The organism is Caballeronia sp. HLA56, from assembly GCF_054655155.1.
The window spans coordinates 1022283-1079953 of record NZ_BAAHOB010000001.1 but is presented as its reverse complement, the minus strand read 5'-3'; the positions used below and the strand labels follow the sequence as shown (position 1 = coordinate 1079953).

At 63.1% G+C, this 57671-nt stretch carries 47 protein-coding genes and 1 pseudogene (1 of these 48 only partly in view); 29 read left to right on the top strand and 19 right to left on the bottom strand.

The genetic code is table 11. The features are described from left to right. The 3 genes in view from ACYQ47_RS05000 to ACYQ47_RS04990 are tightly spaced (at most 10 nt apart) and all read right to left on the bottom strand, a layout consistent with a single transcriptional unit that may run on beyond the window. Positions 1-516, bottom strand: partial view of a xanthine dehydrogenase family protein molybdopterin-binding subunit gene (locus ACYQ47_RS05000; RefSeq protein ID WP_459904644.1) — the 5' portion only. The gene continues 1707 nt to the left of window position 1, outside the view; the window shows 516 of its 2223 coding nt (coding positions 1-516); it begins with the start codon at positions 514-516; its stop codon lies off the left edge, out of view. Next, positions 513-1502, bottom strand: a complete 990-nt coding sequence (locus ACYQ47_RS04995) for an FAD binding domain-containing protein (RefSeq protein ID WP_250510234.1) — start codon at positions 1500-1502, stop codon at positions 513-515. The genes ACYQ47_RS05000 and ACYQ47_RS04995 overlap by 4 nt, the downstream gene beginning before the upstream one ends. Positions 1503-1512: 10 nt before the next feature. Next, positions 1513-2229 (bottom strand): 2Fe-2S iron-sulfur cluster-binding protein, encoded by a 717-nt coding sequence (locus ACYQ47_RS04990; protein ID WP_250510233.1) that lies wholly within the window; start codon positions 2227-2229, stop codon positions 1513-1515. A gap of 410 nt (positions 2230-2639) precedes the next feature. Between ACYQ47_RS04990 and ACYQ47_RS04985 the strand changes: the two genes are divergently transcribed. Next, positions 2640-4688, top strand: coding sequence for a tetratricopeptide repeat protein (locus ACYQ47_RS04985; RefSeq protein ID WP_459904643.1), 2049 nt, complete (start codon positions 2640-2642; stop codon positions 4686-4688). Here ACYQ47_RS04985 and ACYQ47_RS04980 read toward each other — a convergent pair. From ACYQ47_RS04980 to ACYQ47_RS04970, 3 genes are all read right to left on the bottom strand, one after another. Then, complete coding sequence (locus tag ACYQ47_RS04980) at positions 4673-4945, bottom strand: DUF4148 domain-containing protein (protein ID WP_459904642.1); 273 nt, start codon at positions 4943-4945, stop codon at positions 4673-4675. The genes ACYQ47_RS04985 and ACYQ47_RS04980 overlap by 16 nt on opposite strands. Before the next feature lie 209 nt (positions 4946-5154). Then, positions 5155-5940: a transporter substrate-binding domain-containing protein gene (locus ACYQ47_RS04975; RefSeq protein ID WP_459904641.1), complete on the bottom strand. Its 786-nt coding sequence runs from the start codon at positions 5938-5940 to the stop codon at positions 5155-5157. 120 nt (positions 5941-6060) lie between these two features. Next, complete coding sequence (locus ACYQ47_RS04970; RefSeq protein ID WP_244829303.1) at positions 6061-7335, bottom strand: inositol monophosphatase; 1275 nt, start codon at positions 7333-7335, stop codon at positions 6061-6063. A 188-nt stretch (positions 7336-7523) separates the two neighbouring features. Here ACYQ47_RS04970 and ACYQ47_RS04965 point away from each other — a divergent pair. The 7 genes and pseudogenes from ACYQ47_RS04965 (at position 7524) to ACYQ47_RS04935 (ending at position 19319) form a co-directional block, all read left to right on the top strand. Next, positions 7524-7947 (top strand): annotated as a pseudogene (locus ACYQ47_RS04965) (GFA family protein). 294 nt (positions 7948-8241) lie between these two features. Further along, complete coding sequence (locus ACYQ47_RS04960) at positions 8242-9825, top strand: S53 family peptidase (RefSeq protein WP_459904640.1); 1584 nt, start codon at positions 8242-8244, stop codon at positions 9823-9825. A 53-nt stretch (positions 9826-9878) separates the two neighbouring features. Further along, positions 9879-11570 (top strand): S10 family peptidase, encoded by a 1692-nt coding sequence (locus ACYQ47_RS04955; RefSeq protein ID WP_250510226.1) that lies wholly within the window; start codon positions 9879-9881, stop codon positions 11568-11570. A 145-nt stretch (positions 11571-11715) separates the two neighbouring features. Next, on the top strand, positions 11716-13845 hold the full coding sequence (gene katE, locus ACYQ47_RS04950; RefSeq protein ID WP_459904639.1) for a catalase HPII: 2130 nt from the start codon (positions 11716-11718) through the stop codon (positions 13843-13845). A gap of 196 nt (positions 13846-14041) precedes the next feature. Beyond that, positions 14042-17260, top strand: a complete 3219-nt coding sequence (locus tag ACYQ47_RS04945) for an ATP-binding protein (RefSeq protein WP_459904638.1) — start codon at positions 14042-14044, stop codon at positions 17258-17260. 104 nt (positions 17261-17364) lie between these two features. Beyond that, on the top strand, positions 17365-17937 hold the full coding sequence (locus tag ACYQ47_RS04940; RefSeq protein WP_244829310.1) for a hypothetical protein: 573 nt from the start codon (positions 17365-17367) through the stop codon (positions 17935-17937). A 383-nt stretch (positions 17938-18320) separates the two neighbouring features. Continuing rightward, a complete protein-coding gene (locus tag ACYQ47_RS04935; RefSeq protein ID WP_459904637.1) occupies positions 18321-19319 on the top strand; it encodes a L,D-transpeptidase in 999 nt (332 codons plus the stop codon). Between the two features lie 3 nt (positions 19320-19322). On the opposite strand, the gene ACYQ47_RS04930 is transcribed toward ACYQ47_RS04935, so the two are convergent. Beyond that, a complete protein-coding gene (locus ACYQ47_RS04930) occupies positions 19323-20198 on the bottom strand; it encodes a DMT family transporter (protein WP_459904636.1) in 876 nt (291 codons plus the stop codon). 173 nt (positions 20199-20371) lie between these two features. Here ACYQ47_RS04930 and phnS point away from each other — a divergent pair, with 173 nt between their 5' ends. From phnS to ACYQ47_RS04905, 5 genes are all read left to right on the top strand, one after another. Then, positions 20372-21442, top strand: coding sequence for a 2-aminoethylphosphonate ABC transporter substrate-binding protein (gene phnS, locus ACYQ47_RS04925; RefSeq protein WP_244829313.1), 1071 nt, complete (start codon positions 20372-20374; stop codon positions 21440-21442). 16 nt (positions 21443-21458) lie between these two features. Beyond that, a complete protein-coding gene (gene phnT / locus ACYQ47_RS04920) occupies positions 21459-22523 on the top strand; it encodes a 2-aminoethylphosphonate ABC transport system ATP-binding subunit PhnT (protein WP_459904834.1) in 1065 nt (354 codons plus the stop codon). Then, positions 22501-23385, top strand: coding sequence for a 2-aminoethylphosphonate ABC transporter permease subunit (phnU, locus tag ACYQ47_RS04915; protein ID WP_459904635.1), 885 nt, complete (start codon positions 22501-22503; stop codon positions 23383-23385). The genes phnT and phnU overlap by 23 nt, the downstream gene beginning before the upstream one ends. Before the next feature lie 46 nt (positions 23386-23431). Further along, positions 23432-24211 carry a 2-aminoethylphosphonate ABC transport system, membrane component PhnV gene (gene phnV / locus ACYQ47_RS04910; protein WP_244829685.1) on the top strand — a complete coding sequence of 260 codons (780 nt, stop codon included), beginning with the start codon at positions 23432-23434 and terminating at the stop codon, positions 24209-24211. A gap of 598 nt (positions 24212-24809) precedes the next feature. Next, on the top strand, positions 24810-27263 hold the full coding sequence (locus tag ACYQ47_RS04905; protein ID WP_244829319.1) for a glycogen/starch/alpha-glucan phosphorylase: 2454 nt from the start codon (positions 24810-24812) through the stop codon (positions 27261-27263). Positions 27264-27329: 66 nt separating this feature from the next. Here ACYQ47_RS04905 and ACYQ47_RS04900 read toward each other — a convergent pair whose 3' ends face one another. Then, entirely contained in the window at positions 27330-27734 is a 405-nt protein-coding gene (locus tag ACYQ47_RS04900; RefSeq protein ID WP_244829320.1) for a DUF6232 family protein, read from the bottom strand. Positions 27735-27916: 182 nt separating this feature from the next. Here ACYQ47_RS04900 and ACYQ47_RS04895 point away from each other — a divergent pair, with 182 nt between their 5' ends. From ACYQ47_RS04895 to ACYQ47_RS04880, 4 genes are all read left to right on the top strand, one after another. Then, the gene (locus ACYQ47_RS04895; protein WP_244829321.1) at positions 27917-28210 is read left to right on the top strand and encodes an ArsR/SmtB family transcription factor; all 294 of its coding nucleotides are present in this window, start codon (positions 27917-27919) and stop codon (positions 28208-28210) included. A gap of 59 nt (positions 28211-28269) precedes the next feature. Further along, positions 28270-29331 (top strand): alkene reductase, encoded by a 1062-nt coding sequence (locus tag ACYQ47_RS04890; RefSeq protein ID WP_244829322.1) that lies wholly within the window; start codon positions 28270-28272, stop codon positions 29329-29331. A gap of 446 nt (positions 29332-29777) precedes the next feature. Next, complete coding sequence (gene aspT, locus ACYQ47_RS04885; RefSeq protein ID WP_459904634.1) at positions 29778-31469, top strand: aspartate-alanine antiporter; 1692 nt, start codon at positions 29778-29780, stop codon at positions 31467-31469. A gap of 63 nt (positions 31470-31532) precedes the next feature. Then, on the top strand, positions 31533-33173 hold the full coding sequence (locus ACYQ47_RS04880; protein ID WP_459904633.1) for a bifunctional aspartate transaminase/aspartate 4-decarboxylase: 1641 nt from the start codon (positions 31533-31535) through the stop codon (positions 33171-33173). An 81-nt stretch (positions 33174-33254) separates the two neighbouring features. On the opposite strand, the gene ACYQ47_RS04875 is transcribed toward ACYQ47_RS04880, so the two are convergent. Further along, on the bottom strand, positions 33255-34424 hold the full coding sequence (locus ACYQ47_RS04875) for a porin (protein WP_459904632.1): 1170 nt from the start codon (positions 34422-34424) through the stop codon (positions 33255-33257). A gap of 266 nt (positions 34425-34690) precedes the next feature. On the opposite strand from ACYQ47_RS04875, the gene ACYQ47_RS04870 reads away from it, so the two are divergent. Beyond that, on the top strand, positions 34691-35059 hold the full coding sequence (locus ACYQ47_RS04870; RefSeq protein ID WP_244829326.1) for a nuclear transport factor 2 family protein: 369 nt from the start codon (positions 34691-34693) through the stop codon (positions 35057-35059). A gap of 10 nt (positions 35060-35069) precedes the next feature. Here the strand turns inward: ACYQ47_RS04870 and ACYQ47_RS04865 are convergent, their stop codons facing one another. The 3 genes from ACYQ47_RS04865 to ACYQ47_RS04855 all read right to left on the bottom strand — a co-directional run bounded on the left by ACYQ47_RS04865 (position 35070) and on the right by ACYQ47_RS04855 (position 39157). Beyond that, positions 35070-36185: a succinylglutamate desuccinylase/aspartoacylase family protein gene (locus tag ACYQ47_RS04865; RefSeq protein ID WP_250467383.1), complete on the bottom strand. Its 1116-nt coding sequence runs from the start codon at positions 36183-36185 to the stop codon at positions 35070-35072. A gap of 420 nt (positions 36186-36605) precedes the next feature. Beyond that, on the bottom strand, positions 36606-37397 hold the full coding sequence (locus tag ACYQ47_RS04860; protein WP_250467382.1) for an ABC transporter substrate-binding protein: 792 nt from the start codon (positions 37395-37397) through the stop codon (positions 36606-36608). A gap of 251 nt (positions 37398-37648) precedes the next feature. After that, entirely contained in the window at positions 37649-39157 is a 1509-nt protein-coding gene (locus ACYQ47_RS04855; protein WP_459904630.1) for an MDR family MFS transporter, read from the bottom strand. Between the two features lie 173 nt (positions 39158-39330). On the opposite strand from ACYQ47_RS04855, the gene ACYQ47_RS04850 reads away from it, so the two are divergent. The 3 genes from ACYQ47_RS04850 to ACYQ47_RS04840 all read left to right on the top strand — a co-directional run bounded on the left by ACYQ47_RS04850 (position 39331) and on the right by ACYQ47_RS04840 (position 42535). Continuing rightward, positions 39331-39993 (top strand): TetR/AcrR family transcriptional regulator, encoded by a 663-nt coding sequence (locus ACYQ47_RS04850; protein ID WP_309848636.1) that lies wholly within the window; start codon positions 39331-39333, stop codon positions 39991-39993. A gap of 110 nt (positions 39994-40103) precedes the next feature. Continuing rightward, complete coding sequence (locus ACYQ47_RS04845; RefSeq protein ID WP_459904628.1) at positions 40104-41555, top strand: MFS transporter; 1452 nt, start codon at positions 40104-40106, stop codon at positions 41553-41555. Positions 41556-41641: 86 nt separating this feature from the next. Then, positions 41642-42535 carry a ferritin-like domain-containing protein gene (locus ACYQ47_RS04840; RefSeq protein ID WP_459904627.1) on the top strand — a complete coding sequence of 298 codons (894 nt, stop codon included), beginning with the start codon at positions 41642-41644 and terminating at the stop codon, positions 42533-42535. Here ACYQ47_RS04840 and ACYQ47_RS04835 read toward each other — a convergent pair. After that, a complete protein-coding gene (locus ACYQ47_RS04835; protein ID WP_244829333.1) occupies positions 42528-43262 on the bottom strand; it encodes a TetR/AcrR family transcriptional regulator in 735 nt (244 codons plus the stop codon). The two genes, ACYQ47_RS04840 and ACYQ47_RS04835, sit on opposite strands and share 8 nt — an antisense overlap. Before the next feature lie 164 nt (positions 43263-43426). On the opposite strand from ACYQ47_RS04835, the gene ACYQ47_RS04830 reads away from it, so the two are divergent. The 3 genes from ACYQ47_RS04830 to ACYQ47_RS04820 all read left to right on the top strand — a co-directional run bounded on the left by ACYQ47_RS04830 (position 43427) and on the right by ACYQ47_RS04820 (position 48282). Then, positions 43427-44608, top strand: a complete 1182-nt coding sequence (locus ACYQ47_RS04830; protein ID WP_244829334.1) for an isovaleryl-CoA dehydrogenase — start codon at positions 43427-43429, stop codon at positions 44606-44608. Positions 44609-44616: 8 nt separating this feature from the next. Continuing rightward, complete coding sequence (locus tag ACYQ47_RS04825; protein ID WP_459904626.1) at positions 44617-46224, top strand: carboxyl transferase domain-containing protein; 1608 nt, start codon at positions 44617-44619, stop codon at positions 46222-46224. A gap of 69 nt (positions 46225-46293) precedes the next feature. Beyond that, positions 46294-48282: an acetyl/propionyl/methylcrotonyl-CoA carboxylase subunit alpha gene (locus ACYQ47_RS04820; RefSeq protein ID WP_459904625.1), complete on the top strand. Its 1989-nt coding sequence runs from the start codon at positions 46294-46296 to the stop codon at positions 48280-48282. A 17-nt stretch (positions 48283-48299) separates the two neighbouring features. On the opposite strand, the gene ACYQ47_RS04815 is transcribed toward ACYQ47_RS04820, so the two are convergent. Then, entirely contained in the window at positions 48300-48830 is a 531-nt protein-coding gene (locus ACYQ47_RS04815) for an OmpA family protein (protein WP_244829337.1), read from the bottom strand. 247 nt (positions 48831-49077) lie between these two features. Between ACYQ47_RS04815 and ACYQ47_RS04810 the strand changes: the two genes are divergently transcribed. Further along, on the top strand, positions 49078-50181 hold the full coding sequence (locus ACYQ47_RS04810; protein WP_244829338.1) for an AI-2E family transporter: 1104 nt from the start codon (positions 49078-49080) through the stop codon (positions 50179-50181). A gap of 35 nt (positions 50182-50216) precedes the next feature. Here ACYQ47_RS04810 and ACYQ47_RS04805 read toward each other — a convergent pair whose 3' ends face one another. From ACYQ47_RS04805 to pcaH, 3 genes are all read right to left on the bottom strand, one after another. Next, entirely contained in the window at positions 50217-50537 is a 321-nt protein-coding gene (locus ACYQ47_RS04805) for a DUF2288 domain-containing protein (protein ID WP_459904624.1), read from the bottom strand. Positions 50538-50617: 80 nt separating this feature from the next. After that, complete coding sequence (gene pcaG, locus ACYQ47_RS04800; RefSeq protein WP_459904623.1) at positions 50618-51226, bottom strand: protocatechuate 3,4-dioxygenase subunit alpha; 609 nt, start codon at positions 51224-51226, stop codon at positions 50618-50620. Positions 51227-51231: 5 nt separating this feature from the next. Beyond that, positions 51232-51933: a protocatechuate 3,4-dioxygenase subunit beta gene (gene pcaH, locus ACYQ47_RS04795; RefSeq protein ID WP_244829341.1), complete on the bottom strand. Its 702-nt coding sequence runs from the start codon at positions 51931-51933 to the stop codon at positions 51232-51234. 126 nt (positions 51934-52059) lie between these two features. Between pcaH and pcaQ the strand changes: the two genes are divergently transcribed. Then, a complete protein-coding gene (gene pcaQ / locus ACYQ47_RS04790; RefSeq protein ID WP_250493587.1) occupies positions 52060-52998 on the top strand; it encodes a pca operon transcription factor PcaQ in 939 nt (312 codons plus the stop codon). A 208-nt stretch (positions 52999-53206) separates the two neighbouring features. Then, positions 53207-53575 (top strand): response regulator, encoded by a 369-nt coding sequence (locus ACYQ47_RS04785; protein ID WP_244829343.1) that lies wholly within the window; start codon positions 53207-53209, stop codon positions 53573-53575. Positions 53576-53669: 94 nt separating this feature from the next. Here ACYQ47_RS04785 and ACYQ47_RS04780 read toward each other — a convergent pair whose 3' ends face one another. Beyond that, on the bottom strand, positions 53670-54383 hold the full coding sequence (locus ACYQ47_RS04780) for a lysophospholipid acyltransferase family protein (RefSeq protein ID WP_309959087.1): 714 nt from the start codon (positions 54381-54383) through the stop codon (positions 53670-53672). 163 nt (positions 54384-54546) lie between these two features. Here ACYQ47_RS04780 and ACYQ47_RS04775 point away from each other — a divergent pair, with 163 nt between their 5' ends. Then, the gene (locus ACYQ47_RS04775) at positions 54547-55587 is read left to right on the top strand and encodes an alpha/beta fold hydrolase (RefSeq protein ID WP_459904622.1); all 1041 of its coding nucleotides are present in this window, start codon (positions 54547-54549) and stop codon (positions 55585-55587) included. A 3-nt stretch (positions 55588-55590) separates the two neighbouring features. Here the strand turns inward: ACYQ47_RS04775 and ACYQ47_RS04770 are convergent, their stop codons facing one another. After that, complete coding sequence (locus tag ACYQ47_RS04770; protein WP_244829346.1) at positions 55591-56823, bottom strand: sensor domain-containing phosphodiesterase; 1233 nt, start codon at positions 56821-56823, stop codon at positions 55591-55593. Between the two features lie 273 nt (positions 56824-57096). On the opposite strand from ACYQ47_RS04770, the gene ACYQ47_RS04765 reads away from it, so the two are divergent. Further along, positions 57097-57519, top strand: coding sequence for a hypothetical protein (locus tag ACYQ47_RS04765; protein ID WP_250493585.1), 423 nt, complete (start codon positions 57097-57099; stop codon positions 57517-57519). The last annotated feature ends 152 nt before the right edge of the window (positions 57520-57671 follow it).

The following is a 57671-nucleotide window of genomic DNA, read 5'->3' as shown; positions in this document are numbered from 1 at the left end:
GTCGAGGCGCGTCTGACCTTGGCGCAGACCGGCATCGACGTCGCCGCGGCTCGTGATGATCGGGCGGCCCATCATCTTTTCGGGTTGATACGCCGTGCCGCGCGCACGCACGTATTCCGCGTTTGGCATGGCGCCCTCGTAGCGGACGATCACGTGGCGCGCCGCGCCTTGCGCATGTTCCAGCGTGTCCGCGACGACCACCGCCACCGGCTCGTTGCTGTAGCGCACTTCGTCGGTTTGCAGGAGCGTGAGCTTGCGCACGGCGGGCGGTTGCGCGTCGGGCACGCCGCCGTTGGGCAGACGCATTGCGTTCTTGTGCGTCAGGACGAGCAGCACGCCGGGCATCGTGTCGGCGCCGCTGGTATCGATAGAGGCGATGCGGCCCTTGGCGATCGTGCTCGTGATCAGCACCGCATGCGCGAGCTTGGCGTCGGTGTTGTCGGCCGAATAGCGCGCCTGGCCCGTGACCTTGAGCACGCCGTCGGTGCGATCGAATGGTTTGCCGATGATGCTCATGCCGTGCCTCCCGCTTGTTCCACTGCCCGAACGATCGCCCGCTGGGCGAGCGCCACCTTGAAGCCGTTCTCGCGCAGCGGCCTGGCATCGCGCACGGCGAGCGCGGCCGCGTTTTGCAGCGACGCGCGATCGAGCGGTTTGCCGATGAGCGCGCTTTCCGTCGCATTCGCGCGCCACGGTTTGTGCGCGACGCCGCCCAACGCAATGCGCGCGGCCTTCACGGTGTTGCCGTCCATCTGCAAGGCGGCGGCGACGGAGACGAGCGCGAACGCATAGCTCGCGCGGTCGCGCACTTTCAGATACTTCGAATGTCCCGCGAAAAGCGGCGGCGGCAGATCGACCGCCGTGATGAGTTCGCCGGGCTTGAGCGTGGTATCGAGATCGGGCCGGTCACCCGGCAGCCGATGGAACTCCGCGAACGGAATGGTCCGCTCGCCTTGCGGGCCGGTCACGCGCACGACGGCGTCGAGTGCGGCGAGCGCGACGCTCATATCGGAGGGATTGGTCGCGACACATTGACTGCTCGCGCCGAGGATCGCGTGAATGCGGTTGTTGCCTTCGAGCGCGGCGCAACCGCTGCCGGGCGCGCGCTTGTTGCATTGAGGAAAGCCCGTGTCGTAAAAGTAATAGCAGCGCGTGCGCTGCATCAGGTTGCCGCCGACGGTCGCCATGTTGCGCAATTGCGCCGATGCGCCCGCAAGCAATGCCTGCGACAAGAGCGGATAGCGCTCGCGCACCCACGCGTGATTCGCGGCGTCGCTATTCCGCACCAGCGCGCCGATGCGCAGCCCGCCATCGGGCAAGGTCGTGACGCCGTTCAGGGCGTCGATGTGGGTGATATCGACGAGACGAGTGGGCCGCGCCACGCCGCCTTTCATGAGATCGAGCAGATTCGTGCCGCCGCCGATGAACATCGTGCCGGGCTGGCTGGCCGCCTGCAGCGCCGCACCGATATCGGCGGCGCGCTGATAAGAGATCGCGTCCATGTGCTCTCCCTTAACCTTGCGACGAAGCAACGAACTTCACCGCCGCCACGATATTCGGATACGCACCGCAGCGACAGATATTGCCGCTCATGCGCTCGCGGATTTCATCGTCGGAGAGTTGCGCGGGTCGGAAGCGCACGTCGGCGGTGGCGGCGCTGGCATCGCCTGCACGGTATTCGTCGATGAGCGCGGTCGCCGAGCATAACTGCCCGGGCGTACAGTAGCCGCACTGAAACGCATCCTTTTCGATGAACGCGCGCTGCAATGGACTGAGCGCATCGCCGCCGGGAGCCAAGCCTTCGACGGTCGTGATGCTCTCGCCTTCGTGCATCACGGCAAGCGTCAAACACGAGTTGATGCGTCGCCCGCCCGCGATCACCGTGCACGCGCCGCACTGGCCACGGTCGCAGCCTTTTTTCGTGCCGGTGAGGTCGGCGTATTCGCGCAGGGCGTCGAGCAAGGTCGTGCGCGCTTCGACCTGAAGCTCGTACGGATGACCGTTGATAGTCAGCTTGACCGGCATCGTCGGCGCGGAGGTGACGGGTGGCGCGACGGCGGGCGTTGCAGCTTGCTGTTGCGCGCGCGCGGTCGACGCAAGCGGCGCGGCGGCTACGGCCGCGCTCGCTGCCGCCGATTGCAGGAAGCGCCGACGCGACGGCTTCTGGGCCGCGTCGTCGGTATCGCGTGTATCGGGTGAAAGGGGTGAAGGCGTTTTTACTGGGGACATGGCGATTGAATGCTCCTCGCTCGTTCGGTTGGGCGCGCCACGCCGTGCAGGTCTCGATGAACCACGTCCCTGAGGTCTTGAGGATGGCGCGTGATACGCGAGCCGCCTTCGTTCGATCGCTGTAAGACGACCGAACGTTCGACCATTCGCGCAAGCCAAGAGTGACAGCAAGTCCAATGCCATCGCCGGCAGACGCTGGTGCGGCCGACTACTCGCTCGTCTGAACACGGACCATGCAAGTAAATACTGCATGGCTGCGTAAATAAGCTGCGAAAACGCGTCGGCAAAGATGACGCGAACATGGCTGTTTCGCCCGGCGAGCGCCATATGGCGCACTTTGTGACGCTTCGATCATCGAGCGCGCCTCAAAATATTCGCTCGACGTCAGCCGCCATTCGCCGTGGCTCGACATGTTTGAAACACCTATCCAACCCATGCCATCCGATACGAATCGCTATCACGAGGCGGCTGCGTTCTATTCGAACGGACGCTACGCCGAAGCGCTGGAGACGCTCGCGCCCTTGGTCCTCGACGCCGACGCGCTCAATCTCGCCGCTGTCTGCGCCTATCGACTCGAACGTCACGACGAAGCGGAGCGCTACTGGCTGCGCGCAATCGATGCGCGTCCCGACGACGCCGGGATGCGCAACAACCTGGCGAATCTGTTCAACGAGTTGCAGCGTTATCGTGAAGCGGAAACGCTTTATCGGAACGCGCTCGAAATTCTTCCGGACTATCCGGTCGCGCATTACAACCTCGCGAACGTGCTTGATCGGCAAGGGCGCGCGGATGAAGCCGAGGAGGGTTATCGTCGCGCGCTCGCGCTCAAACCCGATTTCGCCGAGGCTCATGCGAATCTTGCCGCGTTGCTCGCGCGCACGAACCGGTTGCCGGAGGCCGAGGCTGAGTATCGCCACGCGATCGATGCACAGCCTGCCTTTGCCGAAGCACGAAATAACCTTGGCAACGTGCTTCGGACCTTGGGTAAGCTCGGCGAGGCGCGCGCACAGTTCGAGCACGTGCTTGCCGCACGGCCCGACTGGGCGGACGCGCATCTGAACTTCGGCAACGTCTTGAAAGATGCCGGGCTCGTTGTCGATGCCGAGCATGCGTATCGGCGGGCTGTCGGCTTGCGGCCGGACTACGCGGCGGCGTACACCAATTTGGGCATCGTGCTTGGGGAACAAGGGCGGCTCGCCGAGGCGGAAGTCGCGTATCGTCATGTCGTCGACCTTGCGCCGCAAGACGCCGATGCGCATTTCAATCTCGCCGATGCGATCTACGACGTAAGCGCTCACGGCCGTTTCGACCGCCTGCACGAAGCGCAAGCCGCGTATGAAAAAGCCTTGGCCATACGGCCGGATTTCATCGCGGCGCATTTGCATCTGGGCAACGTGTATCGTGAGGACGAAACACGTCTCGCCGAAGCGGAAGCAACCTTCCGGCACGTGCTGTCGATCGATCCGGAGTGCGTCGATGCGCAGATGAATCTGGCCACCTTGCTGCTCGGCACGGGCCGTTATGAACAAGGATGGCCGCTCTTCGAGGCTCGCTGCGACGAGCGCTTCGCGCAGCGCGGCGCGCTTCCGCCAGCTTTGCCGGGTCCGCGCTGGCAGGGCGAAGCGTTGACGGGCAAGACACTCATCGTGATGGCCGAGCAAGGTTTCGGCGACACCATTCAGTTCAGCCGTTACCTTCCTGAACTCAAGGTGCGTGGGCTAGATCGTCTGACGGTGGTCTGCCCGCCGGCCTTGGTCGCGTTGATCGGCGCGATGGATTGCGTGGACGCATGCATCGCGCCGGCCGATCTGCACGCGCTACCGGCCCACGACTACAGTTGCTTCCTGATGAGCCTGCCTTTCCTCATGGGGACGACGCTCGCGACTATTCCATCGACCGTTCCTTATCTGCGAGCACCGCGCGAAAAGGTCGAGTTCTGGCGCGCCCGGTTGCCCGCGGGCACGTTGAAAGCAGGCATTGCCTGGACAGGCGAGCCGCGTCCGGGACTGCGCGACGCCTTTGCCGCTTTCAGCCGCCGCTGGCTCGCCGCGCGTCAATGCGAGCGCTTGCTGACCTTGCCCGGCGTGCACTTCGTCAGTCTTCAGAAGGGCGCGACGGCGCGCGCGGAATGTGCCGCGCTGCCCGACGCCTGGCGTTTGTCCGACCCGATGAACGAAGTCGCCGATTTCGCCGATACCGCCGCGCTCATCGAATCGCTGGATCTCGTCATGAGCGTGGATACATCCGTGGCGCATCTCGCGGGCGCGCTTGGCAAGCCGCTGTGGATACCACTGTGCTCGAACGCTTGCTGGCGCTGGCTCGCCGGACGCGACGACTCCCCGTGGTATCCGACCGCGCGGCTTTTTAGACAGCAAGCGCCCGGAGATTGGGACGATGTGATCGAGCGCGTCGCCGATGCGCTGACCGTCTGGCAACGCGACACTCAGCTACGCGGATAACTGCCCGGTACGCCGCGCGCCGAACGCGCCGGCCCGTATGGATCGGGATTGCCATAGCGCGGGATGGTGCCATCGGCGCGAGCGCGTGCAAGGTCCGCGCGGACTTCGGCGCGCGAAAGCGGCGTGTTGGCGGCCATCGTCATGGGCGTAGGCATCGGCATGGCTTGAGGTGCGGCGGCCGGGTCCATTGTCTGCGCCGATGCCGCAGCGCTCAGGGCGAATGCTGCAAGGGCGGCCAAGCGGATCGCTGGTTTCATCGTCGTTCTCCTGAGCGGTGCGAAGCGGTGAGCGAATGCCTATCTATACGCGCTTCGGCGACAAACAGATGAATAGCGATGAATAAGCACGACGGCAACTAACCGTCTTTCGTGCCAGCGTCTGCAAAGACGGGCTTTGCGTTGCAAGGGCGCAAAAGAAAAAGCCGGCAGCGCCGGCTTCCCATGCAAGCCATGCCGTTGGCAAATGCTCAAAGATCCGCCGGATACGGCGCCTTCAGCCACTTCGTCGAAAGCGTGTTGAGCGTGCCGTCTTTTTTCGCTTGAACGATCGCCGCATCGACTTCCTTCAAAAGTCGGGGCTCGTCCTTGTTCAATCCGACATGATCCGGCGAACTGAACAACTGAAACTTCTGCTCGGGCTGCACGGGCGGATTACGCGCGATGATCGTTGCGCCAACATCGTTGCCGACTACCAGCAATTGCGCTTGTCCGGCCAGAAACGCGGAGATCGCGCCGTTCGGGTCTTCGAAACGCTTGATATTGGCCGTGCGAGGTGCGACCTTGCTCACGCTCAAGTCTTCGAGCGTGCCGCGCGCCACCGCTACCGACTTGCCCGCGAGATCGGCGGTCGTCTTCACCGCCAGCGACTTCGGTCCGAACACCGCCAGATAGTACGGTGCATAAGGCCGCGAGAAATCGATCACCTTTTCGCGCTCGGGCGTCTGACCGACCGAGAGCAGCAAGTCGGCCTTGTGCGTGGCGAGATAAGCCATGCGGTTTTCGCCGGTGATCGGCACGAACTCGACTTTCGCCTTGAGCGCGCGCGCCAGGTATTCGCCCATCTCGATGTCGTAGCCTTGCGGCTTCATGTCCGGGCCGATAGAGCCGAACGGCGGATAGTCCATGAATACGCCGATGCGCACCACGCCGTTTTTCTGGATGGTGTCGAGCGTGTCCGCATGGGCGAACGAGACGGCGAGGGCGAACGAAGCGGCGAGCAGGCCGCGCAGAAACCGCGAGAGGCGAAGCGTCATGGTGGGGATCGAAAGGTGAGGGGATCGACGCACTCTAGGCACGCCAAAATCCCCTCACAATCGAAATCTGCGCATGCCAGCCATGTCGCGTGCGCATGGCTGGCTGGTAGAGCGACTTCCTCAGGCTTCGCTTTCCATGATCCGGTCGATCAGCCGCGCGTTCTCTCCCGCCGAACCGATGCCCGCGTGCCGCGCCATTGGCACGAAGAAATGCGTGGCAATAGGCAGCTTCGAGCGCGACAGCCAGTTGCTCAGATGAGTCGCGAGCCTGCGCGCCGGTGTCTTCAGTTCCTCGCGCAGCACGGCGGGCAGCTTGTCGAAGTGACGCATGTCGGTCTGATACGGCTCGGGCGCGACGCATAACGCGTTCGGGCGGCCATCGACATCGGCGGGCAGGCGTTCCAGCGCCTCGTGCAACAGCGCGACGCCGAGACCCTCGCCGCGCCACGGCTTGCGCACTTCCCACAGGCTGATATAGATCACGCGATGCGCATTGAACACTTCGCACAGCCGTTCGGGACCGAGCGCCTCGGTGGCCGCGAGCGCGAGCGACAGCATTTCGCCGGAATAGGTGTCGAGCGTATAGACGAGATCGGCGCTGCTGTGAAGCGGCGGCACCTTGACGAGTTGAAGCTTGACCGCGGCCGCGACGATATCGCTGCCCGCCTCGTGGAACACGGCAAAGGCGGTGCCAAGCCGTTCGTCGTCGACTTGCGGATACTCGTGGCGATACGTCATCGTGAAGAGAAACGGCCCGATCTTCTCGCGATACGCGAGCGGCCGGTCGACGTCGTAATCGGCGGCGCCTTCGAGGCCGTAGGGATCGTAATCGCGCTTTTCACGCCGTTCCGCCGAGGCGAGCACGGCGAGCGGTCGGCGCGATTCCGGCACGAGATCTTCTGGCAAGCCTTCCCAGTTGAGCCGCAAAAATTCGCGGCTGCCGCGATAGTGCGTCTCGAAGAGAGAGAGAATCTGTTCGCTCGCCACCGGGTCGAGAATGCGTTGCGCGCATTCCACCGCGCGGTCGAGGAGTTGATCGGCCTCGGCGGGATCGGGCGCGAGGGCCGGTTCGTGCGCCTGCGGCATGGCCGGCAAGCCGCGCGCGATGCGGTCCCGATGCGCCAGTTCGAGCCATTCGTCGGCGGCGCGTTCGGCGATATGACCCGCCGCGATACGATAGCCTGTCAGCACGATCGACTGACCGGTCTGGCCGAGCGGGAAGACGTACTCGTCGGACATCGCTTCCTCGACCGTCACGTCGCGAAAGGTTTCGCGCAGGGCGGGCGCGTTGGCTGCCGAGTTGAAGCGATCGTGCGAGAGCACATGCGCGACGAGATCGGACGCGGCTGGGCCGGATTCGGATGCCACGCCGGGCAGTAGCTTAAGGAGTGACAAGGTGGGAGTCGTGCTCGATGTGCTCATGGGTGCCGCCCGTGCCTGATGGTTGCTGTGGGTTGCTGTCGGTCGCTGTCGATTGCCGCAGGTCGCAGGTCGCAGTCGCGAAGGGCTATCGTAACAAACACGGGGGCGGATCGGTGCCGGCGGTGCAGTGCGGCAAGACGGAACATTCAAGGAGTCGCTCGATGAATCAGCAAACTGAAGCAATCGATGAAACCGTGACGCACGAAGGCGGCTGCGCGTGCGGCGCATTCCGGTTCCGCGCGATAGGCCGACCGTTGCGCGTCGGCATGTGCCATTGCATGACGTGCCGGCGCGTGCACGGCTCGGCGTTCGGCTCCTACGTCATCTATCACCGCGGCAACGTGGAGTTTTCCGGCCGCACATCGACGTGGCGCAGCTCCGACGAAGGCAGGCGTCATTTCTGTCCCGAATGCGGCTCCGTGGCGTACATGGAGTACGTGACGCGTGACGAAGTCGATGTGCCGCTCGGCGCGTTCGATCTGACCGGCGTTTTCGAGCCGGCCTACGAACTCTGGTGCCGAGCATCGCGAGCCCTGGCTGCCTCAAGGCGTGCGCAAGGAGTACGCGCAAGAGCGAACGGGTTAGCCGTTGCCGCGACCCATTCTTGCGGGTCGGCGCGCGCGGCATCATCGTTGCCGACCGAGACAAAAAGCAGCCCGAAGGCAAATAACTAACTTCGATATCGAGACACGCTTTGTCCTGCCGGAACTGCATCCTTCAATCAACGGTCCGAGCAATTGCAATCGATTGCGGAAAATAAGACGATATGCGGCGCGCACGTTTTTCAGAGCGAAAGCATCGAAAGAAACGACATGCGCCGGATGCGCCAAGCAGCAGGATCGGGCCTAAAACGAATTGCCAACGAGGAGCATCGACACCATGGCAAAGCAACCGGTAAGCGGCAGCGGCAAGAGCAACCCCGAAGACGCACAGTGCGTCGGCGCGTGCGATCCTGGCGAGCAGATCGAAGTCATCGTCATGCTGCGCCGCAAGGACGAAGCAGCGTTTGATCAGATGATGAAGCACATCGAAGCCGGCGACGCCCCGGCGCAGTCCGTGACCCGCGCGGACTTCGGAAAGCGCTTCGGCGCGTCGCAGGAAGACGTCGACAAGGTCAAGAAGTTCGCCGAGCAATACGGCCTCACGGTGGTGCGCGCCGAAGCGGAAACGCGCAGTGTCGTGCTCAAGGGCACCATCGAGCAGTTTCAGAAGGCGTTCGACGTGAAGCTCGAACGTTTCCAGCATCACAACATGGGCGAGTATCGCGGCCAGGCGGGACCCGTTCATGTTCCCGACGAAGTGCACGACGCCGTCACCGCCGTGCTCGGCCTCGACAGCAAGCCGCAAGCGCGTCCGCATTTCCGTTTCCGGCCGCCGTTCAAACCGGCGCGCGGCCTTACGGCATCGTCGTTTTCGCCGCTCGATCTCGCGCAACTCTATGACTTCCCGGAAGGCGACGGCGCGGGGCAATGCATCGCGATCATCGAACTCGGCGGCGGTTACAAGACTAGCGACCTGACGGCGTACTTCTCGAAGCTCGGCGTGAAACCGCCGAAAGTGGTGTCGGTCGGCGTGGACGACGCGAAGAACGCGCCCACGGGCAATCCGAATGGTCCGGACGGCGAAGTGACGCTCGACATCGAAATCGCCGGAGCGGTCGCGCCGGGCGCGCGCATCGCGGTGTATTTCGCGCCGAATAGCGACGCAGGCTTCGTCGATGCCGTCAATCGCGCCATTCACGACGACACCAACCAGCCGTCTGTGGTGTCCATCAGTTGGGGCGGACCGGAATCGAACTGGTCGGCGCAATCCATCGGCGCGTTCAACGACGTGCTGCAAAGCGCGGCGGCGCTCGGCGTCACGGTATGCGTGGCATCGGGCGACAGCGGTTCGACCGACGGCGTCGGCGACGGCGCGGATCACGTCGATTTCCCGGCATCCAGTCCCTACGTGCTCGGCTGCGGCGGCACGAGCGTCGCGGCATCCGCGCAGAAGATCACGAAGGAAGTCGTGTGGAACGACGGCGATCAGGGCGGATCGGGTGGCGGCGGTGTGAGCGGCGTGTTCGCGCTGCCTTCGTGGCAGAAAGGGCTGAGCGTCGCGCATGCCGGCGGCGAGACGACGGCGCTCGCCAAGCGCGGCGTGCCGGATGTATCGGGCGACGCGTCGCCGCAAAGCGGCTACGAAGTGCTGATCGACGGCGAGCAGACGGTCGTCGGCGGCACGAGCGCGGTCGCGCCTTTGTGGGCCGCGCTGATCGCTCGCATCAACGCGATCAACGGTTCCCCCGCGGGCTTCATCAATCCGAAGCTGTACAAGGCGAAGGGCGCGTTCCACGACATCACGCAAGGCGATAACGGCAGTTTCGCGGCAGCGGCGGGATGGGATGCCTGCACGGGGCTTGGCAGCCCGGACGGCGCGAAGATCGCGGCGGCGCTCAAACCCGCGAAGAGCACGAGTTGAGACGGGCAGTGACAGTGAACAACAACCACGATGACGATTCTGGAGCGTTCAAGATGAACTCCGATCCACTGGCAGCAGCAGGCGCAGACAAACCCGAAGAACCGGCGCACGGCAACGCGCACGCAGCGGCGAAGAAAACGCCGAAGAGCAAGGATCAGCCGTACTTCGATCCCGTCGCCTACGGCAACGGTCCCGACGATTCCGTCGAGGCGACCGAAGCCGACGAAAACGCCGCGATCACGCACCATAGCGTGACCGTGGGCGGCGAGAAGATCGCTTACACGGCTACGGTCGGCCACCTCGTGACGGTGGACCCGAGCAGCAGCAAGCCGGATGCGAAGATGTTCTATGTCGCCTTCACGAAGGACGGCGCAAAGGAAGAACAACGGCCGCTCACGTTCTTCTATAACGGCGGGCCGGGCTCGTCCTCGGTGTTCGTGCTGCTCGGTTCGTTCGCGCCGCGCCGAATCAAGACCGCCATGCCGAGCTTCACGCCGCCCGCGCCCTACGAGATGGAAGACAACGCGGACAGTCTTATCGACAAGAGCGATCTGATTTTCATCAATCCCGTGGGAACGGGCTATTCCGCCGCCATCGCGCCGAACAAGAACCGCGACTTCTGGGGCGTGGATCAGGATGCGGATTCGATCAAGCAGTTCATCAAGCGCTATCTGACGAAGAACAACCGCTGGAACTCGCCCAAGTTCTTGTTTGGCGAATCGTATGGCACGGCGCGCAGCTGCGTCCTGGCGTACCGGCTGCATGAAGATGGCGTCGATCTGAACGGCATCACCCTGCAATCGTCGATTCTCGATTATCGCCAGGCGGGCAACCCCGTCGGCGCGCTGCCTACCGCCGCGGCGGATGCGTGGTATCACAAGAAGCTCGGCGTGCATCCCACGCCGACCAACCTCTTGAACTTTGCCGAGGAAGTCGCGGAGTTTTCGCGCTCGGACTATCTCAACGCGTTGCGCAAGTTTCCGCAGACCGACGATGAAGTGGTCGAGAAGCTCTCCGAATACACGGGCATCGACAAGGTGACGCTGCTTGCGTGGAGTCTGGATATCGCGGCTTACGACAGCCGTGGCAATTCGCTCTTTCTGACGACGCTCCTGAAGTCGAAGGGCGAATCGCTCGGCTCGTACGACGGGCGCGTGACGGCTATTTCGACGGGCATCGCGGGCAAGATCGATCCGAACTCGGGCGGCAACGATCCGACCATGACAGCGGTGAGCGGTGTCTACACGACCATGTGGAACAGCTATCTCAACGAGCAGTTGAAGTTCACGTCCACTTCGTCATTCACGGACCTGAACGACCAGGCTTTCCTCAACTGGGACTTCAAGCATACGGACCCGACCGGCGAACAGAAGGGACTGGATTCGAAAGGCAACGTCGTGCTCTATACAGCGGGCGATCTAGCCGCCGTGATGGCGCTCAACGTGGATCTCAAGGTCTTGTCCGCGAACGGCCTATATGACTTCGTGACGCCGTTTTATCAGACCATCATCGACCTTCAGCAGATGCCGTTGATCAACAGCGTCGTCAGGCAGAATCTTTCCGCGGCGTTTTATCCATCGGGACATATGGTTTATCTCGACGGAGCATCGCGCACGCAACTGAAGGCGGATCTCGCGAAGATGTACAACGAGGCCACGTCGAACCATGCGGCCATGACGCGCATCATTTCCTTGCAGAAGGTAACGGCGGAGAAGGCATTGTCGCCAGCGAGTACCGGTGTCTGATAGTCACAAGCGGGCGAGGCTTCGGCTTCGCCCGTCGCGCCCCGCCGGGCGTCCCGCTGCAAGCGGAAACCCTATCTCCTTCGGGAACAAGGCTTGCGAATGGCCCGAGAGGCTAAAAGCAATCTTCCCCAAGGAGTCCCCTCAAATGGCAACAAAGAAGCAACCCACGAATAGCACCGCGCGTCCGCCTTCGCAGAGCCCGAACGCGACCAACAAGAAGATCGAATCGCTCGAAGCCTTCCGCAGCGATGCAACGAATCAAGCCCTGACCACGAACCAGGGTGTAAAAGTCTCCGATAACCAGAACACGCTGCGCGTTGGAGCGCGCGGTCCGTCGCTGCTCGAAGACTTCATCATGCGTGAAAAAATAACGCACTTCGACCACGAGCGTATTCCGGAGCGCATTGTTCATGCGCGCGGTTCGGCGGCGCATGGCGTGTTCAAGGTGTACGAGTCGCAAGCCGACTTGACCAAGGCCGGTTTCCTGCAAGACCCGTCGAAAGAGACGCCGGTCTACGTGCGCTTCTCAACCGTGCAAGGCTCGCGCGGTTCCGCCGATACCGTGCGCGACGTGCGCGGCTTCGCGGTCAAGTTCTACACCGACGAAGGCAACTTCGATATGGTCGGCAACAACATGCCCGTGTTCTTCATCCAGGACGCGATCAAGTTTCCCGACTTCGTGCACGCCGTCAAACCGGAGCCGCATAACGAGATTCCGCAAGGCGCGTCGGCGCATGACACCTTCTGGGATTTCGTCTCGCTCGTGCCCGAGTCGGCGCATATGGTGATGTGGGCGATGTCCGACCGCGCCATTCCCAAGAGTCTGCGCACCATGGAAGGCTTCGGCATTCACACGTTCCGTTTCGTGAACGCGGAAGGCAAGGGGCGCTTCGTCAAGTTCCACTGGCGGCCGACCATCGGTTCGGCTTCGCTCTTGTGGGACGAAGCGCAGAAGATCGCGGGTAAGGATGCCGATTACCATCGCCGCGATTTGTGGGAAGCCATCGACAAGGGCAACTATCCCGAGTGGGAACTGGGCGTGCAGATTGTCGAGGAAGAGGACGAGCACAAGTTCGACTTCGATCTGCTCGATCCGACCAAGATCATTCCCGAGGAACTCGTGCCGCTCAAGATGATCGGCAAGATGACGCTCAACCGCAATCCCGACAACTTCTTCGCGGAAACCGAGCAGGTCGCGTTCTGTCCGGGACATATCGTGCCGGGCATCGACTTCACGAACGACCCGCTCCTGCAAGGACGTCTTTTCTCCTACACCGATACGCAGATCAGCCGTCTGGGCGGCCCGAACTTCCACGAGTTGCCGATCAACCGCCCGATCGCGCCGCTGCATAACGGTCAACGCGACGCGATGCATCGCCAGACCATCGACAAGGGTCAGGCTTCCTACGAGCCAAATTCGATCGATGGCGGCTGGCCGAAGGAAACGGCGCCGGCAGCATCGGGCGGCGGCTTCGAAACCTACACGGAACGCGTGGACGGCGAGAAGATTCGCGTGCGCAGCCCGTCGTTTGCCGACCATTTCTCGCAAGCAACGCTCTTCTGGAACAGCCAGACGCAGCCGGAGAAGGATCACATCGTCGGCGCGTATTCGTTCGAGTTGAGCAAGGTAGAGCGCAAGTTCATTCGCGAACGCGAACTTGCTCTGCTCGCGAACATCGACGAGGTATTGGCCGCGCGCGTCGCGGAAAATCTCGGCATGCCCGCGCCCAAGAAAAACGCGAGCCCGGAGCAACTCGGCAAGTCGTCGGTGACGGAATCGCCGGCGCTGTCGATCATCGCCAAGGCCGTGCCGTCGATCAAGACGCGCAAGGTCGCGATTCTCGCCGCGAAGGGCGCGGATGCCGCGAGCATCAAGGCCGTCAAGGAAGCGCTCGCGGCGGGCGGCGCGCAAGCGCTCGTGATCTCGCCGACGCTCGGGTTCCCTGCCGAAGGTATCGAAGCGGACGCCACCATCCTCGGCATGCCGTCCATCATGTTCGACGGAATGATCATCGCGGACGGCAAGGCAAGCGCCAAGACGCTGTCCGAATCCGGCGACGCGCGCCACTTCGTGCTCGAATCGTTCAAGCATCTGAAGGCGATCGGCGCGATTGGCGACGGCGAGGATGTGCTTGCCGCATCGCATCTGCCTGGCGGCGATGAAGGCGTGGTCGTCGGCAGCGACGCGAAGACCGTGCTCAAGACGTTCATCGAAGCACTGGGCAAGCATCGCGTGTGGTCGCGCGCGCAGAAGGCGGAGTCGGTGCCCGCGTAATCGTCCGGCAGCACGCGTTTCGCGCCGTGCAACGCAGGGCGCGTGCGTGGGCGCGCCGGCGATAGGCGCGCCGGCGCGTTTTTGAGACACTGGCCGCACCGCTCGATTTCGGGGGTGCGGCTTGTTTCATTCTGCGATTCGTCGAGCTGACGAAACACGGCGACAGCGTTCGCGCCGTTTGCTGTGGACGCTTTGTGTGCTGCTCGGCTGTTGGCTCGGCGATGCCTTCGCGGCACCGCCGCTGATCGTCGGCGCGGTGCCGGGCATGGTTCCGCCGCTCGAACTGGCCGTGTCTGGCGCGCCATCCGATTCGTCGGCGTTGCGCGGCATCTCGGTCGATGTTCTGAACGCCATTTCCGAGCCGCTCGGCATGACGCCGCAATGGCGCCTGTATCCGGGTCGTCCCGCGATGCTGGCCGCGCTCGAACGCGGCGAGATCGACATGGCGACGAGTTCGGCGGGCTTCGATGCCGGTGCGCCGCTCGAACTGAGCCATTCGTATTTTCCGGTGAAGCCGGTGTATTTCGCGCCGCTCGCGGCACATACGCCGACGCATCGGCTCGCTTATGTCGACACGCAGATGGACCCCGCGCGGTTGCATGCGGCGTATCCGTCCTTGCAGCCGGAGGCGTATCCGGATGTGCTCGCCGCCGCGCTGGCCGTCTCGCTCGGCCGTGCCGACGGCTTCGTCGGCGACGTGACGACCGCCGTGTATGTCATCAGTCATCTGGACTTGCCGAATATCGGCGCGCGCGGTTTCACTCCGTTCGATGCAGACGGCTATCGCTTTGCTTTCGCAGCCAACCGGCCGGCCGCGCGCGCATTGCGTGAGCGTGTCGATGCCGCGCTGGCGCAGTTGCCGCCGAATTTCCTGCTGACGATGAACGCGCGCTGGTACGTTTCGATGACCGCGGTGACGCTGGATCGTCCGCTCGACTTGACACCCGAGCAGCGCGCGTGGATCAAGGCGCATCCAGTCGTGCATTACTCGATGCTTTCGCAAATTCCGCCGCTCATGTTCCGCAATTCGCACGGCGAACCTGCGGGTCTCGCCGCCGACCTGCTCGATGTAATCTCGCGGGGAACGGGCTTGCGCTTCGAGGCGCGTATGCGCGGTTCTTTGTCTCAGATTGCCGCCGACCTGACGAGCGGCAAGTCCATGTTCACGCCCTACGGCGTTTCCCCCGCATGGCAACCGGTGCCGCTCACGGCGTCCGTGCCGTTCGGCGAGAGCCTGGTCGGCATCGTCACGCGTGCGGGTCAGGCGCCCCTGCGCGATGAGACCGCGCTCGCGAACAAGCGGGTGGCGCTCCCGGCCGGGATTTCGGCCCTGGCGTTGAAGCGTGAATTCGTGCGGCATCTGCGCATCGTCGAGATGCCGTCATTCGACGCGCAGTTCAGCGCGGTCGTGAACGGCGATGCCGACGCGGCTCTGGTCGATCTGACGCTCGCCAATTACGCGGTCGCCAATCCTTACCGCGGCAAGCTCGTGGTGAGCGGCGTGCTTTCCGGCAAACCGCTCGAGCAAGGCTTTTTCGTCTTGCGCAATGAGCCGATCTTGCTCGGCATCATCAACGACGCGATTGGCCATCTTCGCGCTTATCAACTCGAAGCGCTGCGCGGGCGCTGGCGGCTTGGCGATCATCCTGAGACGTTATGGGAGCGCCGCCGTCCGCAAGTCGAGGTAGGCGCGCTGCTTGGCGGTGCGCTGGTTTTCGCGCTGATCGGCTGGGCGGTGTCACTGCGAACACAGATCGTGCGCCGGATTGCCGCCGAACAGGCAATGCGCGCGGCGAAGGAGGAAGCCGAAACGGCGAACCGCGCCAAGTCGACGTTCCTCGCCACCATGAGCCACGAAATCCGCACGCCGATGAACGCGGTGCTCGGCCTCATCGAACTTGAACTGCGCGCGCCCGGCGAACGCGCCGCGACCGAACGCGCGCTCGGCACGGCGCATCGCGCGGCGGCGGATTTGCTCGGCATGATCGACGATCTGCTCGACGTCGCGAAAATCGAAGCCGAGCGGCTGGTGCTCACGCCCGCGCCGCTCGAACTCGAAACGTGGATGACGAGCGTGGCCGCGATATACGAGCCCGCCGCGCGCGCCAAGGGCATCGCGTTGATCGTGCGCCGCGCGGATTCGGGCGAAGCCTGGTTGCTTGCCGACGGGCAGCGTTTGCGGCAGGTCGTCGGCAATCTGCTATCGAACGCGATCAAGTTCACGGATATCGGGGCGGTGACGCTCGACTACCGTGTAGACGCGCCACAGGGCGGCACGCGGGCGCTGACATTCGCGGTCGCGGACACGGGCGTGGGCATCGCGCCCGAGCGGCAAGGCGCGCTTTTCACGCCGTTCGTGCAGGCACACGATGGCGGCGCGCGCCGCTATTCGGGCACGGGCCTTGGCCTCACCATCTGCAAGCGGCTCGTCACGATGATGGGCGGCGAGATCACGCTCGAAAGCGAGCCGGGACGCGGCACACGCTTTACGGTCTGCGTGAGCTTGCCGGAGGCGTCGTCGTCCAAAGCGGGACGCGCGCCGGAGCACGCATCGGTGGCTCCAACCGGCGCGACGCTCGCGGGCTTGCGGGTACTCGTCGTCGACGATCATCCGGCGAACCGGATCGTGCTCGAAGGGCAGATCAGGCTGCTCGGCGGCGCGCCGCAACTTGCCGTCGATGGCCGCAGCGCGCTCGTCCGCTATCGCGGCGATCCATCCGCGTTCGATGTGATCCTTACCGATTGCTCGATGCCCGAAATGAGCGGCGAGGAACTCGCGCAGGCGATCCGCGGGGACGAAGGCGCGCGCGTGCAAAAGGCGCGGCCGTTGCCTGTCGTCGGCCTCACGGCGAACGCGCAACCGGAGGCGGCGCAACGCGCGGTCGCGGCAGGCATGACGATGTGCCTCGTGAAGCCCATCTCGCTCGACGGCCTGCGCGATGCGCTCGTCGCGGCGACCGAAGGTGTAGCGCGGCGAAGCGGGCCGGTGCGGGAGAAAGCGGCAGAAGTCTTCGACAGCGCGCTTGTCGCGAGTTACGGCGATCAGGCCGCGACGCTCGCCGGCACCCTCAAATCCGCGCATGCGCAAGACCTGATCGACGCCGAGACCGCGTTCGATGCTTGCGACCACGCGCTCTTGCGCGACATCGCGCATCGCATGAAAGGGGCGGCGTCGCTGGTCGGCGCCGTGCGCTTCACCGATGCATGCGTCGCCTTGCAGCACGTATGCGATCGCGCCATCGACGAAGACCGCAACGGCGAGGACGACGCCAGCATCGCGGTCGCTTACGGCTCCTTTCATGCCGAGGCGCTTGCGCTCGGCCGCGCGCTCGACGCCGCGCTTGCGTCTTCGAGTGCGGCGAGTGCGGCGCAGACCTTGCCGCACGCATCCACGGATCGGCGCGCGGACTTTTGAGCCACAGCGCGATGCACGCCTTTGGTGTGTTCTAATGCGATTGTTCAATATCTCAAAAATAAGCGGCGTCGCATTGGCCGCATGATGAATTGCACTTCCGAGGCATGGATCGAAGGGATATACCCATCTTCAAGCGACGCTTCGCGCGTCACGCTTATGCGACCGCTGCCGCTCGTCCCGCGCGCGCGGCGTTTGGCGCGCTCCTGATCACGCTCAATGGCGCGCTCATGGTGTGGCCTGCAAGCTCGCGGGCGCAGCGTCCCGATTGGCTCGATCCGCATGTCACGCAGTCGACCATCGTCGAGACGATCTGCGTGCCGGGTTATGTCGATCGCGTGCTGCCGTCGTTCGAGACGCAGATGCGCCAGAAAGAAAAACTGCTCAAGCAACGTGGCATCGATGCTTCGTTCGCATCCGAATATGCGCTGGATCATCGCATGCCCGTATTGCTCGGCGGCTTGCCCAATGCGCCCGCGAATCTCGATCTGCGCCGCTGGGAAGGCCGTGCCGGACAGCGCCGCAAGGAGCGGCTCGCGGTCTATCTCAAACGCTGTGTCTGCACCGGCGACATGACGCTGAAGGATGCGCAGTCGACCATGTCCGGCGACTGGCCGAACCGCTATCCGAATCTGTCCAGCATGACGTGCGGCGCGTTCTCGGGCCCATCGACGGAATGAACTTTGCTGCGCCAGATGCAACGAACGAAGCCGGTGCGCGTCTTTGCCTGCATCGGTTCTTGAATGTTCTGGGCTGGGCGATCGATATGGATTGCCAGGCTTGAGTCTGGTCAGGCAAGGCGGATTAATCAATGCATCTGGCAGGGAAAAGAGAAACAGCATTTGGCGCGAGAGCAATCGTCGTTGGAGTGGCTGCCGCGTTTGTGGCGTATGCGGGGGCGGTGGGCGCGCAGCAGGCGCGTCTTGCGTCAGAGTCCGCTTCGGCATCTTCTTCGAATGGAAGTGCGCCGTCGGGTTCGCAGCGAAGCACATCGCCTGCGAACGTGCTCCAGGGGCACGTTACGTCGACGCCCGCATCGCCGCCGTTGATTCCAGGCGCAAGCGTGCCATCGAGTGCAAGCGCGCCCGAACGCGCATTGCCCGGCATGCCGGTGCCGATGAAGCCGCAAGTTGCTTCGGGAGCTTCGGAGGCGTCGGCGGCCTCTGCTGCCTCTGCGGCATCGACCTTGGAACCGGCATCGGCCGCGAGTGCCGCATCGGAGGCCGAGGCGCCCGAAGTCCCGCTGCCGCCCGAACCGCCCGAGCCCAACTTGGCGCAACGCCATGGCCTGCCGCCCGCCGGAGCCTTCGCCATGCGGCAGACTTTCGCGAAAGAGGTGGACCGGCGTCTCAGCGTTTCCCAAGCGGATCAGCAGGCCTACGGTCGCGTGTTGCAGCATGCGCTCGATGAAAGCGGACATGGCGATCTCGCCAATGAGTTCGTCGTGCTGGTCGATCGCAGCGCGAACGTGCAGGCGCTCATGCTTTTCTTCCGCGCGAAGCCGGCCGATGCCTGGTCGCTGATCGGCGCATCGCCGGTATCGACGGGACGGCCGGGCACTTACGATCACTTCGTCACGCCGCTCGGCGTGTTTCAGCACGTGCCGGGCAACATGGATTTTCGCGCGGAAGGCACGCTCAACGAGTTCAAGATTCGCGGATACGGCGCGCGCGACATGCGCATCTACGACTTCGGCTGGGCCGATGGCGAGCGCGGCTGGGGCAAGGGCGGCATCTCGCCGATGCGCTTCCAGATGCACGCCACCGATCCGCAGAAACTCGAACCGCTCCTCGGCATGCGCCATTCGAAAGGCTGCGTGCGCATACCGTCGACGCTCAATACTTTCTTCGATCATCGCGGCATCCTCGACGCGCAATACGAAGCCCGTGCCGCCGAAGGTCAGTCGATGTGGATACTCAAGTCCACGCGCAACGCGACGCCCTGGGCGGGTCACTTTCTGGTCGTCGTCGATACGGCGAGAAAGGCGCGTCCGGCATGGTCGCCGGGTCCGGGGAAGGCGGTGCGTGCGAATATCCCGGCGGGCGCCGATACGGCCGATTGACGGCTATTTCGCCCGCGCCAGCAACACGCCCACGAGCGCCACCCCGAACCCCGCGATCTGCGCCGGCCCGAGCGTTTCGCCAAACGCCAGATAGCCTTCGATCGCGGCAAGCGGCGGCGCGAGAAACAGCAGCGCGGTGGCACGCGAGGCATCGCCACGGCGGACCATCCACACGAAAAGCGTGGTCGCGGCACCCGAGAGCATCACGATGCCCCATCCAAGCGAAACCCAAGTCGTCGCCGAAGCAATGAAGCGATGTTCCCCAAGCGCGAAAATCAGCAGTAACGCGACGAGCGCGGCGCCCGCATTCTGCAGCGCGCTCGCGCTGCGGATATCGGCGCGTGCCAGCGAGCTCTTCTGATACAGCGTGCCCGCGGTAATCGCCAGGACGGCGAGCAGCGCCGCCATGACGACGAGCCATGAAGGCGCGGCTCCGTGTGTCGATGACGCATGACCCGTCATCACCTTCGGCGCAAGCACGAGCGCCACGCCAGTGAGCCCCAGCACGAGCCCGCTCCATGCACGCGGCGACAGACGTTCGCCGAAGAAGCGCGCGGCAAACGCAGCGGTCAGAAGCGGTTGCAACGCGCCGAGCAGCGCCATGATGCCCGCAGTCAGCCCCTGTGCGACGGCCCAATAACCCGCGCCCAGATAAACGCCTTGCAGCAGCGCGCCTGCAAGCAGATGCCGTAGAACATCGGCGCCTTTCGGCCAGCTTGCCTGGCTTGCGAGCGCCACGACGACAAACAGCAACGCCGTGCCGCAGAAGCGCGCGAACAGGTACACGTTCGGATCGACGTAAGGGGTAATCGCGCGCGCGACGATAAAGCCTGTCGACCAGAGTAGGACGAAGACCGGCGCGGCCAGAAAGGAGAGCATCGTCAATCAGGCGTTTGGCGGAAAGGCCGAAGTATGCGGATGTGCGTGCACCGCGTCTTGTCCAATCCTGCACCGCTTACGGCATTCACGTGTCTGTCACACGGCTCTGCAATGCTTCGACACCAGCGCAGCACCCGAGCCGCGTCACCTTATCTCATCGGATCGATCACGAAATGACTCGCGACCTTCGCCTCGCACGCACGATGCTGCCGGCCATCGCCGCCTTGATGGCGTTTGCAACCTCGCCGGCACACGCAGCCGATGCCGTCGTCCTCTACACGGCGGACGGCCTCGAAAATCTCTACAAGGACGTGCTCCCGGCTTTCGAGAAGAAGGAAGGCGTCAAGGTCAATATCGTCACGGCGGGCAGTGGCGAAGTGGTGAACCGCGCGAGCGTCGAGAAAGATTCGCCCAAGGCGGACGTGCTCGTGACCTTGCCGCCGTTCATCCAGCAAGCATCGCAGAGCGGCCTGCTGCAGCCGTACCAGAGTGTGAACTACAAGAACGTGCCGGCTATCGCCAAGGCGAACGACGGCGCGTGGGCCACCTTCGTCAACAACTACTTTTCTTTCGCCATCAATCCGGAAGTCACGAAGAGCGCGCCGAAGACCTTCGCCGATCTCTTGCATCCGAACTACTCGGGCAAGATCGCGTATTCGAATCCGGCGACGGCGGGCGACGGCATGGCGGTCATCATCCTGACGTCGGCCCTGATGGGCGAAGACAAAGCGTTCGATTATCTGAAGTCGCTCGAACGAAGCGCGAAGTTCCATACCAAGGGCACGGGTTATCTCGATGTGCTGCTCTCGCGTAACGAGATCGCCTTCGCCAATGGCGACCTGCAAATGGATCTCGACGATGCCGCGAACGGCGGTCTGTCCATCAAGCCGCTTTTCCTGTCGCATCAGAACGGCGACGCGCCCACCACGTTCCAGTTGCCGTATGCAATCGGTCTCATCAAGAGCGGGCCGAATCAGGCAGCGGGCAAGAAGCTGATCGACTATCTGATGTCCGCGGAAGTGCAGTCGAAAGTGCCGGACATCTACGGCATTCCGGCGCGCACCGATGTCGCGCTCGGCGGCAAGAACGGCGAAGCGGTGAAGCAGGCAATTGCCGGCGTGAAGCTGATTCCGGTGGACTGGAACGAAGTCATGCAGAAGAAGGCTGGCTGGACCGAGCGCTGGAAGAATGAAGTGATCGGCCAGTCGGGCAAGGAGACCGAGGTCGTGAAGCCGAAGTCCTGACGTGAATACGTTTGCTCTGAGCTCGTCCGGAAATGCGCTCGCTCATGAACACGAAGCGCGATCCGGCGTGCATGTCGAAGGACTCACGGTGCGCTTCGGCGCGCGCACCGTGCTCGATCAACTATCGCTGCACATCGAACGTGGCGAGTTCCTGACGGTACTCGGCAGAAGCGGCTGCGGCAAGACCACGCTGTTGCGCTTCATCGCCGGATTCATTCAGCCCGATGCCTTCGCGGGCGCGCTTTTTATCGCGGGCCGCGAACTCACGCATGTGCCGCCGCATCAACGTAATCTCGGCTTGCTGTTCCAGAGCTATGCGCTCTTTCCGCATCTTTCCGTATTCGATAACGTCGCCTTCGGCCTGCGCGCGCGCAAGCTGAAGACGGGCGAAATCGCGCGCCGCGTCGCCGATGCGCTCAAACTCGTGCAACTCGCCGATGCCGGCCACGTCATGCCCGCGCAGCTCTCGGGCGGTATGCAGCAGCGTGTGGCGCTTGCCCGCGCGCTCGTCATCGAGCCGGATGTGCTCTTGCTCGACGAACCGCTTTCGGCGCTCGATGCCAACCTCCGCGCGTCCGTGCGCAGCGAGCTGAAGGCGTTGCACGAGCGCTTGCCGAATCTGACTATCGTTTGTGTGACGCACGATCAGGACGATGCGCTCGTGCTGTCCGACCGCACGCTTCTTATGCGCGATGGCCGTATCGCGCAACTCGGTTCGCCGCGCGAGTTGTACGACGCGCCGAACGACGGCTTCGTCGCGCGCTATCTCGGTGCCGCGAATCTGCTGCCGCCGCGCGTGGTGTATCCCGTCGGCGACGCGCGCCACGACGAACGCGAGCGGCTTGCGTGCATTCGGCCGGAGCGCTTCTCCATCGTGCCGCTCGGCGATGGGCCGTTGCACGGCACGATTGCATCGGTCGAATGGTATGGCGCGTCGCTCTCGATTTCCGTCGCGCTCGATGCGTGGCCCAACGAGCCCGTACTCGTTTCGACGCAGCGCGGCCACACGCGCATGCCGGAAAAGGGCGCGCGCGTTTCCCTGACCTTCGAGGCTGACGATGTCGTCCTTGTCCATCCCTGAAGAGGCCGCCGGGCGAGCGCAGGACGGCCAGGCGACAATCGCCGCGCGGCGCGGCAAGAAGGGGCAATGGCAGTTGTGGTTCATCCTCATGTTCGTGCTGGGGCCGCTCGTCGTCTATCCGCTCTCGCGCCTTGCCATGTTGAGCGTGACCGGGCCGCACGGCTTCACGCTGCACGCCTACACCGCGTTCTTCGGCAATCCGGAGACGCGCGGCGTGATCGGCACGACGCTCGGCATCCTCTTCGCAAGCGCAAGTCTCGCGTCATTGCTTGGCGTCGCGCTCGCGTCGATGCTGTTCTTTCGGCCGTTTCCCGGCGCGAAGCTCGTCACGCGTTTCCTCGAGTTGTTCGTGGCGTTCCCTTCGTTCCTCGTGGCATTCACGCTGATTTTTCTTTATGGCTCGCAGGGTTCGGTGAGCATCGGCTTGCAACGGCTTTTTTCGCTCGATACCCCGCCGCTCGATTTCCTCTTCGGCATCGGCGGCGTAATTCTCGCGGAGGTCGTGTTTTATGCGCCGTTCGTGGTGCGCCCGACGCTCGCTTCATACGCCATGCTCGACATGCGTCTCGTCGAGGCCGCAAAAAGTCTCGGCGCGGGCGGCTGGATGGTCGCAACCAAGGTCGTGTTGCCGCTTGCGTGGCCGGGAATCGCGGCGGGCACCATCTTGTGCTTCCTCCTGACGCTCAACGAGTTCGGCATTCTGCTCGTCTTGGGCAGCGCACATCTCATCACCTTGCCGATTGCCATTTACAGCGCGGCGACCGTCGATCTCGACTTGCCGACCGCAGCGGCGGGATCGGTCGTGATGTTGCTGATGTCGCTCTCGCTCTATGCGCTTTATCGACGCTTGCAAAGACGCTGACATGCAGCTTTCGACCTCGTTCAAACCTGGAAAGCCAGTCTCGCTGATGCGCGCGCTCGTTGCGTTCCTGGCTGCGCTCGTGTGCTTCTGGCTCTTCGTGTTGCCGGTGGTCGTGGTGGCGTTGTCGAGCGTTGCGTCGCACTGGTCGGGCACGATCTTCCCCGATGGCTTCAGCACGCGCTGGTTCGGGCGCCTCGGCTCCAGCGATTTCGACGCGCTGACGACAAGCCTTGGCGTCGGCTTCGGCGTCGCGATCCTCGGCACCGCGCTGGGATTGTGGCTTGCGTTGGCACTGGAGGGTCGTGACCGGCGCGGCCTGGGCGCATTCGTCGATGCCATTGCAATGATGCCGAACGGCGTACCGAGCGTGGTGTTGGGCCTTGCGGTACTGATTGCGTATCACAAGCGTCCGCTGGACCTGTCTGGCTCGGCGGCGATCGTCGTCATGGTGCAACTCGCGCTGGTCTTGCCATTTTGTTACCGCTGCGCGGCGGCTGCATTGCGACCGGAATTGACGACCTTGCGCGAGGCCGCCGCGAGCCTTGGCGCGCCGCCGCGCATGGTGTTGTGGCGCGTGGTGTTACCGCAACTCGTCCCGGCGATAAGGGCGAGCCTGGCGTTGGGATTCGCGCTATCGCTCGGCGAATTGGGCGCGACATTGACGGTGTATCCGCCGGGCTTCGCGACCGTGCCGATAGTCGTGGTGGGGCAAGTGAATCGAGGGTATTACTTGCCCGCATCGGCGCTATCGCTGATATTGCTGGCGGCGTCGCTGGCGGCGCTGTTGTTGATAGCGGTCCGCGCACCAAGACGAATCGATAGATGAAAACGCTACGGAAGCCGAAGCAAAGCCCAATGAAGAATTTGCCGGGCGCATCCAACGGCCGCGCGTCGCACTAAGCCGGAAGCACCAAGCGTTACACCGGTCAGACAATCCGCGAGACCAGCGGAGTCCCATGAGCGCCAGGAACGGCGATTGAATAAGTCCGACACTTAGGCGCGTGCCGGCGTAGAACTCGATCCTGACCACGCGCCCGATCAGCGGGCAGGATGAAGGCTGCTTTCCTCGGTGACTTTCATTGCAGCAACAAAAGAAGTTACTCGCGCCGGGGAGGCGGCTACTGAACCGGACTGCAAGAGGAGATAGCAAATTCCCCGTCGCAGGGGCGGCGGCGACTGATTGAAACCGCAGGCCAAGAAAGCAAATTCCCCGAACCGGCAAGATCAACCGCCCACGGAAAATCAGGCGTCAGCGACCCACCGCATGTCATACCAAAAAAAATAAAACTGGCGTAACCTGCACCTTCAGGCCACGACCGCAACCCGCGCGAACAGGGAGCCAGGCAAGCCGCAGGCCAAAAAAGCACTGAACTCCCACCACGCTTTCGCTGTCGTTGCATATGTTGCAAATACCGGAGGTTTCGATGACATCCGTCGATCTGGAATTCGACCAGCTCAACAGCAGTGTCGATGCGCTACGGCGCTCCATCTCGAATCGCCTGATGTACGGCGTCGGCAAGGACGCGGTTACCGCGCAGCCGCGCGACTGGCTCAATGCGGTGGAGCTCGCCGTGCGCGACCGCCTCGTCGCACGCTGGATGCGCACCACACGGCAACAATACGAACAGGACGTGAAGCGCGTCTATTACTTGTCGATGGAATTTCTCATCGGCAGAACCTTCACCAACGCGCTGCTTGCCCTCGGCATTCATGACGAAGTCCGCGAAGCGTTATCTGGCCTCGGCATCGATCTCGCCTCGCTCGAAGACCTCGAACCGGATGCCGCGCTTGGCAACGGCGGCCTTGGCCGGCTCGCAGCCTGTTTCCTCGATTCGATGGCAACGGTCGGCGTGCCCGGTTTCGGCTACGGCATTCGCTACGAGTACGGGATGTTCCGGCAGACCATCGTCGATGGCAATCAGGTCGAAATGCCCGATTACTGGCTGCGCGCGGGCAACCCGTGGGAGTTTCCGCGCCCCGAGGTGACGTACACGGTGCACTTCGGCGGGCGCACGGTGCAGCACGACGATCGTACCGACTGGATCGATACCGAGCACGTCAACGCGATGGCCTACGACACGGTCATTCCCGGCTACGCCACCACCGCGACGAATACGCTGCGCCTGTGGTCGGCGCGCGCCACCGACGAGTTCGATCTATCCGCGTTCAATCAGGGCGACTATCGGCGCGCGGTCGAAGCGAAGAACACGTCGGAGCACGTCTCGCGCTTGCTGTATCCGGATGACTCGACGCAAGCCGGCCGCGAATTGCGTCTGCGTCAAGAATACTTCTTCGTCTCCGCGACGATGCAGGATCTGATCCGCCGCTATCAGCGCACGCATACGCATTTCGGGCGTCTCGCGGAAAAGGTCGCGGTGCATCTGAACGACACGCACCCCGTGCTCGCCATCCCCGAACTCATGCGCCTGCTCGTGGATCGTCACGGCGTGCCGTGGGACAAGGCGTGGAAGCTGATTCAGCAGATGTTCTCCTACACGAATCACACGTTGATGCCCGAAGCGCTCGAAACGTGGGATGTCGAAATGTTGTCGCGTCTGTTGCCGCGGCATCTGGAGATCATCTTCGAGATCAACGCGCAGTTCCTGAAGCAAGTGACCGAGAAGTTCGGCCGCGACGTGGAACTGATCCGCCGCATTTCGCTCGTCGATGAATACGGCCAGCGGCGCGTGCGGATGGCGCATCTGGCGATCGTCGCGAGTCACAAGGTGAATGGCGTCTCGAAGCTGCATTCGCAACTGATGACGCAGAACATTTTCGCCGACTTCGCGCGCATGTACCCGGAGCGCTTCACCAATGTGACGAACGGCATTACGCCGCGTCGCTGGCTCGCGCAAGCGAGTCCGTCGCTGTCATCGCTCATCGACAAGCGGCTTGGACCGCGCTGGCGCAGCGACTTGTTCGAACTCGGCCGGCTGCGCGAATGGCGCGACGACCCCGAGTTCCAGAAGGCGTTTCAGGACGCGAAGTTCGCGAACAAGCTGCGCCTCGTCGAGCGCGCCAAACGCGAAGCCAACGCGATCATCAATCCCGAAGCGCTGTTCGACTTGCAGGTGAAGCGCATCCACGAATACAAGCGGCAGTTGCTCAACATCTTGTATACGATCGTGCGCTACAACCGTATTCGCGAGAATCCCGAGCAGGACTGGACGCCGCGTGTGGTCATGTTCGCGGGCAAGGCGGCTTCGGCCTACAAGATGGCGAAGAGCATCATCAAGCTCATCAACGACGTCGCGAAGAAGATCAACGCGGACCCGCTCGTCGGCGACAGGCTCAAGGTAGGCTTCGTCCCGAACTACGGCGTGAGCGTGGCGGAGCTCATCATTCCCGCCGCGAACTTATCGCAGCAGATTTCGATGGCCGGCACCGAGGCATCGGGCACCGGCAACATGAAGCTTGCGTTGAACGGCGCGCTGACCATCGGCACGCTGGATGGCGCCAACATCGAAATTTGCGACGCGGTGGGCCGCGAAAACATCTTCATCTTCGGCAACACGACCGACGAGATCGAAACGCTGCGGGCGGCGGGCTACAGGCCACGGCAAATCTACGAGGACAATCCGGAGCTCAAGGTGGCGCTGGACCAGATTCGCCTCGGACACTTCTCGCCGGAAGAGCCGCACCGTTTCTACGACATCTTTCATACGCTCGTGGATTGGGGCGATCACTACATGGTGCTCGCGGACTTCGACAGCTTCGACAAGACGCAAACCGAGGTCGATCTCAAGTACCGAGACAAGGAAGCGTGGACGAAGAGCGCGATCGAGAACGTCGCCGGAATGGGGATATTCTCATCAGACCGGACCATCGCGGAATATGCCCGCGATATCTGGCACGTCGAGCCGCTGAATCTGACTTGACGATGGCTTGAACTGAAGTAAGTGCCGCGCGCGGGTACGTCCCGCGCGTGTTCTTTAGTAGCGGCGTCAGGCTTGCGGCTTTGCGGCCGCTGTCTGCGCATGTTTCGCGACCGCGTCGCCGACCAGCGCGGCCACGCGATCCGCAAATTCCTCGTCTTTCGTGATGATGACTTCGCGCTCGCCTTCGGGCGTTGCGACCATCAATTGATAGATCACGTCCTGCGTGATCCACGACAGATAGCCGACCACGGCCACCATGATGCCGAGTACGAGCGCCGGCCCCGAACCCGTTGCGATGCCCACGCCGATTCCCGCGAGCCCGATCAGCGCAAGGATGATCGGCAGCGGCTTCTTGCGCGATATCTTCACGACCCGCGCGGCGCGCAGATCGCGCAGCGGAATCAACTGGCCCGAGGCCGACAGGCCGACGCGCGAGAGCGTGACGCCGCGTTCGTTGAACGGTGTATCCATATGCAATTGAGATCGAAAATTGACGGCAGCTAAACCGGGCAGATTACCAGACCGCGCGCCGCGATGACACGCATCGCATTGACGAAACGCATGTGGACGCTTGCGTATCGGATATTTCCGATATATGATTCGTTTTAAGACGATGCGGCGAAGCTTCCGCCGTCGGACGAACGAGCAACGAAATGGACATCGACGCAATTCACAAGGCCCTTGCCAACCCGCTTCGCCGCGAGATTCTCGAGTGGCTGAAGACGCCGGAGCTGCACTTTCCCGAACAGGAATTGCCGCACCTGCATGGCGTGTGCGCGGGGCAAATCGATGGGCGCTGCGGCATGTCGCAGTCCACCGTTTCGGCGCATCTCTCGACCTTGCAAAAAGCCGGGCTCGTCACCACGAAGCGCGTGGGGCAATGGGTGTTCTTCAAGCGCGACGAAACGGTCATACAGGCGTTTCGCGATTCCATCGGGAATCTCTGAGCGCGGCAGCCCTTTCCACGGCGAACCTTCTTTACATTTCTTCAGGATACCTTACATCTATGCCGACTCTTTTCGATCCGCTCAAAGTAGGCGCGTTGACGCTCAAGAACCGCATCATCATGGCGCCGCTCACGCGGCAACGTGCAGGCGTGGAACGCGTGCCTAACGCGTTGATGGCGCAGTATTACGCCGACCGCGCATCGGCTGGTCTCATCTTGAGCGAAGCCACCTCGGTCACGCCGCAAGGCTTGGGCTACGCGGATACCCCCGGCATCTGGTCGGACGAACAAGTCGAAGGCTGGAAGCTCGTGACGCACGCCGTGCACGAAGCGGGCGGCAAGATCTTCCTGCAACTGTGGCACGTCGGCCGTATTTCGGACCCTATCTTCCTGAACGGCGAACTGCCGGTTGCGCCGAGCGCGATTGCAGCAAGCGGACACGTGAGCCTCGTGCGTCCGCAGCGTCCGTTCGTGACGCCGCGCGCACTGGAACTCGATGAAATCGAAGGCGTGGTCGCGGCTTATCGCAAGGGCGCGGAAAACGCGAAGCGCGCGGGCTTCGACGGCGTGGAAGTGCATGGCGCGAACGGCTACCTGCTCGACCAGTTCCTGCAGGACAGCACCAACAAGCGTACCGACGAATACGGCGGCGCAATCGAAAACCGCGCGCGTCTCATGCTCGAAGTGGTCGATCAATGTATCGACGTATGGGGCGCGGATCGCGTGGGCGTGCATCTGGCGCCGCGCGCCGATTCGCACAGCATGGGCGACAGCGACCGCGCCGCGACCTTCGGTTACGTCGCACGCGAACTCGGCAAGCGCAACGTGGCGTTCATCGCCGCGCGCGAGTCGGAAGGCGCCGACAGTCTCGGGCCGCAACTGAAGAAGGCGTTTGGCGGCGTGTACATCGCCAACGAAGGCTTCACCAAGCAAAGCGCGGAAGCGGCAATCGAGCGCGGCGACGCCGATGCGGTCGCGTGGGGCAAGCCGTTCATCGCGAATGCGGATCTCGTGCGACGCTTCGAACTCGACGCGCCGCTCAACGCGCCGGACACCTCGACGTTCTATTCAGCAGGCGCGACGGGCTATACGGATTATCCGTTGCTCGAAACCACCGAGTAAGTTGCAACGCGTCGGACAGAACGCAGCAAGCATTTCGGTTCCATGGAAACAGCGGCTTCGGCCGCTGTTTTTTTTCGTCTGCGCGATCGGCCGGGGACGGTTCGAATCGACTCGTGCAACGGCCGCAACGAGCAGGAGGGGCCTCCGAAACTATCGTTTTTTAGTTCAACTGCGTGGCGAAAATAGTGTATTGCTAGGCATCAGACAGCCGTGTTGAAGCCTCTTTTTTCGCCGTGACGCATGCGCCAATTCTCTGTGCGTCATCCGTTTGCAGATCGCGATTCGTGCCCATGAACCGTTCGATGCAACTCGATTTTCTCTCGCAAGCACTCGCCCGTATTGCGGCAACGGGGAGCGCATCGTTGCAGGTCATTCGTTTTCCTTCATTCCTTCCTTGCCCAAGAAGCATGTAACGGTCGCGGGGCTGATCCCCGAGAGGAGTGCACATGTCCTGGTTCACAGCAACGCTGCACAGCTATCCCGAGATAGCCATCTTTCTTTCGCTGGGTATCGGTTATTGGTTCGGCGGCAAGAGCTTCAAGGGCTTCAGCCTCGGCGCGGTAACGTCTACCTTGCTGGCCGCCATCGCGATCGGGCAGCTCGGCATCACCATTTCGCCGAACGTCAAATCCGTCTTCTTCCTGATGTTCCTGTTCGCGGTCGGTTACGGCGTGGGTCCGCAGTTCGTGCGCGGCATCGCCAAGGACGGCTTGCCGCAGGCCATCTTCTCCGTCATTCAGTCCGTGCTGTGCCTCGCCTTTCCGTATCTTGCGGCGAAACTGGCCGGATACGACGTCGGTTCGGCGGCGGGACTTTTCGCGGGATCGCAGACCATCTCCGCTTCGATGGGCCTCGCTACCGACGCCATCAACCGGCTCGGCCTGGCGCCGAACGACGCCAAGGTGTTGCTCGACGCGATGCCGACCGCCTACGCCGTCACGTACATCTACGGCACGATCGGTTCGGCGATGATCCTCGCGCTGCTCGGGCCGAAGCTGCTCAACATCGACCTCGTGGCAGCCTGCCAGCAGTACGAGAAAGAGATGGGCGGCAGCGGCGAATTGGGCGGCGCGGGCAGCGGCTGGCATCAGTTCGCGCTTCGCGCGTATCGCATTGGCGAAGAGGGGCGTGTGGTCGGCATGAAGGTCGGCGAAGCGGAGGCGCTCGAACCTGCAGGCGTGCGGCTTTTCATCGAACGAATCCGGCGTGGCGGGACGATTCAAGAAGCCAAGGTCGACGACGTCCTGCTAGCGGGCGATGTCGTCGCCGTCGTCGGACGACGCGAGCATCTCGTGAATCTGCTGGGCGGCGTGGCAACCGAAGTGGACGATGCCGAACTGCTCGCCGTGCCGGTGGAAGGCGTCGATGTCTACGTGACGAGCAAGGCCGTCGACGGCAAGACGCTGGAGGAACTCTCGCAGTTGCCCGGCGCGCGCGGCGTGTTCCTGCGCAAGATCAAGCGCGGCGCGACCGAAACGGCCATCCCCGTGTTGCCGAGCACCAAGCTGCATCGTGGCGACACCATCACGCTCGTCGGCCGCACGCAGGACACGTCGGCCGTGGCGAAAGCGGTCGGCGTGATCGACCGTCCGACCGATGCCGCCGACATGGCCTTCGTCGGCCTCGCGATCACGCTGGGCGCGCTGATCGGCGCAGTCGTGATCCGCTTCGGCGCGATTCCCATCACCTTGTCCACGGCGGGCGGCGCGCTGATCGCGGGCATCGTGTTCGGCTGGCTGCGCGCGATCCATCCGACCTTCGGCCGCATTCCGGGGCCCACCATCTCGTTCATGAATTCGGTCGGGCTTAATGTGTTCATCGCGGTGGTCGGCATCTCGGCGGGACCGGGCTTCGTCGCGGGTCTGCAGAAGCTCGGCGTGAGCCTCTTTCTGTGGGGCATCTTCGCGTCGTCGGTGCCGCTCATCATCGGCATGTATATCGCCAAGTACGTGTTCAAGTTTCACCCGGCGCTGTTGCTCGGCATCTGCGCGGGCGCGCGCACGACCACGGCGGCGCTCGGCATGCTTTGCGATGCCGCGAAGAGCCAGGTGCCGGGTCTTGGTTATACGGTGACTTATGCCGTCGGCAATACGCTGCTCACGATCTGGGGCATGGTGATCGTGATGTTGCTGACATGATGCCCGAGCCTTTCGTGCTTCCGTTGTTCAACTCTACGTATCTTTTGCCAGTGGGGGTGTCGGATGTCCAAATCCTCTAAGTCGGGTTCCGACGATCAGGCCGCAATGGCGGCGCTCAGTCCGTTCGAACTAAAGGACGAACTCATCAAGGCGGCCGGCGGCGGCGCGGTCGAGCGTCCCGCCAATTTGTCGATGCTCAACGCGGGTCGCGGCAATCCGAACTTTCTCGCGACGATTCCGCGTCACGGTTTCTGGCAACTGGGCCTCTTCGCCATGCGCGAATCCGAGCGCTCGTTCGCCTATATGCCCGAAGGCGTGGGTGGCTTTCCGAAGCACGAAGGCCTTGAAGAACGCTTCGAGATCTTCGCGCGCGACCACAAGGGAACGCCCGGCATCAGCTTTCTGGTGGGCGCGGTGTCTTACGTGCGCGACCAGCTTGGACTGAACGCAGCCGACTTTCTCTACGAGATGTGCGAAGGCATTCTCGCTTCGAACTATCCCGTGCCCGACCGCATGCTGAAACTGTCGGAGGTCATCGTCGGGCAATATCTGCGGCGCGAGATGATTGGCAAGCACCCGTTCGTCGGCGACTTCGACATCTTCGCGGTCGAAGGCGGCACGGCGGCGATGACCTATATCTTCAACACGATGCGCGAGAACTTCCTGATCAAGGAAGGCGACACGATCGCGCTCGGCACGCCGATCTTCACGCCGTACATCGAGATCCCGCGCCTGAACGATTACAAGCTCAACGTCGTGAATCTCGAGGCCACGGTTGAAAACGGCTGGCAATACTCGAAGCAGGAACTCGACAAGCTGCGCGACCCGAAGGTGAAGGCGTTCTTCCTCGTCAATCCGAGCAATCCGCCATCGGTAAAGATGGATGCCGAGAGTCTCGAATATATCGCGGAGATCGTTAAGGAACGGCCGGACCTGATTCTCCTGACCGACGATGTCTACGGCACCTTTGCGGACGACTTCGTCTCGCTCTTTGCGCTGTGTCCGAAGAACACGATCCTCGTATATTCCTATTCGAAATATTTTGGCGCGACGGGTTGGCGGCTCGGGACCATCGCGACGCATCGGCATAATATTTTCGACGATCAGCTCGCCGCGCTGCCGAAAGACCAGCGAGCCATCCTGTATGAACGCTACGAATCCATTACGACGGAGCCGGACAAGCTGAAGTTCATCGACCGACTGGTCGCCGACAGCCGCACGGTCGCGCTGAATCACACGGCGGGGCTATCCACGCCGCAGCAAGTTCAGATGGTGCTGTTCTCGCTCTTCTCGCTGATGGACACGCCCGACGCCTACAAGAGCGCGCTCAAACGGTTGATTCGCAATCGCAAACGCGCGTTGTATCGGGAAATCGGCATCGCGCTCGAAGACGAGGACGAAAATCAGGTCGATTACTACGCGATCCTCGACCTCGAATACATGGGCGAGAAGTCGCACGGCCGCGAGTTCGTCGATTGGGTGCTCAAGAACACCAAGCCTTCGGACTTGCTCTTCCAGCTGGCGAGGGAAGCGCGCGTCGTGTTGCTGCCAGGACGCGGCTTCGGCACGCAGCATCCTTCGGGACGCGTGTCGCTTGCGAATCTCAACGAGAGCGACTACATGCAGATTGGCCGCGCCATCCGCAAGCTGATGGACTCGTATGTCGAGCGCTTCAACAAGGAGACGGGCAAGAAGAGCAAGTAAGCGCACGCATGATGCGACAAGGGCCGCTCGTTCGACCGAGCGGCCCTTTTTTGCGCCTTGTTTTACCGTAACGGGCAGCGCTTAGAACTTGTGACGCACGCCCAGGCGGAACGCGAGCTGGTTGTTCGAACCCGTGCCCGACGTACCGAAGTAGCTCGTCGACGAACCGATATGCGCCTGATTCTCGACGCCGCGATTCGAACCCGAAGCACGCTGATAGATGCCGAGCGCGTACACGTCCGTGCGCTTGCTCAACGCGTAGTCGAAGCTCGCATCGATCTGATGCCAGTGACCTTCCACGCCATCGGTCACGTCCATGTAGGTGTAGCCGAGCGCCGCCGTGATCGCGGACGTGAAGGCGTACTTGCCGCCGATGTCGAACGCATTGAGCTTCGAGCTCGCGCCGGTGATCGGTTCGAAGCGCGTGTTGGTCCAGAGGCCGAACACGGTCGCGGCGCCGAATGCATAGTTCGCGCCGATGCCGAACGTGCGCAGGTCCTTCGTGCCGCCAGTCGCGAGGTTCGCGAGCGCCGTGCTGAACGCGGGCGTCGCCGCGCCCGGATAGTGGATGTCGGTATAAGCCGCGCCCACGCCGACCGGACCGGCCTTGTAGTTCACACCGAAGCTGTAGGCACGCGACGAACCGGCGGTGGTCACGCCGCCCGCGGTCGTCGTCGGTGTGCCCGCAAAGGCGCCTGCCTGATTCGAGAAGCCGTACATCGCGCCGAACGTCACGCCATAAAAGCTCGCGCTGCTGAACTTGACCGAGTTGTTGATGCGGCTCGACGTGAGTTGATCGACGTCGTTGATGTGATAGCCATAGTTGCCCGCGACCGTCTGGCCGCCGATGGAGTAGGCGGAGCCGAGGTAATCGGTCGAGAACGTGTACTGACGGCCGAGCGTGACCGAGCCAATGTCGTTCTTCGCGAGACCGACATACGCCTGGCGGCCGAATTCCGCGCCGCCCTGGCCGAGCGCGCCGGTGCCGCTGTTGAAGCCGTTTTCCAACGTGAAGATCGCCTTCAGGCCGCCACCGAGGTCTTCGGCGCCTTTCAGGCCCCATCGGCTGCCCTGGGCCACGCCGTCGTCGTACTTGAAGTTGTGATCGCTGCCGCCAGTGACGGCGCTGTGGTTCACGTAGCTGACGCCTGCGTCGATGATGCCGTACAGCGTGACGCTGCTCTGCGCATGAGCGGAAGTGGCGAAGGCGAAGGCGGCGAGGGCGGCGGTTGCCAGAAGGTTCTTCTTCAAAACGTGCTCCGGGATGAGTTCGCGGGTGTGGTGTGTGATCGTGCGTGTTCGTCGATGTCGCGCTGCGTTCTGCTTACGCTCGGCGCAACGGGCGCAAATGTAGCGGCCGCTGACTAAAGAAATATGACAGCGCTTTCGGATGGCTTGCGGTGTGTCGCGGCTGCAACAGCGCTAGCGCGGCGACGGCGTTTCATGCGTGCGTCCGCTTGCGCGAGACGCGCGGTATCCTCGCGACTCCGCCCCATGACGGCCAAGCGAGAAACAAAATGGACGAACACGGAATCCGCGAACTGGAAGAACGCCTGAAGCAGGCGATGATGGCGTCGGACGTGACTGCGCTTGACGCGCTCCTGGCCGACGACCTGACTTTCGTCGATGCCACCGGAAAGATATGGAGCAAGGCCGATGACCTGAACGGGCATCGGCATGGCATGCAGCGCATCGACAAGCTGGAGGTGGTGGAGCAGAGCGTGCGCGTGTACGGCGCGTTTGCCGTGACCGTCACGCGCGTCGCGCTTGCCGGGACATTCGGCGGCGCGCCGTTCGCGGGCAGCTTGCGCTACACGCGAACGTGGGGCGAGACCGCGAACGGCTGGCGCATCGTCGCGGCGCAGTGCGGTCTCATTCCGTTCTGACGTTCAAGGCTCAGGCGGACAACAGCGACCCCGTGCGATAAGCCTTCGCTCCCGCGATGCGCGCCACTTCCAGCCCGGCGGTCGCAAAGCGCGTGATATGCCGCGCGTACAAAACGCCGGAGGTCGTGCACTTGAGCGTGGTGATGGTATCGGCGAGCGGGTCGATCACATCGGCGATGGCCGAGCCTGCCTCGATGAACGCGCCCACTTGCGCACGGAACACGAGAATGCCGCTTGCAGGCGCGACGATCGGCTCCGCGCCCGCGAGCGGCGTGGCCGGATACGCGAGCGGCGGCAGCGGCACTTGCGGCGCATCGATCACGCCGCGATGAATCAGATAATTGACGATGCCCTGCGCGTCCTTATCGCCGAGTTCATGCGAGACGTCGTGCTGGCTGCGCAACTCGACCGTCACCGAGATGCCGCCGTTCGGAATAGGGAAACGCTCGCCGAAACGCGTACGCAAGTCGGACCAGCAGAAGCTGTGGATTTCGTCGAACGGGTTGCCGACCGAATTCAGCGCGAGCAGGGACGCCTTTGCATCGAGATAGCGCGCGAGCGGTTCGACATCGGCCCAGATATCCGGGTTCGTGTAGAGATGCAGCGCGGCGTCGAGATCGCAGTGCAGGTCGAGCACGACATCGGCGTCGTACGAGAGCTTTTGCAGCGCTAGACGTTGCGATTCGAGTTCGGTGTGCGCCGTTTGCTCGTCGAGCGCTTCCTTCATCGCGGCGCGCACGGCGAGCAGGTTCGCCTGACTGTCGCCGGAAAGGCGCGCTTCGATGCGCGGCGCGATCAACGCGGCCAGATCGTGAAAATTTCGGTTGAAGTTGTGGCCGCTATTGGCTTCGAAACGGCCGAGCAGTTGGCCGTGCAAGATCTGATTCAGCCCGATGGGATTCGGCACCGGCACGATCACCACTTCGCCTTTGAGCTTGCCGTCGGCTTCGAAAGCGGCGAGCAGGCGGCGCAATTTCCACGCGGCGAGCATGCCGGGCAATTCGTCCGCGTGCAGCGAGGACTGAATGTAGATTTTCTGACCGCCGCCCGAACCGTAGTGATAACTCGTGATGGTGCGGGAAGTGCCGAGCGTCGGCGAAATGAGTTGATGAGTCTTGGTTTGCATGATGTGCGCGCGCATGCGAGTGCGCGGTCTTGTCTCGAATGATGTTTATGGCGGGCCAGCGTGCACGGGCGAGATTGCCGCGTGCCATGACGATGGCGTCTCCTGTCGACCGGAATGAGCGCTGATGGTGCTTGCCGCGCCCGGTTCCGGTTCCATGCGAGATTGCTGCCGTCGGCTTTGCCTCGGACGTTCGATCTTAGCCGAAATCCGCGCGGCGGCGCGTCGGGACGTTTGCGGAGTTGCGCGGAAGGCCAAAGCGGGCACGGAAGAGCGCACCGTTGCTGCGACAAAAGCAGACTCAGCAAAAGCGACCTGCCAGGCGCCAAAAACAAAGCGGGCTCCGCAAAAAAACGCGGAGCCCGCTTCGTAGCCCACTCGAGCGAAGGCCGGTGTGACCGGCGCTTCGCCCGAAGGCATGACTTAGCTGCCGTACACGTCGAAGTCGAAGTACTTCTTCTCGATCTTCTTGTACGTGCCGTCCTTGATGATGTCGGCAATTGCCTTGTCGACTTGCGTCTTGAGGTCGGTGTCTTCCTTGCGCATGCCGATGCCCGCGCCTTCGCCCAGCACCTTCTTGTCGACGATATCCTTGCCCGCGAAGTCATAGCCAGCACCGCGCGGCGTCTTCAGGAAGCCGATTTCCGCCTGCACGGCGTCTTGCAGGGCGGCGTCCAGACGGCCCGAAGTCAGATCGGCGTAGACCTGATCCTGATTCTGGTACGGCGTCACCGTCACGCCCTTCGGCGCCCAGTAGGTCTTGGCGTAGGTTTCCTGGATCGTGCCTTGTTCCACACCCACGGTCTTGCCCTTCAGGCTTTCGGCCGTCGGCAGGATGTTGCTGCCCTTCTTCGCCACGAGACGCGTCGGCGTGTTGAACAGCTTGCTCGAAAAGGCGATCTGCTCGGCGCGTTGCGGCGTCATGGACATCGACGAGAGCACGCCGTCGAACTTCTTCGCCTTGAGGGCGGGGATCATGCCGTCGAAATCGTTCTCCACCCATACGCACTTGGCCTTCAGGCGCGCGCAGATCTCGTTGCCGAGATCGATATCGAAACCGGTCAGCTTGCCATCCGAACCCTTCGATTCGAACGGGGGATAGCTTGCGTCGACGCCAAAGCGAATCGTCGAATAGTCCTTGGCGTGCGCGGTGACGGCGGTGAGCGACGTGGCGGCAAGGAGGGACATCGTCAGGGCCGCGATCAGTTTCTTCACTGTTATTACTCCAGATGGTGGTCGGTTCATCCCGGCAGGTCTCGTATCCGGGCATCCGGCGCCGTAATTGGCGACGCCGGACCTTTGGGTCTTCCGCGGATCGTGTCCGGGCAGAATCGGCAGAAGGGTACCAAGCCAAAATTGTCAGGCATCTAGTGAAAGCACCGATAGCGGCGATTTAGAACTTTCCTTCACATGATTTCGCAAGTGGTTTTGTCTGAATTCTACCGACTTCCTTGCTGATTACTTTCTCAATGCTTGCGAAGCGGATGGTCCTTGAGAAACCACGACAGCGCAAAAGCGATGCACGCGATGCAAGCCGCGACCAGATAAACCGTGTGCATGGAGCCGGCGAACGCGCTCAGATAATCGTCATGCAACGCGGCCGGCAGATTCGCTACCGCGAGCGGCCCGAGCGAACGCGGCATCTCCGTGCCGGCCGGAATCAGCGTTTCGAGCCGGCCGCGCAGGCTTCCCGAGAAAATCGCGCCGAAAGCGGCCACGCCGACCGAGCCGCCGATCGAGCGAAAGAGCGTCGCGCTGGAGGTGGCCACGCCGATCATCCGGAATTCGACCACGTTCTGCACCGCCAGCACGAGCACCTGCATCACCATGCCGAGCCCGAGGCCGAGCAGCAGCATGTAGCCGTACATGACCGGCAGCGGCGTGTCGAGGCGCAGCGTGGACAGCAGCACCATGGCGAGCGTGACGAGCCCCGTGCCCACGATCGGGAAAAACCGGTACTTCCCGATCTTGCTGATGACCCGGCCGCTCACGATGGAAGAAAGCAGCACGCCGGCCATCATGGGCGTGATCTGCAAACCGGCCTGCGACGGCGTGGAGCCCTTTACCACTTGCAAATAGAGCGGCAGGAACGTGACCGCGCCGAACAGCGCGCAGCCGACAATGAAACCGATCAGCCCGGCCAGCACGAAGGTGGGTTCCTTGAAGAGCGAGAGCGGCATGATGGGCTCGGCGGCGAGCCGTTCCTCGTAGACGAATCCGCCGATGCAGATCAACCCGAGCGCGAGCGTGCACCACAGTTGCGGTGAACTCCACGGCAAGAGCGCGCCGCCTTCGCTGGTGAACAGGATGATGCAGGTGAGCGCGGCGGCTAGAAAGCCCGCACCCATATAGTCCACGCGATGGTTCACGTGCGCCGTATGCGGCTTGAATACGGTCTGGATGACGGCGAGCGCGATCACGCCGAGCGGCACGTTGATGTAGAAAATCCAGCGCCACGACAGATGCTCGACTAGAAAGCCGCCAAGCAGCGGCCCGACGACCGTGGCAAGGCCATACACACCGCCGAAAAGCCCCTGAAAGCGACCGCGTTCGGCGGGTGGGATGACATCGGCGATGGCGGCCATGGTGACCACCATCAACCCGCCGCCGCCGAGCCCCTGCAACGCGCGCAGCGCGATCAATTGCGTCATGTTCTGCGCAACGCCGCAGAGGATAGATCCGGCAAGGAATATCAGGATGGATGCCTGAAGCACGACCTTGCGTCCGAACTGATCGCCGAATTTGCCGTAAAGCGGCACGACGATGGTCGAACTGAGCAGATAGGACGTGACGACCCACGACAAGCGTTCGAGTCCGCCGAGTTCGCCGACGATGGTCGGGAGCGCTGTCGACACGATGGTTTGATCGAGCGCACCGAGCAGCATGACGAGCAAAAGCGCCGTGAAGAGCAGGCCGAGCGGCGGTTTTGCGGCTTCGTCGACGCCTGCAGGAGCGGTTCGGTGTAAAGATGTCATATCGACCTGTACTTGCGTAGGGACGCCTTTGGCGTCGTGAAAAGCGCTTCAATCCGGTTCTCAGCGCTGCCCGCCGAAAACGGATTGAATTTAATTAACATGAAAGTTAATATAAACGATCATCGAAGGCTCGTCAAACCATCTCTATGTCAAACGATGTAATCGGAGCCGAGTTGCCCGGCGAATCAGGCGAGGTTCAACTGAAGAAAGCGGGGCGGCGGCCGGGCCGTCCGAGCGGCGGTCACAGCGCCGAGGCGCGGGCGCACTTGCTGGATACGGCGCTGATGTTGTTTGCGCGGCAGGGCATCGGCGAAACGACGCTCGGGGCGATTGCCCGCGAGGCCGGCGTAACGCCCGCAATGGTCCATTACTATTTCAAGACGCGCGAGCAGCTACTCGATGTGTTGATCGACGAACGCTTCGCGCCGTTGCGCTCGGAACTGGGGCGCGTATTCAACGATCCCTTGGCCGAGCCCGCCGACACCTTGCGCGCCTTCGTGGAGGCGCTGGTCGCGACGGTGGACAAGCATCCGTGGTTCGCGGCGCTGTGGGTACGCGAAGTCATCAGCGAAGGTGGCGTGCTGCGTCAGCGCATGGCAGAACGCTTCGGCGACGAGCGCAAGGATTTGGCGATCGAGCGCATCGCCGGATGGCAGAAAGCGGGCAAGGTAAATCCGGCGCTGGAGCCATCGCTCGTGTTCGTATCGTTGTTCGGACTTGCGGTGTTTCCGCTTGCGACATCACGCTGGCGCGGCCAGGGCGCAGGCGCGATCAGCAAGGAGCAGATCGCGCGGCATGCGGTGGCGTTGTTGATGGATGGGATTCGGGCTGACTGATCCGCCCCCCGCAGCTAAAATGCGGCCCTCGTCCCGCGCGCCGAAGACCACCCCCTCGCGCGGGACGCCACATCCGCAAAAGAACCGTCCGGTCGACAGGAGACATATCAATGGCAACTTCCCCCGCGGCGGGCGCACAGCGCACATCGGCCGCTGCGTCCGCGTCCGCGCCACCCGAAATCACCGCCGGGCTCATTTCCGCGCGTCTCGACCGGCTGCCGGCCACGCGCACCATCTGGACTTTCATCGCGCTCCTGAGTCTCGGCTTCTTCTTCGAGCTCTACGACTTGCTGTACTCCGGTTACGTCGCGCCAGGGCTGGTAAAGAGCGGCATCCTCACGCCAACGACAGCGAGTTTCTTCGGTTTCACAGGCGTGGCGAGCTTTATTGCGTCGCTGTTCGCGGGGCTGTTCATCGGCACGGTGGCGTGCGGTTTTCTCGCCGACCGTTTCGGCCGCCGCGCGATCTTCACGTATTCGCTGCTCTGGTACACCGTCGCGAATCTCATCATGGCGTTTCAGGACACCGCGACCGGCCTCAACTTCTGGCGCTTCATCGCCGGCGTGGGAATCGGCGTGGAACTGGTGACGATCGGCACGTATATCTCCGAACTCGCGCCGAAGCACATCCGTGGACGCGCTTTTGCCTGCGAGCAGGCAGTCGGTTTCATGGCGGTGCCGGGGGTCGCGTTCCTCGCTTATCTGCTGGTGCCGCGCGCGCCGTTCGGCTTCGACGGATGGCGCTGGGTCGTCGTGATCGGTGCGCATGGCGCGCTCTTCGTCTGGTGGATTCGCCGCACGCTGCCCGAAAGTCCGCGCTGGCTCGCGCAAAAGGGCCGCCTCGCCGAAGCGGATCGCGTAATGTCGGCGCTCGAAGCCAAGGTGGAACGCGAATACGGCCGGCCGTTGCCGCCGCCCGCCGCGCCCGAGCCGGTGCTCGACGCCGCGCAGGGCGCAGGCTCGTTCGCCGATATGTGGAAGCCGCCCTACGGCCGCCGCGCCACGATGATGATCATCTTCAACGTGTTCCAGACGGTCGGTTTCTACGGCTTCGCCAACTGGGTGCCGGCCTTGCTCGTGAAGCAGGGCGTCACGGTCACGTCGAGCCTCATGTATTCGAGCATCATCGCGATCGCGGCGCCCATCGGGCCGATCATCGGGCTCTTGATTGCCGACCGCATCGAGCGCAAGACGGCCATCGTCGCCATGGCGGGCGCGAATATCGTCTGCGGGCTGCTGTTCAGCCAGTCGTCGAACGCCATGTTCCTGATCGCGATGGGCGTCGGGCTCACGCTGTCGTCGAACATCATGTCGTACAGCTTCCACGCGTATCAGACCGAGTTGTTCCCGACCAGCATCCGCGCGCGCGCCGTCGGCTTCGTCTATTCGTGGAGCCGGTTTTCGGCGATTTTCACGTCATTCATCATCGCGGCCGTGCTCAAGGGTTTCGGGACGACCGGCGTGTTCGTGTTCATCGCGGGCGCCATGCTCGTCGTGATGGCGGCGATCGGCCTGATGGGACCGCGTACGCGCGACATGGCGCTCGAAAAAATCTCGCATTGACGTGAATTGAGCAGCGATTGCTGCGGATTGTCGGCCGGTATGCCAAAATCCGCAGAACGTACCCGATCGTCGCTCAATTTTCGAATATGTCCGACACGCTCACTCCGGTAGAAGCAGATCATGCGATGCGTAATTGGACGTATCGATCGTCAGGAAAGATTCGGATTGGCTCGGATCAGCATCTGCGGATGTTCTGCGAGATGTTGCTGACGACGCACAATCCGTACAAACCGGCCGTGATCGAATGGCCGAAGCTGGCCCCGGCGGCGCTCAAGCGCGTGACGTCGCTGCCCATCTGGGACATCGCGGTGCAGACGGAAGGGCGCGCCTCCATTCGCGTGGCGACTTACGCGGCGGCGGTTCACGACCCGCATTTGCGCGAAGCCTTGCGCATGAACGGCGGGGAAGAAGCGCGCCACAAGCTCGTACTCTCGAAACTCGTCGAAGCCTATGGCATCGAGCTCGCGCCCGAGCCGCCGTATCCCGCACCGGACGACGCATTGCGCGCGTGGATGCTCACGGGCTACAGCGAGTGCATCGACAGTTTCTTTGCGTTCGGCTTGTTCGAGGCGGCGCGCCAGTCAGGCTATTTTCCCGAAGCGCTCGTCGAAACCTTCGAGCCGGTGATTCAGGAAGAAGCGCGTCACATTCTGTTTTTTGCCAACTGGGTGGCGTGGTATCGGCGCAGTCTGCCGTGGTATCGCAAGCCTGGTTTCCTGCTCAAAACCGCGAGCGTCTGGATTTCGCTGATTCGCGATCGCATTTCGCTCGCGCGCGGTTTCGACACGAGCGGCGCGGCGCAAGATGCCAACTTCCCGGCCAACGTCGGCGATTCCGTGGCGGGCAATGTTTCCGTCGCTTCCTTGATCGACCTGTGTCTCGCGGAAAACGCGCGTCGCATGAGCGGTTACGACGCGCGGCTCTTGCGCCCGACCACCGTGCCGATGCTCGCGCGTCTCGCGCGCCGCTTCGTCAAGTAAGCGGCTTCTCTTCGCTCGATGCCGCTTCGTAGCGGCGCGACGCGTCTTCGACATCCTGTCGGAACTGCGCCAGCGCCGCCGTTTTCGCATCGGCGGGTTGCAGCGCGGCCCACAGCACTTCCACCAGTTCATTCGCCGTCGTCTCGATCTGAGTCTGACTCAGGCGGCGTTTTGCAAGCGTGGCGTCCCACAACACGTGTTCCATCGGCCCGAAAACGAGCGAGCGCAAAAGACGCAGCGGAACGTCGCCGCGGACGTGGCCGAGCGTCTGTCCGCGCGCGAGCACGTCCATGAGCGGCGCGGTGTAGCGGCGCTGCAATTCGGTGAGCGTGTCCGACAGATCGTGCTGGCGCGTGCGGCCTTCCGAGAGCACGAGCGCGCACAGACCGGTGCCGTTCATCAGCATCAACCGCAAATGCGTTCTCACGATGAACGCGAACTGCTGGCGCACCGAGGCGTCACGCGGCATGCCGGTCTCGAAGGCATCGATGATTTCGTCGTACCAGTCCGCGATCACGCGGGCGCACAATTCCCGCTTGCCGCTGAAATAGCTGAACACCGTGGCTTCCGAAATGCCGGCGCGCTGCGCGATTTCCGCGCTGGTGGCGCCGTCGTAGCCTTTCTCGGCGAAGACCTCGCGGCCGGCCTGGAGGATTTCGCGCACGCGTTGTTGCGATTTGACGCCCGACGGCGTGCGGCGGTTGGAAGCGGTGCTTTGCGTGGACATGGCGGTAGCGGAAGAGCGTGCGCAAGAAATGTGAGCGTAGCTCAAAAACCTATTGACGGAAAGACGAATAGAGGATGAAATTGGCCCATTCTGCGGCGCTCCATCTGCTGTGAGTGAAACTCAAACGCGACGCGCCGAAACATCGCATCTGGAGGAGACACCCCATGAGCACCGTGCCGGGCCTGAACTTCGCGCTGGGCGAAGACATCGATATGTTGCGCGACACGCTTCAGCATTTCGCGTCGAAGGAAATCGCGCCGCGCGCCGCCGAAATCGACCGCACCGACCAGTTCCCAATGGACCTCTGGAAGAAATTCGGCGACATGGGCGTGCTCGGCATGACGGTATCCGAGGAATACGGCGGCGCGAATCTCGGCTACACCGCGCACATGGTCGCGATGGAAGAAATCTCGCGGGCGTCGGCATCGGTCGGGCTGTCGTACGGCGCGCATTCGAACCTGTGCGTGAACCAGATTCATCGCAACGGCACGGAAGAACAGAAGCGCAAGTATCTGCCGAAGCTCGTTTCCGGCGAACACGTCGGCGCGCTTGCCATGAGCGAGCCGAACGCCGGATCGGATGTCGTCAGCATGAAGCTGCGCGCGGACGAGAAGGGCGACCATTACGTGCTCAACGGCACCAAGATGTGGATCACCAACGGCCCGGATTGCGACACGCTCGTCGTCTACGCGAAGACGGATATCGAAGCGGGCGCGCGGGGCATCACGGCTTTTATCGTCGAGAAGGGCATGAAGGGCTTCTCGGTCGCTCAGAAACTGGACAAGCTCGGCATGCGCGGCTCGCATACGGGCGAACTCGTGTTCGAGAACGTGGAAGTGCCGAAGGAAAACATTCTCGGCGCATTGAACGGCGGCACGAAGGTGCTGATGAGCGGTCTCGACTACGAGCGCGCCGTGCTCGCGGGCGGGCCGACCGGCATCATGCTCGCCTGCATGGATGCGGTCGTGCCGTATATCCATGACCGCAAGCAGTTCGGGCAAGCCATCGGCGAATTCCAGCTGATTCAAGGCAAGGTCGCGGATCTCTATACCACGCTGCAAGCGTGCCGCGCATATCTCTTCGCCGTGGGCCGCCAGCTCGATACGCTCGGCTCGGGCCACGTGCGCCAGGTGCGCAAGGACTGCGCGGGCGTGATTCTCTACACGGCCGAGAAAGCCACGTGGATGGCCGGCGAAGCCATCCAGATTCTTGGCGGCAACGGCTACATCAACGAGTATCCGGTGGGACGCCTGTGGCGCGATGCCAAGCTCTATGAAATCGGTGCGGGCACGAGCGAGATTCGCCGCATGCTGATCGGTCGCGAACTGTTCGCCGAGACGGCTTGAGGCGCGTCATGGCGATCATCGAATCGAAACTGAACCCGCGCAGCGAAGATTTTCGGACCAACGCCGCCGCGCTCGAAGCGCTCGTCGCGGATCTCAAGGCAAAAGTCGCGAAGCTCGCGGAAGGCGGCGGTCAAGCCGCGCGTGACCGGCACGTGTCGCGCAACAAGCTCTTGCCGCGCGACCGCATTGCGCAACTGCTCGATCCGGGCACGCCGTTTCTCGAACTCTCGCAGCTCGCGGCCTACGGCATGTACAACGACGACGCGCCGGGCGCGGGCATCATCACGGGCATCGGGCGCATTGCGGGACAGGAGTGCGTGATCGTCTGCAACGACGCGACCGTGAAAGGCGGCACGTACTATCCGGTGACGGTGAAGAAGCATCTGCGCGCGCAGGAAATTGCCGAGCAGAACCGCCTGCCGTGCGTCTATCTCGTCGATTCGGGCGGCGCGAACCTGCCGAATCAAGACGACGTGTTCCCCGACCGCGATCACTTCGGCCGCATCTTCTACAACCAGGCGAACATGTCGGCGGCGGGCATCGCGCAAATCGCGGTGGTCATGGGCTCGTGCACGGCGGGCGGCGCTTATGTTCCGGCGATGAGCGACGAGTCGATCATCGTGAAGGATCAGGGCACGATTTTTCTGGGCGGCCCGCCGCTCGTCAAGGCCGCGACCGGCGAGGAAGTCAGCGCCGAGGATCTCGGCGGCGGCGACGTGCACACGCGTCTTTCCGGCGTCGTCGACCATCTCGCGCAGAACGACGCGCATGCGCTCGGCATCGCGCGCAGTATCGTCGGCAATCTCAATCGCGTGAAGACGCCGCCGCTCGCGCTCAAGGAGCCGCTGCCGCCGCGCCATGAAGCGGAGAGCCTTTACGGCGTGATTCCGGTCGATACCCGCAAGCCTTTCGACGTGCGCGAAGTGATCGCGCGCATCGTCGACGATTCCGCTTTCGACGAATTCAAGGCGCGCTACGGCACGACGCTCGTCACCGGCTTCGCGCATATCTGGGGGCATCCGGTCGGCATCGTCGCGAACAACGGCATTCTGTTTTCCGAGTCGGCGTTGAAGGGCGCGCACTTCATCGAACTATGCTGCCAGCGCAAGATTCCACTCGTGTTCCTGCAGAACATCACGGGCTTCATGGTCGGGCGCAAGTACGAGAACGAAGGCATCGCGCGTAACGGCGCGAAGATGGTGACGGCCGTGGCCACGGCAAAGGTGCCGAAGTTCACGGTGATCATCGGCGGTTCGTTCGGCGCGGGCAATTACGGCATGTGCGGCCGCGCCTACTCGCCGCGTTTTCTGTGGATGTGGCCGAACGCGCGCATCTCTGTCATGGGCGGCGAACAGGCCGCGTCCGTGCTCGCAACCGTCAAGCGCGACGGCATCGAGAAGAAGGGCGGCGCGTGGTCGAAGGACGAAGAGGAAGCGTTCAAGGCGCCGATTCGCGATCAATACGAGGCGCAGGGTCATCCGTACTATGCAAGCGCGCGTCTTTGGGATGACGGCGTGATCGATCCGGCGCAAACGCGCGACGTGCTGGGCTTGGGCCTTGCCGCGGCGATGAACGCGCCGATCGAAGACACGCGCTTCGGCGTATTCCGCATGTGACGCCAGACGTCGGGACCCAGGCGCCCGACTCGCGTCTCGCACCTCAAGCTGATCCACGGATGTAAAGCCATGTTCAACAAGATTCTGATTGCAAATCGCGGCGAGATCGCCTGCCGTGTCGCGGCGACGGCGAAGCGCATGAATATCGGCAGCGTCGCCGTTTATTCGGACGCGGATGCCCAAGCGAAACACGTCGATGTCTGCGATCAAGCCGTGCACGTGGGCGGCGCGGCGGCATCCGAAAGCTATCTGCGCATGGAGCGAATTGTCGAGGCAGCGCTTTCGAGCGGCGCGCAAGCCGTGCATCCGGGCTACGGCTTTCTTTCCGAGAACGAAGACTTCGCCAATGCATGCGAGAAAGCGGGCATCGTCTTCATCGGGCCGCCGGTCGAAGCCATCCGCGCGATGGGTTCCAAGGCCGCGGCCAAGGCGCTCATGCAATCCGCGTCGGTGCCGCTCGTGCCCGGCTATCACGGCGACGATCAGGAAGCCGCGCTCCTGCAGCGCGAGGCGGATCGCATCGGCTATCCGGTGCTGCTGAAGGCAAGCGCGGGCGGCGGCGGCAAGGGCATGCGAGTCGTCGAAAAGAGCGAGGACTTCGCGGCGGCGCTCGCTTCATGCAAGCGCGAAGCGGCGTCGAGCTTCGGCAACGATCGCGTGCTGATCGAAAAATATTTGCTGCGCCCGCGTCACGTCGAAGTGCAAGTATTCGCCGATACGCACGGCAACGCGGTCTATCTGTTCGATCGCGATTGCTCGGTGCAGCGTCGGCATCAGAAGGTGCTCGAAGAAGCGCCCGCGCCCGGTCTCTCCGATGCCACCCGACGCGCAATGGGCGAAGCCGCCGTGGCGGCGGCACGCGCGGTGAATTACGTCGGCGCGGGCACGGTCGAGTTCATCATGACGCAGGACGGCCAGTTCTACTTCATGGAGATGAATACGCGCTTGCAGGTCGAGCATCCGGTGACCGAGATGGTGACCGGGCTCGATCTGGTCGAATGGCAACTGCGCGTGGCGGCGGGCGAGCCTTTGCCCCTGTTGCAAGACGCGCTGAAGGTGCACGGTCATGCCATCGAAGCGCGCATCTATGCGGAGAACCCGGCGCGGGGCTTTTTGCCATCGACGGGCACGCTCAAGCATCTCGCATTGCCGCAGGCGGTGAGTTTTTCGATCGACGGCGACGTGCGTATCGACAGCGGCGTGCGCGAAGGCGACGCCATCACGCCGTTTTACGACCCGATGATCGCGAAGCTGATCGTGCATGGCCGCGACCGTCGCGATGCGCTCGCCCGCATGGCACGGGCGCTGGCCGAATGCGAGATCGTCGGGCTGCATACGAACGTCGAATTCCTGCAACGTATCGTGAAAAGCGAGCCGTTTTCGCAAGGCGAGCTCGATACCGGTTTGATCGAGCGTCATCGCGACACCTTGTTCGCGCCGCCAACCGTACCGCGCAACAAGGCGCTCGCGCTTGCCTGCGCCGCGCTGCTTACGCGCGAAGGCGGCGAGGCGCACGGTCACTCGCCGTGGGACGCGCTCTCGCACTGGCGCATGGCGGGCGGTTATAGCCAGGACCTGAACTGGCGCGAGGTCGATCACGACGACATGCTCAAGGTCGTCTACACGAAAGACGGCGAGAAGCGGCTCGCGCTCGATGGCAAGAGCGCGCGCTTCGACTGGACGCATGGCGGCGCGACCGATTACACCGTGCAATTGGACGATAACCTGCTAAAAGGCACCGTCTTCACCGAAGGCGACATCTTCCACGTCTTTCTCGAAGGCGCGGAATTTCAGTTCGAATGGCAAAACCTGATGGCTCATGCGGGCGATGCCGAACACGAAGGCCGTCTCACCGCGCCGATGCCCGGCAAGGTCATCGCGGTATTGGTGGAGGCAGGCGCGATGGTGGCGAAGGGCGCGCCGCTCATCGTCATGGAAGCCATGAAGATGGAGCATACGATCGTTGCGCCCACGGCGGGAAAAATCGGCGAGATTCTCTTCGATGTCGGCGATCAGGTCGCCGACGGTTCGCAGTTGCTGGTGCTCGAAACGAGTTGAAGGAAGCTGGAAGCGCGTTACTTCCTGGGCCTGCCGAGTAACGTGTCCTGGCTCTCGGTGCGCACCAGAATCTCGACGCGCCGGTTTAGCGCGCGGCCCTGCGGCGTGTCGTTATTGGCGATGGGCCGCAGGTAAGCCATGCCCTTGGTCGTAATGCGCTCGGCCGGCACGCCGCGCGCGATCAACGCATTCGCAACGGCATTCGCGCGCGCCAGCGACAGTTCGCGGTTGTAGGCGAGCGAGCCTTCGTCGTCGGTATGGCCTTCGATCAGAACAGGCCGCATGCTGCGTTTGAGCACATCCGCGACGCGGTCCAGCACGGCGATGTTCTGCACGCGGATGCGCGCTTCGTCCCTATCGAAGAGCGGCGCGTCGGGCAGGCGCATCTCCACGCCGCCTTTGACCTGCAGCATGGTGATGCCGTATTGCGCGTTCAGCTTGTCTTCCTTCGTGCGGCTGAGGCCGCTCGAACAGCCTGAGAATAAACTCGCCAGCATCGCAAGCGACGCGCATGTTCCAACGGCCGACTGTAATGCTCTACCTGCCATCCGTGCTTTCCCTTCTCTTTAGAGAGGCTTTGATTATACGGAGCCCGAATCTTGCCGTTGTAAATAACATTTGCTGCTTGCCCGCAACTATGCGGAACGCTTTGTGCGAATCGAGCGCCAACCTAGACCCAACTGGGCGTCAACAGGGCGCCAACTTCGTCCGAACGTTCGACGCGCTTACAATGCGTGCGACCATTCAGGTTATCGATTCGAATTTCCGTCTTTCTTCCTGCGAGCTTTCACCGTCATGTCTACACCGCGATATCCGCGTAATCCAGAGCGCAGCAACGAGCATGATACGGACCCGGGCGCACGCATCAACAAGGTACAGCGGGCGGCGTCGGCGGCGCTTTACACGGTGCTCGTGCTGATTGCGCTCTATACGGCGCGCACGTTCATTCCGGCGGTGGTATGGGCTATCGTGATCGCCATTTCATTATGGCCGGCGCTGCACTGGCTAGAGCAGCGTCCGCTGTTCAGGCGGCACAATATCTTGCTCGCGGCGTTTCTTGCCACAGCGGTCGGGCTGCTCTTCGTGGTGCCGTTCGCCATCGTTGCCGCGCAGACCGCCAACGAAGCGAGCGACATGCTCCGCTGGTTCCACGACGTCTTGCGCACCGGTATTCCGATGCCCGCTTTCGTCGAGCATCTACCAATGGGTTCGCAACAGGTCTCGCACTGGTGGCAGGAGAATCTGGCGACACCGCTCGAATCGTCGCCTGCCGTGAAGCGTCTGCATAGCGCGACGGTCGTCGCGATGACGCGCCATTTCGGCGGACGCGTGGTGCATGGGCTCGTCATTTTCGGCTTCATGCTGATGACGCTGTTCTTCATGTTCCAGGCGGGCGCGCGGCTTGGCGAGCAACTGATCGCGGGATCGCGGCGCGCGTTTGGCGCGGACGGTGCGGCGCTCATCCGGCGCATGGCGGACTCCGTGCGCAGCACGGTGATCGGTCTCGTGGTGGTTGGCCTGGGCGAGGGCGCTTTGCTCGGTATCGCCTATGGCATCACGGGCGTGCCGCACGCCACCTTGCTCGGCATGCTGACCGCGGTCGCCGCTATGCTGCCGTTCTGCGCGCCAATCGTCTTCCTCGGCTCGGCGCTATGGCTGCTCGCGCAAGGCTCCGTGATTTCGGCTGCCAGCGTGGCGATCTTCGGGCTGATCGTGGTCTTCATCTCCGAGCATTTCGTGCGACCAGTGCTGATCGGCGGCTCCACGCGCCTGCCGTTTCTGCTCGTCTTGTTCGGCATTCTGGGCGGCGCGGAAACGTTCGGGCTGATCGGGCTTTTCATCGGCCCGGCATTGATGACGATTCTCGTCGTGCTATGGACGGACTGGGTGCGCGATTGAAGACGAAGTCGATGAAGCGCCGTGCGTGACGTAATTCAGACGCCCGCGCCGCGTTCCTGCACGCAGACCCAGGGCGATACCACCACGGCCCACAACTCGGGATCGCGCGCGGCAATATCGACGGCGGTCTGCGCCTGCAAGCGCTCGATGAGTCCGGCCGAGAGCCATTGCGTGACCTGCTGCGTGTCGTCGTTGGCGACAGCCTCGGCGACGCTCACGAGATCCAGGTCGCCCTTCACCCAAATCAGCGCGCCCTTTGCGAAGAAGCGTTCGAGTTCGGACCAGCCGATCTGCGCGGTTTCTGCAAGCAGCTTGGTGTAGAGCGGGCTGGGGCTTTGGTTGGAAGCGTCGGTCATAACGGAAGCAATGGAAACGAAAAGGCGTCCGACACTATAGCGCAGTGCCGGACGCCTTCGTTTTGCCTTGAAGCGGACGTTTAGAGGTCGAAGAACACGGTCTCGTTCGGGCCGCGAAGATGAATGTCGAAGCGATAGATCGTGCCCGACACACCCGGCTTGCCCGTCGGTCCCGCTTCGCGCTTGGCGATCAGCGTATGGCGGCGCTCGGCCGACACGGCGGCGAGCACGGCGTCGTTTGCGTTGGCTTCGGTTTCATCGTCGAAATAGATGCGCGTGTAGCTGTGCAGCAGCATGCCGCGCATCAGCACGATGACATCGAGATGCGGCGCGGCATCGTCGGCGGTCTTGCCGGGCTTCACCGTATCGACGATAAAACGCAGCTTCGGGTCCGTGCCCGTGCCGACGCGCGCGAATCCGCGAAAGCCCGACTCGCGCGCGGCTTCGGCGCTTTCCACGTAACGGCCGTTCGCGTCAGCCTGCGCGATTTCGATGAGCGCGTCGCCAATGGGCTTGCCTTCCGCGTCGTACACGTTGCCGACCACGGCGATATGCTCGCCCGGCACTTCACGATCCGCGGCCGATGCCGTGAACAGGCTCTTCAGATCGAAGTTGTATTGCTCGGGAACGAGGCCGTAGGCGAAGTACGGTCCGACGGTCTGCGATGGGGTTTGTTTGAGCGTGGTCATGTCGTTCACTCCGTCGGCGTCTGGTCCGGGCCGCGCAGCACGATATCGAATTCGTAGCCGAGCGCGTAGTTTTCCTGAGTCGTGTCGATCGAGAAGCGCGACACGAGGCGCTTTCTCGCCTGCTCGGGAATGCCTTGATAAATCGGATCGAGGTCGAGCAGCGGGTCGCCCGGGAAATACATCTGCGTGACGAGACGCGAGCCGAAGTAGTCGCCGAAGAGCGAGAAGTGAATGTGATTGGGGCGCCACGCGTTGGTGTGATTGCCCCACGGATACGCGCCCGGCTTGATCGTCATGAAGCGGTAGCGGCCTTCGTCGTCGGTCAGGCAGCGGCCCGCGCCGAGGAAGTTCGGGTCGAGCGGCGCGTCGTGCTGATCGGCCTTGTGGACATAGCGTCCGGCGGCGTTGGCCTGCCACACTTCCACGAGCGTGTTGCGCACCGGGCGGCCGTTGTCGTCCAGCACGCGGCCCGTCACGATGATGCGCTCGCCGAGCGGCTCGCCGTTCTTGGCGGCATTGCGCGTGAGGTCGTTATCGAGCGTGCCCAGGTCGTCCGCGCCATAGACGGGAACGCGGCGGTTGCGCAGATTTTCCTTCAGCGGGATGAGCGGCAGCGAAGGGCTGCGCAGCACGGATGACCGGTAGCCCGGCGACAGATACGGCGGATGGGAATCCCAGTCGCGAGGCGTGAGAATAGGCGAGGTCATGACGACGTGTCTCCTGTTTTGTAGGGTGTCCGGGTTTTTTCAATCGGATATTTCTGGCAACTACTTTATCGAATGCAGCGAGTTATGGAAAATGATGTTTCGTGCCTGCTTGCATAACGACTCGTCATGGATACCGACTTCACCAACACTCGCGTCAAGTTCCGCCACCTTCAGTGTTTCCTTGCCGTCACGCAGCTCGGCAGCGTGCAGCGCGCGGCCGACAGCCTGTCGATTACGCAGCCGGCCGTGTCGAAGACCATAGGGGAACTCGAATCCATTCTAGGCGTGCGCTTGTTCGAGCGTGGCAGGCGCGGCGCGGTTCCCACGCGCGAGGGCCGGCTCTTCGCGCCGCATGCGAGCGCGTGCGTGGCGTCGCTGCGCGAAGGCGTGGACATGCTGCTGCGCGAACGTGGCGATGTGCCGGGGACCATTTCCATCGGCGTATTGCCGACTGTCGCCACGGCCTTGCTGCCGCCCGCGCTCGCTGCTTTCCGGCAGCAATGGCCGGCCATTTCGCTTGCCGTTCGCACGGATTCGAACGCGCAACTGCTCGAACGGCTGAAGGCGGGCGACGTCGATCTGGTCGTTGGCCGGCTCTCCGAGCCGGAAGCCATGCACGAGCTTTCCTTCGAGCAGATCTATCGTGAACCGCTAGCGGTGATTGTCCGGCGCGAGCATCCGCTGACGTTCGAGGCGCCGCTCACGCCCGCGTTGCTTGCGCGTTTCGCGATCGTCGTGCCGCCATTCGGGACGTTGATTCGTCAGTCGGCTGAAAGCGTTCTGACAGCGTTCGGCGCGCATGCGCTGACCGCGTTGATCGAAACGCTGTCGGTTTCGCTTGGCCGCGCGCTCGCGTTGCACAATGACGCCGTGTGGTTCGTTCCAGCGGGCGCGGTCGCGCAGGACATCGCGCTCGGCTTGCTCGTTGCCTTGCCCATGCCCTTCGCCGGCACCGATGAGCCCATCGGCTTGATACGTCGCAACGACTCCGCGCGCACGCCCGTGGAAGAAAGTCTGGTCGATGCCTTGCGCGAAGCGGGCCGTGCGCGCGCCGGGAACAAGTGACCGGTCGTGCACCGCGGCGCACACCTTGCTAGAGCAGCATTTACCGCGCAGATTTCGCGCGAAACAAATACTATGACGTAAGCCCGCCGGGACAGCGAATCGGTTGCAACGAACGCTCGTGGCGCCGGTCTTATCGACGCGTGCCGCTTCGGCGCATCGACGTCATTTCCCGCACTTGGTGCCGCATTGCTGTCAACTCGTTCGCTCCATGAAGACCGTTCTGCTCGTCGATGACGACCCCGCCACCATCGAAGCCTGGACCCTCTGCATGCAAGGGGAGGATTGCCGCGTGCTCTACGCCGTCGACGGCAACGGCGCTCTGTCGATACTCGGCGCGCAGACGGTCGACATCGTCGTGTCCGACTGGATGATGCCGGGACTCGGCGGCGCGCTTCTCTGTCAAACGATGAAGAACGACGCCGCGCTCGCGCACATCCCTTTCCTGATGATTTCAGGGCATCCAAATCCGCCGGCTTTCGTGAGCTACGACGGGTATCTGCGCAAGCCGGTCGAGATGGAGACGCTGGTTGCGGCCGTGAACCGTCTGTGTGCCGCGAAGAAGCGGCCGCTTTATTGAACGGCTGCTGCTTGCGCTTCGACGAGAATCTCGGAACGCGACGACCAAGGCCTCAAGTCCGCATCCACGGGGCAAAGGCTTGCGGCTTAACCAATCAGCGCAACTCCGCCAGCGCCGCATCCATCTGCGCTTGAGCGAGCCGGTTCAATTCCTGCGGGATTTCGCATTCGAGCGGCAAGGCGGGCGTGACGATCACGCGGATATGTCCACCATGATCCGGCCAACCCTTCGCCGGCCAGACCTTGCCCGCGTCGTGGACAACAGGCACGACCGGAACCTTGGTCGCGCACGCGAGCCGCACGCCGCCCGAAGCGAGCTTGAGCGGCGCATCGTGCGCCACGCGCGTGCCTTCCGGAAAGATCACCACGACGTCGCCTTTCTTCAGCCGCGCGGCGCATTCACGCGTGACAGCCTGGTGCGCCTGACGGATCGAGCCGCGGTCGAGGCTCACCATGTCCAGACCGCGCAGCACCCAGCCGAAGAAAGGAATCTGCATGAGTTCGTGCTTGAACACGAAGCTGATGCGGCGCGGAAAGAGCGCCATGAACGCGAGCGTCTCCCAGGTCGATTCATGGCGGCTCAACACGATGCACGGCCCGTGCGGCAAGTGTTTGAGTCCTTCGACCGAGACGCCCACACCGGTGATGACGCGCATCATCGTGACCATCGCGCGGCACCATTGCCTGGCTAACCAATAGCGTCCGTTTCTGCCGACGAACGGGAAAAGCGGCAGGATCAGGATCGACCAGATCGTGCCGCTGCCGAGCAGATAGGTGGCGAAGAGCCACTTGACGAGGGTGCTGCGCATTGAAATCGTGCGATCGACGGAGGAAAGCCCAGAAGCATAACGGTATCGAGCCGTGAACGCACGAGGCAAAAACCGCCGCTTCGCTCATGCGTCTTCGGGCGCGCGATGCAACAATGGCGCGTGCAGGTCATCGACCGCTTATATCAACATCGCAAGGGAACACATGGATCAGGAGCCGGTGAGTTTCGACGAAGGCATGCTCGACGTGGGCGACGGCCATTCCATCTACTGGCGCGCGCAAGGTCCGCGCGAGGCGCCCGTCATGCTCGTCGTGCACGGCGGCCCCGGCGGCGCCATGAATCTCAAATGGGCCGAGGTGCTGGAAGCGGACAAGTGGCGCGTCGTGTTCTTCGACCAACGTGGCTGCGGCAAGTCGAAGCCTTTCGGCAAGCTGGAGGCGAACGGCATCGATGCGCTCGTCGGCGACATGGAGAAGCTGCGAGTCGCGTTGAACATCGAGCGCTGGGCGCTGTTCGGCGGCTCGTGGGGCACGACGCTCGGGCTTGCTTACGGCGTCACGCATCCCGAACGCTGCACGGGCTTCTTGCTGCGCGGCGTGTTTCTCGCGCGGCGCGCGGACATCGACTGGTTCCTGTGGGACGTGCGGCGCGTGTTTCCGGAGGCGCATCGCGCGTTTCTGGACGCCATCGAAGCCGCGAGCGGGAAGCGTCCGACAAGCGGCGAGGAGATCCTGCAACTGACGGAAGCGCCGCTCGCGCGTTTCGATGAAGCCGGCACGCGGCTCGCGCGCGCGTGGACGCTGTATGAGACCACCTTGTCGGTGGTCAACAAGCCGCCGAAGGAGGCGAAGGAAGCGGACGAGGCGAAAATATCGGGTGAAGCGCAAGCATCGAGCGAAGCGAAGGACTCGAGCGCGAAGCAGGACGACAAGCGCCCGAGCGCCGAGGCCAACTCCGCCGCCGTTTCCATGGCGCTGCTCGAACGTCACTACATGGCGCACGAACTGCCGCCCGAACCGCTGCTGCAGCGCGTCGCGCGCATTGCGCATCTGCCGTGCAGTATCGTCCACGGACGTTTCGACATGGTGTGTCCCGCGGATCAGGCGTTCGACCTTGCCGCGCTTTGGCCGGGCGCGCAACTCGCCATCGTGGATGTCGCCGGGCACTGGACCTTCGAGCCCAACAACGTGACGGCATTGCGCAAAGGCGCGGTGGCCCTGGCTCAAGCCATCGCGGCAAGCTGACGCTTACAGGATCGACGGCGCCGCTTCGGTCAGGCGTCGCCAGTCGAGATCCGCGCCCGCGACGATCAGCCGTCCGTTGCGCTGCGTCGCGATGGTGAGCGTGACGCACAGCGACGTCCCCGTTACCGACAGATACGGCGCGCTCGTGATGACCTGCTGCGGCCGCGTGTGGGCATCGACGAAGTAGGGGCGCGTGTCCCAGCGGCCGGTCGAGGCGTCCGCAATGGGCGCGAAGCGGTCGGCCGAGCGCCGCTCACACGCGCCGGCGAGCGTCGGCAGGCATTCGCGACCCGCGTGGTCGAGAAAGAAGCAACTGATCGTACAAGGCAGCGCGAGCAACGCGGCGCAAGCATGCTCGGCGGATGCGCCGCCCGCAAGGCGCGTCGCGGCCTGCGCCAGATTCGAGCGATACGGCATCAGCAGCAAGTCGCTCGCGAGGCGCTCGGTGCGGCGCGTCTGCGCGAGCGAATCGAATACGTTTTCGAAGAGCGGCGTGGCCGCGCCGCGTTCGGCGAGTTGCGCGGCCGGTTGACCGAACAGATAACCCTGCACGAAGTCCACGTTGGAGCGCGCCGCGAGCATCAGGTCGTCGCTGGTTTCGATTCCCTCGGCCACCACGAACATACCGGATTCATGCAGCAGATCGACGAGCTTCGGCATCAGCGCATCGCGCATCGGCGTGCGTCGCTTGCCGCTCTGCGCGCGCACCAGGCTGCGGTCGAGCTTGACGATATCCGGCCGCATCGTGAGCAGACGATCGATATTGGAATGCCCGGCGCCGAAGTCGTCGACGGCGACGAGAAAGCCCTGCGCGCGAAACGAGCGTGTCGCGCGCGCGATCTCCGCGACGTCCGAACCGCCCGATTCGAGCACTTCGATCACGATCCGCTCCGGCGCGAGCCCGGCCGCGTGCGTGAGCGCGGCGAACTGTTTCGCATAGCCAGGGTCCGTGAAAGTCGCAGGGTTCATGTTGACGAACAGCCAGTGCGCGCTCGGCAGCACCGGCGCGGCATGACGGAGGTGCGCCAGATGACTCATGCGGTCGAGCGCGGTGAGCTCGCCCGAGACGATCGCGCGGCCAAACAGATCGAACGGGCCGATCAGCGCGCCATCGCCCGCATCGCCGCGCAACAGCGCCTCGTATCCGACTTCGCGCTGATGCGGGAGGCTGTAGATCGGCTGCAGATGCGTGCGAAGCGTGATGCCGTCGACGACTCCGGTGTGCGCCGTCAACACGTCGGACCACGCCGGCCGAGGCCTGACGGCTGCGTGCGGACACAGCGTCGGGAAGAATGCACATACGAGTCGATGAACGGCACGGCAATGGCACGCGGCGAGATGGGGATACAAGGCAGTATCGGCCGAGCGTGCGAAAACTTGAGTGGCGGCGTCGTGTTTGCCCGCGCCCGCGCCGCGACCTATCTTTGAAGAGGCGGTGATACGATCCCGCTGCAACTTAAGCGGCGCAAGGCTCGTCGAAGCTTGCACCAAAACCTTTGAGAGACATCGATGGCGCAACAGAAAACCAATCCAAAACTCGAGCAGGCGCTCACGCGCGGCGATCTCGCCATCCGTCAGGCCAATTCGGCTCGCGCCACGGCGGTGTTGCGCGCACTCGGCAAGATGATCGTGGAGGCGTCGGCGACCATCGGCGTCGAAGCGCACGTGGTCGTTCACGACGGCGACAAGATCTACGATCCCGCCGACGGCGCGTGGCCGCAGCAGTTGCTCGTTTCGCTCGACGGCCCTGTCGAGGAGAACGATCCGGACGAAATTCGCACGATCACCTTGCTCGCCGACACGCCGGCCACCATCTTCCGCTGCGAATGGCAGCGTGCCGACGGCAATCTCGGCCGTCAGGAGGGACGCCCGCTTGCCATGGTTGCCTTCATTACCGACGTCGACATTCCTTGGCTCGACGAAGAAGACTGATTACCCCGTCTTCGATTTGTTCAGCATGTTGTGAGATTCGCGGATGCCAAAAGTGGAGGCATCCGCGTTTTTGCGTCTGCTCATTTCCCCAACGATCCCATTTGTTGCCGTTTTCTGTTTTCGAGTGTTGCGTGAAGCGCAAACGTTACCGT

What these genes read in the sequence shown, in the direction of transcription:
- ACYQ47_RS04960 (WP_459904640.1), top strand. Translation starts at nt 8,242, where the DNA reads ATGGCAAAGCAACCGGTAAGCGGCAGCGGCAAGAGCAACCCCGAAGAC.
- ACYQ47_RS04815 (WP_244829337.1), bottom strand. Translation starts at nt 48,830, where the DNA reads ATGGCAGGTAGAGCATTACAGTCGGCCGTTGGAACATGCGCGTCGCTT.
- ACYQ47_RS04780 (WP_309959087.1), bottom strand. Translation starts at nt 54,383, where the DNA reads ATGCGCAGCACCCTCGTCAAGTGGCTCTTCGCCACCTATCTGCTCGGC.
- ACYQ47_RS04940 (WP_244829310.1), top strand. Translation starts at nt 17,365, where the DNA reads ATGGATCGAAGGGATATACCCATCTTCAAGCGACGCTTCGCGCGTCAC.
- ACYQ47_RS04845 (WP_459904628.1), top strand. Translation starts at nt 40,104, where the DNA reads ATGGCAACTTCCCCCGCGGCGGGCGCACAGCGCACATCGGCCGCTGCG.
- ACYQ47_RS04865 (WP_250467383.1), bottom strand. Translation starts at nt 36,185, where the DNA reads ATGCAAACCAAGACTCATCAACTCATTTCGCCGACGCTCGGCACTTCC.
- ACYQ47_RS04805 (WP_459904624.1), bottom strand. Translation starts at nt 50,537, where the DNA reads ATGACCGACGCTTCCAACCAAAGCCCCAGCCCGCTCTACACCAAGCTG.
- pcaG (WP_459904623.1), bottom strand. Translation starts at nt 51,226, where the DNA reads ATGACCACGCTCAAACAAACCCCATCGCAGACCGTCGGACCGTACTTC.
- ACYQ47_RS04840 (WP_459904627.1), top strand. Translation starts at nt 41,642, where the DNA reads ATGTCCGACACGCTCACTCCGGTAGAAGCAGATCATGCGATGCGTAAT.
- ACYQ47_RS04855 (WP_459904630.1), bottom strand. Translation starts at nt 39,157, where the DNA reads ATGACATCTTTACACCGAACCGCTCCTGCAGGCGTCGACGAAGCCGCA.
- ACYQ47_RS04905 (WP_244829319.1), top strand. Translation starts at nt 24,810, where the DNA reads ATGACATCCGTCGATCTGGAATTCGACCAGCTCAACAGCAGTGTCGAT.
- ACYQ47_RS04990 (WP_250510233.1), bottom strand. Translation starts at nt 2,229, where the DNA reads ATGTCCCCAGTAAAAACGCCTTCACCCCTTTCACCCGATACACGCGAT.
- ACYQ47_RS04895 (WP_244829321.1), top strand. Translation starts at nt 27,917, where the DNA reads ATGGACATCGACGCAATTCACAAGGCCCTTGCCAACCCGCTTCGCCGC.
- ACYQ47_RS04995 (WP_250510234.1), bottom strand. Translation starts at nt 1,502, where the DNA reads ATGGACGCGATCTCTTATCAGCGCGCCGCCGATATCGGTGCGGCGCTG.
- ACYQ47_RS04820 (WP_459904625.1), top strand. Translation starts at nt 46,294, where the DNA reads ATGTTCAACAAGATTCTGATTGCAAATCGCGGCGAGATCGCCTGCCGT.
- ACYQ47_RS04930 (WP_459904636.1), bottom strand. Translation starts at nt 20,198, where the DNA reads ATGCTCTCCTTTCTGGCCGCGCCGGTCTTCGTCCTACTCTGGTCGACA.
- ACYQ47_RS04775 (WP_459904622.1), top strand. Translation starts at nt 54,547, where the DNA reads ATGGATCAGGAGCCGGTGAGTTTCGACGAAGGCATGCTCGACGTGGGC.
- phnS (WP_244829313.1), top strand. Translation starts at nt 20,372, where the DNA reads ATGACTCGCGACCTTCGCCTCGCACGCACGATGCTGCCGGCCATCGCC.
- aspT (WP_459904634.1), top strand. Translation starts at nt 29,778, where the DNA reads ATGTCCTGGTTCACAGCAACGCTGCACAGCTATCCCGAGATAGCCATC.
- ACYQ47_RS04870 (WP_244829326.1), top strand. Translation starts at nt 34,691, where the DNA reads ATGGACGAACACGGAATCCGCGAACTGGAAGAACGCCTGAAGCAGGCG.
- ACYQ47_RS04955 (WP_250510226.1), top strand. Translation starts at nt 9,879, where the DNA reads ATGAACTCCGATCCACTGGCAGCAGCAGGCGCAGACAAACCCGAAGAA.
- ACYQ47_RS04880 (WP_459904633.1), top strand. Translation starts at nt 31,533, where the DNA reads ATGTCCAAATCCTCTAAGTCGGGTTCCGACGATCAGGCCGCAATGGCG.
- ACYQ47_RS04980 (WP_459904642.1), bottom strand. Translation starts at nt 4,945, where the DNA reads ATGAAACCAGCGATCCGCTTGGCCGCCCTTGCAGCATTCGCCCTGAGC.
- ACYQ47_RS04825 (WP_459904626.1), top strand. Translation starts at nt 44,617, where the DNA reads ATGGCGATCATCGAATCGAAACTGAACCCGCGCAGCGAAGATTTTCGG.
- ACYQ47_RS04985 (WP_459904643.1), top strand. Translation starts at nt 2,640, where the DNA reads ATGTTTGAAACACCTATCCAACCCATGCCATCCGATACGAATCGCTAT.
- ACYQ47_RS04835 (WP_244829333.1), bottom strand. Translation starts at nt 43,262, where the DNA reads ATGTCCACGCAAAGCACCGCTTCCAACCGCCGCACGCCGTCGGGCGTC.
- ACYQ47_RS04975 (WP_459904641.1), bottom strand. Translation starts at nt 5,940, where the DNA reads ATGACGCTTCGCCTCTCGCGGTTTCTGCGCGGCCTGCTCGCCGCTTCG.
- ACYQ47_RS04810 (WP_244829338.1), top strand. Translation starts at nt 49,078, where the DNA reads ATGTCTACACCGCGATATCCGCGTAATCCAGAGCGCAGCAACGAGCAT.
- phnV (WP_244829685.1), top strand. Translation starts at nt 23,432, where the DNA reads ATGCGCGCGCTCGTTGCGTTCCTGGCTGCGCTCGTGTGCTTCTGGCTC.
- ACYQ47_RS04890 (WP_244829322.1), top strand. Translation starts at nt 28,270, where the DNA reads ATGCCGACTCTTTTCGATCCGCTCAAAGTAGGCGCGTTGACGCTCAAG.
- pcaH (WP_244829341.1), bottom strand. Translation starts at nt 51,933, where the DNA reads ATGACCTCGCCTATTCTCACGCCTCGCGACTGGGATTCCCATCCGCCG.
- ACYQ47_RS04785 (WP_244829343.1), top strand. Translation starts at nt 53,207, where the DNA reads ATGAAGACCGTTCTGCTCGTCGATGACGACCCCGCCACCATCGAAGCC.
- ACYQ47_RS04900 (WP_244829320.1), bottom strand. Translation starts at nt 27,734, where the DNA reads ATGGATACACCGTTCAACGAACGCGGCGTCACGCTCTCGCGCGTCGGC.
- pcaQ (WP_250493587.1), top strand. Translation starts at nt 52,060, where the DNA reads ATGGATACCGACTTCACCAACACTCGCGTCAAGTTCCGCCACCTTCAG.
- ACYQ47_RS04765 (WP_250493585.1), top strand. Translation starts at nt 57,097, where the DNA reads ATGGCGCAACAGAAAACCAATCCAAAACTCGAGCAGGCGCTCACGCGC.
- katE (WP_459904639.1), top strand. Translation starts at nt 11,716, where the DNA reads ATGGCAACAAAGAAGCAACCCACGAATAGCACCGCGCGTCCGCCTTCG.
- ACYQ47_RS04830 (WP_244829334.1), top strand. Translation starts at nt 43,427, where the DNA reads ATGAGCACCGTGCCGGGCCTGAACTTCGCGCTGGGCGAAGACATCGAT.
- phnU (WP_459904635.1), top strand. Translation starts at nt 22,501, where the DNA reads ATGTCGTCCTTGTCCATCCCTGAAGAGGCCGCCGGGCGAGCGCAGGAC.